Raw genomic sequence first — 56,964 nt, 5'->3', positions numbered from 1 at the left:
TCGCCGAGATCCGCGCGGTCGCCGACCGGCACACCGCAGCGCTGCCGCCCGCAGATCTCGACGCCGTCGGTCACGCCGAGTGGCTCGAAGGACTCGAACGCGGTTTCGCCGCGCACCACGCCGGTCTGATCCCGGCCTTCCGTCACACCGTCGAGGAGTTGTTCGCCCGCGGTCTCGTGCGGGTCGTGTTCGCCACCGAGACCCTCGCCGTGGGCGTGAACATGCCGGCGCGCACCGTCGTCCTCGAACGCCTCGTCAAACCCACCGCCGACGGACCGGTGCGCCTCTCCCCCGGCGAGTACACCCAGCTCACCGGTCGTGCCGGACGGCGCGGCATCGATGTCGAAGGCCACGCCGTCGTGCTGTGGAGTCCCGACGCCGCCCCCGCGACCGTCGCCGGCCTCGCCGGCGCACGCTCGTACCCGCTCCACAGTTCGCTGCGCGTCGGCTACAACACCGCGGTCAACCTGGTCGCCGGTCGCGGCATCCCCGGCTCCCGCGAGTTCCTGCGACGCTCGTTCGCCCAGTTCCAGGCCGAACGATCCGTCGCGGCGCTCACCGACGCCGTCCGCGCGAACACGACGGCCCTGCGTGATCTCGACACCGAACTCGGGGACGTCGAGGGCTTCACCGAGTACCGGCACCTGTGCGACCGGCTCGCCGAGGCACGGCGCTCCGGTTCGGCCGAACTGGTGACGTCACTGGCACGGGCGGTGCGGTCACATCCCGCACATCGACGCGGCGACAGGGAGCGCCTCCTCGCCCTCTCCGCGCGACGCGCCGCGGTGCACAGCGACACCGAACGGATGCGGTCGCAGATCGATACGGTCACCGGACGCCTCGTCGAGACCTTCGATCGCACGCTGGATCTGCTCGAGGAGCGGGGTTATCTGCTCCGCGACCCGATGGGCGGGTCGGCCTACGTCACCGACGACGGCCGTCGCCTGGGCCGGATCTACTGCGCGAACGACCTTCTCGTCGCCGAATGCGTGCGGACGGGCGCGTGGTCGGGGCTGACACCGGCCGAACTCGCCGCCGTCGCCTCGAGCGCTCTGGGCGAGACCCGTCGCCGTACCATCGGAGTCCCGGGACGCACCACCCCGGCGATCGATGAAGCGCTGCGCGCCACCTCACGGTTGTGGAGCGAACTCGCCGGACGCGAAGAGCGTCTCGGCCTCGAAGTGGGGCCGGATCCGGATCCGATCGCCGTCGCCGCGATCCACCGCTGGGCACGCGGTGACGGACTCGCCGCCGCCCTGCGCACCGCGTCGGACGCGGGGCTCTCGGCGGGCGATCTGGTCCGGCGCTATCTGCGCACCCTCGACCTCGTGGATCAGACCGGACTGTGCCGACGCGACGATCTGCCGCCGGTCTCGTTCACCCTGACGTGAGAACTGCAGCTCAGCAGGATCCGCGGTATCGAGAGCTCTAGGGCATCGAGTACTCGACGGAGCACAGCCGCTCCGACAGTTCCCACAACCTCCGCGCCAGGATCTCGTCGCGTGACCGCGAGGTGGACTGCACCCGCTTCGGCCGGCCGCGCATCTCGAAGAAGGAATCCGGCCCGTAGTAGCCACCCGACTCCGCATCCGGCGAGGTGGCCGCGTAGAGCGTCGGGAGCGCACCCTGCTGCGGGGACTGCCCGATGATCGGGGTGACGAGTTCGACGATCTTCCCGTGCCAGGACTCGCTGCGGTACTGCAGATTCGTCGACGAATAACCCGGATGCGCGGCAAGCGAACTCACGCTCGATCCGGCGGCGGTCAGGCGCCGCTGCAGTTCGTACGCGAACAACAGGTTCGCGAGCTTCGACTGCCCGTAGGCGAGCCACCGCTCGTAGCGGCGACGTTCCCAATTGATGTCGTCGAGATCGATGCTGCCGATGCGGTGCATCGTGCTGCTGACCGTCACCACCCGGTCGGTGATGCGGTCGAGCAGCAACCCGGTGAGCGCGAAGTGGCCGAAGTGATTGGTCCCGATCTGCATCTCGAAACCGTCGGCCGTCCGCCGCAGCGGTACCGCCATGACGCCGGCGTTGTTGACCAGGACGTCGATACGCTCGTGCTCGGCACGCACCTCGTCGGCGAACGCACGGATCGACGAGAGATCCGCCAGGTCCAGACGGCGCACGGTGGCGCGGTCGCCGAGATCGGCCGCGACCGACTCACCCTTGGCGACATCGCGGCACGCGAGCACCACCACGGCACCGGCGTGCGCCAGCGCCCGGGCGGTCTCTGCACCGAGTCCGCTGTTGGCCCCCGTCACGACCATCGTGCGTCCCGACAGATCCGGAATATCGTTCGTGGTCCACCCCATGCCCGCCACCCTACGGACGCGCGCCGCGTGGCGACACCCCCATTTCCGGCGTCGACGGGCCCGATGGATCGCATCCTCGCCGTGGGGCGCACCTGCTCGTAGACTTCCCCGGAACTCACGACCGCAGGCGCGCGGGGGCGCATGCACGACAGGGAGGTTCCATCGATGGGGCACCACCCCGGACGTCCGGACCGCGAACTCGCCGCAGCGTTGCGGAACGGGGAGCCGGACGCCACGGCAGCGGCCTTCGACCGTTTCGCCCCCGGCCTGTACGCGTACGCGTGCGGCTTCGTCGCCGTGTCGTCGGCCTCGGACGTGGTATACGACGCGGTCTGGACGGCGACCGCGCGGATCCGGTCGCTGCGCGACGAGAGTCTCCTGCGGGCCTGGCTCTACGCCGTGGTCCGTGCCGAATGCATCCGCGTGCTCGAGCGCACCGGCTCCGCCCTCGAATATCTCCCCGCGGCCGACCCCACCTACCAGGCCGCTTCCGACGTCCTCGACGTCCGTGAGGCGGTCCACCTGCTCGACGGCACCGCCCGCGAGGTCGTCGACCTCACGGTCCGGCATCACTTCTCGTCCCACGAGATCGAGGCGATGCTCGGTTCCGCCGGCGACGGACGTGTCCTCGCCCATGCGCAGGACTTCGTCGACCGCGCGGTGCCCCGCGTGCCGAATGCGCTCGGAGCGTTCTCGCTTCTCCCCTTCACCCCGTTGCCCGCGCACCTGCGTGGACGGCTGCTCGCGGTGCAGCCCTCGGAGGCGGAACTGCTCGATCTCGGGCGCCGGCTCGAACCGCTGGACCGGGAGGGCTTCCCCCGTCGCGATCGCCGGGCGAAGCGCACCGTTCCCGTCATCGCGGCATCGGTGGCGGTGTTCGCGGTGCTGGGCGTCGGTGCGTTGTTCGTGTTCCCGCAGGCCGAGCCCGTCGAGCGGCAGGTCCTGCGTCCTGCGGCCGAACCGACGCTCGACATGGGGTCGCCGGTCGCGACGAGCACGACCGCAGCGACGACCGAGACCACGACCACCGAGCCCGCGGAGACGACGACGGGGGAACCCGAGGTCGAGGCACCGGTGGTGACCACCACCTCGGCAGCGACCGCCGAGCCCGCTGCGGAATCCACCGCCGCTTCCACCACCACGGCGACGTCGACCGCCGGTGGCTTCACCAGGCGCGGCGGGCCGGGTCGCGGGACCGAGCCGGACGAGGACCGCCCGCGCCGGGACACCGAGGAGAGCGACGCGCCGAGCACCGGGACTCCTCGCCCCACCACCACGGGTACGCCCACCACGCCGCGGCCGAGGCCGACGCTGCCGACCTTCCCTCCGCGCGGCGGCGCGTGAGGTGTGCATCCCTGTCACACGGCGGAGACGAGGACGTAACACGACGGGTCTACCTTCGCGGAGTCGAGCACTCGCATTCCGGTGACGAAGGAGGACCCGGTCGTGGCACCACACCGTAGATCCGCGTTGCTGGACGAGCTCCGCGTCGACGTACCGGGTCGCCCGCAGGACGTGATCCTCGAGGAGCTGCGCCGCGCCTTCCTCTCGGGAGCCGCACCCCCGGGCACACCGATCCCCGTAGGGGAGGTCGCGGAGTTGTTCGGGGTGAGCCGCATCCCGGTCCGGGAAGCACTCAAGACCCTCATCGGCGAAGGTCTCGTGACCCACCGGCAGAACCACGGATACATCGTCGCCCAGCTGACGATCGCGGAGCTGCGCGAAATGTATCTCGTCCGTGAGACTCTCGAATCGGCGTCGCTCGCGGCGGCCGTGCGCAACGCCACCGAGGAGGACGACCGGCGCGTCGAGGAGTCGCACCGTCTTCTCGAACGCGCTGTGCAGGAAGGCGACTCGCGTGGCTATCACCGCGAGAGCCGCGTCTTCCACATGGCCCTCACCAGGCCGTCCCGCATGCACCGCCTGTTGCACATGCTCGAATATGCCTGGAACATCACCGAACCCGTTCAGCCGATGGTGCACGTGAGCGATTCCGAGCGCGCCGAACTCCATCGCGAGCACGAGGCGATGCTCACCGCTTTCCTGGCGCGCGACACCGACGCGTTGCTCACGGCGTCCGAACACCACAACCGGCATCTCGACGTCGCCATCTCCGGCCTCACCGCCGAATCCGGCCTGCTTCCCGCGGAAGATATACAGTTCGGGTAACTCTCCGGCAATATCGCCCCGTTACGGTCTGCGCATCGGAATTCACCATCGCCGTTGATGTTCCGTCGATCGATTCGACTCCGCCCACCGGCCTCGCACCGGGGCACGGGCGGCTCCCCCTCGCACAGGAGCAGGCATGACCGAAGTGCTGACACCGAGCGCCGGTAGCGTCCCCACCGCACCCCCGCCGCCCGCGACCGGATACGACCCGCGGTTGACCAACGACGACCTCGCCCCGTTGAAGAACCAGCGGTGGGGTTCGTACAACATCTTCGCGTTCTGGATGTCCGACGTCCACAGCGTGGGCGGGTACGTCACCGCCGGCAGCCTGTTCGCTCTCGGTCTGGCCAGCTGGCAGGTCCTCGTGGCCCTGCTCGTGGGCATCACGATCGTCTACTTCTTCTGTAATCTCGTCGCCAAGCCCAGCCAGGTCACGGGTGTGCCCTATCCGGTGATCTGCCGCAGCGTCTTCGGCGTCCTCGGCGCGAACATCCCCGCGATCATCCGTGGTCTGATCGCGGTGGCGTGGTACGGGATCCAGACCTTCCTCGCCTCGGCGGCACTCGACGTGGTGCTGATCAAGCTGTTCCCCTCGCTCGCGCCCTATGCGGTGGTCGAGGACTACGGGTTCGCCGGCCTGTCCGCACTCGGATGGGTCAGCTTCCTGACGCTCTGGGTGCTGCAGGCCTGCGTGTTCTGGCGCGGCATGGAGTCGATCCGGCGGTTCATCGACTTCTGCGGCCCGGCCGTCTACGTCGTGATGTTCCTGCTGTGCGGTTATCTGATCTCCCAGGCCGGTTGGAGCGCAATCGATCTGACCCTCGGCGAGGTCACGCACACCGGATGGTCGTCGGTGCCGGTCATGCTCGGCGCGATCGCCCTGGTGGTCTCGTACTTCTCCGGCCCGATGCTCAACTTCGGCGACTTCTCCCGGTACGGGAAGTCCTACGCCGCCGTCAAGAAGGGCAACTTCCTCGGTCTGCCCGTGAACTTCCTGGTCTTCTCGTTGCTCGTCGTGATCACCGCGTCGCTCACGCTGCCCGTCTACGGCGAATTGATCACCGACCCCGTCGAGACCGTCGCCCGCATCGATTCGACCTTCGCGATCGTGCTCGGCGCACTGACCTTCGCCATCGCCACGATCGGCATCAACATCGTCGCGAACTTCATCTCCCCGGCCTTCGACTTCTCGAACGTCAGCCCGCAGAAGATCAGCTGGCGCGCCGGCGGCATGATCGCCGCGGTGGGCTCGGTGCTCATCACCCCGTGGAATCTGTACAACAACCCCGAGGTCATCCACTACACCCTCGAAACCCTGGGCGCGTTCATCGGTCCACTGTTCGGCATCCTCATCGCCGACTACTACCTCGTGCGCAAGCAGAAGGTGATCGTCGACGACCTGTTCACGATGTCGGAGAAGGGTGCGTACTTCTACCGCAAGGGCTATAACCCGGCTGCGGTGATCGCAACCGTCGTCGGCGCCGTGGTAGCGATGATCCCCGTGCTGTTCAACGATGCGCCCGGCATGGGAACCGCCGCCCAGTACAGCTGGTTCATCGGCTGCGGTCTCGGTTTCGTCGTCTACCACCTGCTCGCGACCCGCACCCGCCTCGCAGTCCGTCTCCCCGACCGGGTCGCACAGGAAGCAGTCTGATCCTCCATGTTCATCAAGGTCGTCAACCCGAACACCACGTGGTCGATGACCGCCACGATCGAGGCGTGTGCCCGGGCCGTCGCAGGTCCGGGCACACGCGTCGAGGCGGTCAGCCCTACGATGGGACCTCCGTCGATCGAGAGCCACTACGACGACGCGCTCGCCGTGCCGGGCATCCTCACCGAGATCGAGAAGGGTGAACGCGACGGCGTCGACGGCTACGTCATCGCGTGTTTCGGCGATCCCGGGCTGGACGCGGCGCGCGAGCTCGCCGGCGGGCCCGTCGTCGGCATCGCCGAGGCCGCCATGCACACCGCCGCGGTCCTGGGGCGCGGATTCTCCGTCGTCACGACGCTGGCCCGCACGACCGGACGCGCGTGGGACCTCGCGCACCGCTACGGCATGCGCGACGCGTGCCGGGGCGTGCACGCGTGCGACCTGCCGGTGCTCGCCCTCGACAGCGATCCCGACGCACGCAAGATCGTCACCGAGGCGTGCCTCGACGCCCTGTACGAGGACGGTTCCGACGCCATCGTGCTCGGCTGCGCCGGGATGGCCGACCTGTGCGCGCACATCTCCGCGGAGATCGGAGTGCCGGTGGTGGACGGTGTCGCGGCCGCGACGCTGACCGTGCAGTCGCTGGTCACGATGGGGCTGGCGACCGGCAAGCGAGGAGAGTTCGCGGCTCCCCCACCGAAGCGCTATGCGGGACTGCTCGACGGGTTCACGACGGGCGGGTGAAGCCCCTCCCGTGTCCTCACAGCCGGTGAAGCCCCCTACGATCGGGACGTGCCGTCCATCCACCATGCACCGCTGAGGAAGACCGACCCCGAGAGCCTGTACCGGATCATGGCTCTGCGGACCGACGTGTTCGTCTTCGAGCAGGGCATCACCAGCGAACCGGAACTCGACGGCCGCGATCTCGACCCGACCACCGAACTGTTCTGGACGCGGGAGGGCGACGAGGTCCTTGCGACGCTGCGCGTGCTCCACGACGACGGGGACATCGCCCACATCGGCCGTGTCGCCACCGCCCGGCACGCACGCGGGCGCGGCCTCGCCGCGGAGCTGATCGAGGCGGCGCTCGGGACCTGTCCGGGAGTCGTCGACATCTCGGCGCAGGCGTATCTGGAGCACTGGTACGCGCGATTCGGGTTCGTGCGCACCGGAGCGAACTACCTCGAGGCCGGGATCGACCACGTGCCGATGCGCCGCACCCCGTGACCACAGGGCGCCCGTCGGGGTGCGGTCACGGGGTGCGGGCGACGACGCGTATCAGCCGATCTCGAAGTGGACTCCTGTGAGTTTCTCCGACAACTCCCACAGCCGCGTCGAGGTCTCGCGGTCGCGGGCGCGACGCCCCACGCCGGCGACACCGGGCGCTCCGTAGAGCAGGAGACGCGGACCGATGTAGCCGCCCGCGATACCCGGATCGGAGGCGGCGAGCACGACCGATTCGGCCCCCTGGTCCGGGGTGCGCTGCAGGATCGTCTTGCCGAAACCGAACAACCGGTCGAACCACGTCCCCGTGTGACTGCCCACCTCGGTCGCCGCGTAGCCCGGATGGGCCGCGACGGCGCGCAGCGGTGAGCGGACCGCGGCGAGGCGTCGTTCGAGCTCGAGCGCGAACAACAGATTCGCGAGCTTCGACTGTGCGTACGCCGCGGCGCGGTTGTACGGGCGGCGTTCCCAGTTGAGGTCGTCGAGATCGATCCGGCCGATCAGGTGGGCGGCGCTCGACACCGTGACGACACGACCGGTGATGCGCGGTAACAGCAGTCCGGTCAGGGCGAAGTGTCCGAGATGGTTCGTTCCCATCTGCATCTCGAACCCGTCGGCGGTGCGACGCAGCGGCACCGCCATCACCCCTGCGTTGTTGACCAGGACGTCGATCCGCCGATCGGCGAAGGCGTCCGCGAAGGCACGGATCGCCGAGAGGTCGGCGAGATCGAGCGACATCATCTCGGCCCGGGGGCCGATCTCCTCGGCGATGCGCTTGCCCCGGTCGACGTTGCGACCGGTGAGGACGACGGTGGCGCCGGCAGCTCCGAGGGCCCGGGCCGTCGCTTCGCCCACACCGCTGGTGGCGCCCGTCACGACGACGGTGCGACCGTCCAGCGATGTGGTGGCGTCAGGCGCCAATCGAGGACTTGAGCATCGGGAGCATCGCCCACAGCTCGTCCTGCCAGTAGCCCCACGAGTGGGTACCGACGATCGGGAACGAGAAGTGTGCGGTGTCGATGCCCAGGGTCAGCAGGCGCACCTGGAAGGCGCGGTTCTGCGTGCGGGCGAGCGCTTCGAGACCCATGGCGTTGGTCGTGTTGAAGCTGCCCACCAGCGAGCTCGGCCGGTCGTACTGGCCGGGCAGGCCGCTCGCCGCGGAGATCCACATCGGCAGGCCGCGCAGTTGCGGCGCCGCGACGAACGGGTCGTGACGCAGCCACGCCGGGTTCCAGGGCGGTCCCCACATCGCGTCGGCGTTGTATCCGCCGGCATCGAGCATGGCGAGACGGATGGCCTCGCGCATACCCGGGGCCGAGAGGTTGAGGTAACCCGAGAGCGAGCCGGCGAACTTGAACTGGTCGCGATGGTAGGCAGCCAGGATCAGCGCCGCGTTACCGCCCATCGACAGGCCGACCACCGCGTTGTTGTTGCGGTCGATGCCGTAGACGTTCGCGAGATGGTCGGGGAGGTTCTGAGTGAGGAAGGACTCCCACTTGTAGGTGTAGGGCTGGCCGTTGAAATTGCTCGGTGCGTACCAGTCGGCGTAGAAGCTCGACTGCCCGCCCACCGGCATGATCACGTTGACGCCGTGATCGGCGAGCCACGCCGCGTTGGTCTCGTGTTCCCAGCCGCTCACGTCGTCGGTAGCGCGCAGACCGTCGAGCAGATAGACGGCCTTGTTGCTGCCGTTGTTCGCTCGCCAGATGCGCACCTTGATCGCCCCGACCCCACCCGGTGCGGCGACCATGTCCTCGTGGAAGCGTTCGTACGGATCGGCCGCAGCCGTGCCGGCACCGAGCCCGCTGAACGCGAGGGCCAGCGGAAGCACCAGCGCCGCCACCAGCAGTCGTACGAGAGCGCGTCCCCCCCGCCGACGTGTTCCGGTCTTCGCCGAAATCGTCACAACAAGCTCCCCTTGCACTCCAGTAACATTCTTCACTTCCGTCCCAGGGTATCGACGGTGCAGAAACCTTAAGCAGGCTTGCACACAATCGTTATCGTGGAAAGTCCGGCAGCGTTATCGTCCGGCCTTCGGCACTCGCATTCCGGTCGCACCGCTAGCCTGACGATCCGTGCCCGAAGCTCCCCTCCCCGTTCGCGACGGCCTGAACCCCACCCGCCTGCGACTGCCGGATAATCCCAGCTGGGAGACCATAGCGGAGTTCCTGCTCGCGCGCTTCCCGAGCGATGCGACGCGCATCGCGGAGAAGATCGAGTGCGGCGAAGTGGTCGTACAGGACGGCACTGCGATCACGTATTCGACTCCGTACGTCCCGCGCGAATTCGTGTATCTCTACCGTGATCCGCCCGCCGAACAACGCGTGCCCTTCGAGATCGACATCCTCCACCGCGACGAGAACCTGCTCGTGGTGGACAAGCCGCACTTCCTGGCGACCACCCCGCGCGGCTCGTGGGTGACGGAGACCGCCGTCGTCCGGTTGCGCAAGGAACTGGAGTTGCCCGAACTGTCCCCCGTCCATCGTCTCGATCGGCTCACGGCGGGCGTTCTGGTGTTCACCGTCCGGCGCGAGGCGCGACGCGCGTACCAGATGTTGTTCGACCGGCGTCTCGTCGAGAAGGAGTACGAGGCGATCGCCCCGGCGGCGCCGAATCTCGACTTCCCTCGCGAAGTCCGCAGCCGCATCGTCAAGGAACGCGGCGTGCTGCAGGCACGCGAGGTCGGCGGTCCCGTCAACGCCGTCACCCGGATCGACGTCACGGGCACGGCCGGCGGTCGTGCGCGTTACCGATTGCGTCCCGAGACCGGCCGGACGCACCAACTGCGGGTACACATGAACTCTCTGGGAATCCCCATTCTCGGCGACAACCTCTATCCGAAGGTGTACGAGGTTGGGCCACAGGATTATTCGAATCCGCTGCAGCTTCTGGCCAGATCCTTGTCGTTCCACGATCCGATCACAGGTCGGCCGACCCGCTTCGTAAGCCGACGAAACCTGGCAGCATGGAGTAACAACACACCAGGACCCCGCTGACCGGCGAGTTCTCGTCTTGGAGGTTCCCATGGAAATCGGCAGCATCTCGCGTACCTATGACGGGCGGGTGGCCCTGCGGTTCGAACGCTCGTTCCCCCACCCGCCGGAGAGAGTGTGGCGGGTCCTGACCGATCCGCAACATCTCCGCGCCTGGTTCCCTGCCGACGTCGAGTTCGAGCTCACACCCGGCGCCACACTCGAATTCCGCTCGACACAGGAACAGACCCGCCGTTTCGGCCTGCCGGAAGGGCACACCACCATGGGCAGTGTCCTCACGGTGCGGCCCGCACGGATCCTGGAATACCTCTGGGACACCGACGTTCTGCACTGGGAACTCACTCCGGACGGCTCCGGCGGGTGCTGGCTCACCCTCACCCACACCACCGACGACGAGGAGGACGCCCTTGCACACGGCGCCGCCTGGCACGCCGGGTTCGAGGTGGTCGAGGCCCAATTGGAGGAACGCCCGGTCGACTGGTCGATCTGGGACCGCGCAGCCGAACTGAGCACGCACTATCAGGGCAGCTCGGGCTGATCGCCCGGCTCGGAAGTCGGGCCGATCGCCCGGGTGGAATATCCGCCTAGCGGCGCGCCCCACGTCGCGCGGGAGCCGAACCGACGCCGTCGAGGTCGCGCTCCCGCGCGGTCGTGCGCGCCACGATGCGCGCACCCCAGGCACCGATCGCGTCCCAGTCCCGGAAGTCACCGGAAGGGGCGCCGACCATCCTGACGACCATCCGTTCGCCGGTGCCGAGCACCGCCGGATCGAGCTTCCCCGGGAAGGTGCGATGTTCGACGGCCTCGATGCGTTCGGCGACGGCGCACGCGTCGTAGCACGTGTTCACCGACCTCCCGCCCGAGGCGACGGGACCCGACGAGAACAGGTAGACGTCGCGTTCGCGCAGTTCGGCCGCGTGCCGGTCGGAGAACTCCCGCGCGCTGCGCAGCCAGCGACTGCGGTAGACGGCGCTGCCGAGCACCACGACGTCGTACGCGTCGACCTCGTCGACGTGCTCGGGCGCGTTCACGTCGACCTGCGCGCCGTGGTGGCGCATCGACGCGGCCAGCGCTGTCGCGATCTCCGCGGTCGAACCGTGCCGACTGGCCACCGAAACAAGAACCTTCATCACTACCTCCGGACCCGCGTCGAACCATGATCACCCCGGAACCGGGCCTTGACCAGGGCCGAAGTGCCCTTTGCCCGGTATCGGCAGATCACAGTCGGACGAATCCCCTCATATCGGACCGCGTGGCAAGGTGGAGGCAACGCGCACCGAGAGGAGCAGATGGATGCCCAGCACATCGTCGGCGACCGTCGCGGAGGAGGCGGAACGCAAGTACTCCGCCACCGGCGACCGGCCGCTTCCGGACCTGACGGGACTGCCGTCCGTCGATACGATCGACGTCGACCGGTTCGAGTTGTCGGCCCAGTACTACGACACCGCCGACCTGCGCCTGCNNNNCTCGAAGATCACGCTCCGCAGGCGCGAGGGCGGCGACGACGCGGGATGGCATCTCAAACTGCCCTCCGGTGTCGACACCCGCACCGAACTGCACTTCCCCCTCGGCGACGACTCGGCCGAGGACGTTCCCGCAGACCTCGGGTCCCTGTTGCGCGGCATCCGCCGTGGCGCCCCGTTGAGCCTGGCCGCTCTGCTCGTGACCCGACGACATCGGCACCGGCTCCGGTCGTCCGACGGCGGCTTCGTCGCGGAGGTGGTGGTCGACGACGTCGACGCCGTGCGCAGCGCCGACGGATCCGAGATCCGCTGGAAGGAGATCGAGGTCGAGTGGAATTCCACCCTCGGCGACAAGACGATCGGCCGATTCCTCACAGCACTCGAGGAACGCTTCGCGACCGTCGGGATCACCCGTTCGGAGAGCCCGTCGAAGCTCCACCGCGTGCTCGGCGACCTGATCCCCGCCCGCCCGCCGATCGCGAAGGGCCTGATCCCGATACGCGACTATCTCTCGAGCGAACTGCACACCCTGGGGTTGTCCGACATCGCCGTCCGCCGCGACGCACCCGACGCGGTGCACAGCATGCGCAAGGCCGCGCGGCGTCTGCGCAGCGCACTGCAGACCTATTCCGACGAGATCGTCGTGGATCACGATCTCGTCGACGAACTCCGTTGGCTCGGAAGACGTCTCAGCCCGTCACGTGATCTCGAGGTCCAATGGGAACGGCTCGCGGATCGCGTGGCCGACATCCCGGTCGAATCGCACCGGGAAGCGACGAGAGCCCGTATCGACGAGTACTTCTCGGCACGGTCGGAGGCCGCCCGCCTCGAAGCAGTCGACACACTGGACTCGGACCGGTACGTCGGGCTGCTCACCCGCCTCGACGCGGCGATCACCGACATCGCGCCCGCCACAGAAGCGGCGGGGGCACGGCCGAAGGTGGCACGGAAGGAACTGTTGCGCGCGGTCGCAGCGCTGTCGAAGAAGGTCTCGCGCCGCGTCGACAGGGTCGGCGACGCCGAGAACCCGGCGGAGCGCGACGCGCTGATGCACCGGGCACGCAAGGGCGCCAAACGGATGCGGTACGCCATCGAGGTGATCGCGCCGCTGCATCCGAAGCGTTCCGGACGGATCCTCGACCGGTTCGACGACTTCCAGGATCTGCTCGGTGAATTCCAGGACTCGGTCGTGGCGCGGGAACACCTCCTGGACATGCTCTCCGAGCAGGGCCACACCGCCGAGACCAGTTTCGGGCTCGGGATCCTGTTCCGGATCGAGACCGAGATCGGCGACGCGCAGGCCGCACATCTGGACAGCGGATGGCGGAAGGCCTACCGCTCCGCCCGCCGATTGTGGACCTGATCGAGGCCGGAAGGCTCTGGTCGGGGCCTCCCCGATCGGGGATCATGAAGATCGTCGACACCGGGTCACGGCCGCTTCGTGGCGGTAACGTGGCCTCGGGCCGACCTGCGCGCGGGAAGCCGCGCGTCGCAACGAGAAGGAGACATCGATGAGCACACCGACCACCCGCAAGGCAGTCGTCGCAGGCGTCGACGGCTCCGAAACGGCTGTAGCGGCAGCGCGGTGGGCCGGAGCCGTCGCGTCGCGCATCGGAGCACCCCTCCACCTCGTGCACTCGATGCCCCCGGAGGGCATCTTCTACAGCGAGGCCGCAGTGCTGGTGCAGTCGCAGATGATCCAGCAGCTCGAGGAGGACGGCAAGAAGCTCCTCGCCGACGCCGCCGAGCGAGTCCGCGCAGATCACCCCGAGCTCGAGATCAGCAGCTTCATCGGTCCCGGTCCCGCAGCCAAGTCGCTGCTCGAGGCCGCCGAGGACGCACGCCTGGTCGTCATGGGCGCCACCGGTGCGGGTGCGCTGGAGAACTTCCTGCTCGGCTCCACCGTTCTGCGCGTCGCGAACCATGCGCCCTGCCCGGTGGTCGTGTGGCGCGGCAACACCGATTCTCCGCTGCCCGATTCCCGGCCGATCGTCGTCGGTGTGGACGGCAGCGAATTGTCCGCTGCCGCAGTCACTCACGCGTTCAATCTCGCGTCGGCCCTCGGGGTTCCGCTCCGGGCAGTGCACTCCTGGCTCGGTGACGCCGCACTCGGTGTCGGCGCCACGGCCGCACTGGTCGATTGGGATGCCGTGGAGACCTCGGAGACCGCGGTTCTCGCCGAGACGCTGGCCGGCTGGAGTGATCGCCACCCCGAGGTCACCGTCGAGCGTGTGATCGACCGGGGCCCGGCCTCGAAGGTCCTGCTCGCGCACCTCGACGACGCCCAGCTCGTCGCAGTCGGAAGCCACGGACGTGGCCAGTTCCGCGCCGCCCTGCTCGGATCCACGAGCCAGAACCTGCTGCACAAGGCTCCGTGCCCGGTGCTCATCGCCCGCAAGGTCTAGAACCGACCGTTCCGGGGCGACGGGGATCGCTTCGACGAAGCGATCCCCGTTCGCTGTTCTCGGGGCGCGATCACCAGGGCGCCGGACCGAGCACGCTCTCCAGCCGCGCCGCGTCGACGGTCTCGACACCCGTATCGATCGCCGCTGCCTCCGGCCACGGATCCCGCCGACGGAGTTGCTGTTCGAGCACGGCGGGGGTCGCATCGGAGGCATCGTCGCCGCGCTCGGCTCGGGATGCCATCCGTCGCAACAGGATTCTCTTGTCGGCACGGCACTCGATCTCGATCACGTCCACGGCAGCACCGTCCGCGACCTTGCGGGCCGCGTCGCGCTGCCCGGACGACAACCAGGTCGCGTCCAGCACGACGGATCGTCCCCGGGCGAGAGCGGTCTCGGCACGGCGCAGCAGTTCGCGGTAGGTCGTCTCCGAATGCGCCGGTGCGTACAGACCGGCATCCGTACCGTCGCCGGTGCGGTCGGTGGGTTGCAGACCCGCCAACTCCTTGCGGACGACGTCGCTGCGCAATACATCCGCTCCGAGATACGCACCGACCGTGCGCGACAGTGTCGTCTTGCCGGTCGCGGAGACACCACCGACGAGCACCATGCGCACGCGTCCCCGGTCGAGATGTCCCTCGAGCAGCTCGACGAAACCGGTCGCCGTTTCCCGCGCCGCTGCATCACCCTGCTCGTAGCGCAGGGCGGTCACCTTCGCGCGCACCAACGCTCGATAGGCGATGTAGTGGTGCACGAGAGAGGAGGGCGGGTGATCGCCCGAGACCTCACCGTATTGCTCGAGCAACCGCCGTGCTGCGGGTTCGGCACCGAGACGTTCGAGATCCATTGCGAGGAAGGCGAGATCGAGTACTGCGTCGCCGTAGCGCAACTCGTCGTCGAACTCGAGGCAGTCGATGATGCGCGGACCGTCGTCGAGACAGAAGATGTCGTCGGCGAGCAGGTCGCCGTGTCCGTCCACGGCCCGGCCCGCCGCGATGCGTTCGTCGAACAGCACCGTCCGGCCGGCGAGGTAACGGTGCACGGACTCCCGGATCCGCGCCAACGCCCCGGAACGATCCGCTCCCACCTCCAGCCGGCCGAGATGGTCGAGACTGAGATCCCACAGCTCGGCGACGAAATCCGCGGAGGCACACCGGTCGATCTCGGGACCGTGCGGCGAGGAGGCGTGCAGGGCGGCGACCTGCCGTGCCACCTCGTCGATCACCGCCGACACGTCCTCACCTCGGCGGACCGCCGCGGCCAGGCGCCGGTCGTCGGGCAGCCGCACCATTTCGACGAGGTGCTCGCACAACTGTCCGTCCGGGCCGTGAACGTCCGCGACACCCAGATAGACGTCCGGTGCGAGACGCCGGTTGAGCTCCACCTCCCGGTGGCAGATCCGTTCACGGGCCTCACGCGTGCGGTTGTCGAGGAAGCCCAGGTCGAGCGGCTTCTTCAGCTTGTGCACGCGGTCGCCGACGAAGAAGACCACCGACGAATGCGTCTCCCTCACCCCCGCGTAGCCGACACCCTCCGGTCCGGCACCTGTGGTCACTGCGCCCTCCCTGTCGTCGGCGGCTCCCACCGAGTCCTCTCGTCCACCACATTGTCGTTCAGACACTCCCCCGGTGCATCTGCACAGCGCCCACCGGTGCATCTGCACAGCGCCCACCGGTGCATCTGCACAGCGCCCACCGGTGCATCCGCACAGTGTGTGCGTTCTCGTCCGGATCGCCCGAACGAACCGGCCGCGACAGGTAGCTTTCACACCGGGGCGACTTCTGGACGGGGTGAGATGAGAAACGATCAACCGAGCCGGGTACGAGGAGACGACACCGTGCGGGCGGACGACGGACCCACGGTGGCGGTCGTCGCGTACACGACGGCTCTCGAACGGACGATGATCGAGGAGTGGCTGCGCTCGGACGAGCTTCCCGCCGAGTACCGCACGCCGACCCGCCCCGAGTCGCTCGACCTCGACTCACGGGTGCTCACCGAGGAGCTCGTGACCCGCACCGACGATCCGCTGATCCTGCCCGTGCGGGTCGTGTGGCTCCCGGCAGAGCGCGACGGTGCGCGGCGTGTCCGGTTCTCCGACGTCCTCGCCCTCACGAACCCGCGCAATCCGAATCTGCTGCTGCAGAAATGGCTCGTGCGCAAGGGTGCCGACCGCTACCGGATCGTCGTCGCGCAACCGGCCCGCCTGTCCGAACTGCGGGACGCGCTCAGGGTGGAGGGCGGTGACGGCGACGACGGGGCACTCGCGCGGTACGTGACCCGTCGCGCCGTCGTCGCGCTCGAACGCGCGGAGCGAGCGGTGATCGGCGACCGCTACAAGGTCCCGCGGCTCGTCGCCGCCCAGATCATGGACTCGCCGATCTTCCGGCGCCGTCTCGACGAGATCGCCGCCGAGCACGGCCTCTCGCGCGCCGAGGTCGAGTCGCGGGCGCGCAGTTCGCTCGACGAACTCGTGGCCGTGCAGTCACGACTGGTCACCGACCTGTTCACGCAGGCGATGCGGCCGCTGCACTCGTCGGCATGGACCGTGCACGCCGACGAGGCCGGTCTGCGCGCACTGCGCGAGTCCAACCGCCGGTACTCCCTGGTCTTCCTGCCCTCGCACCGGTCCTACGCCGATGCCTTCGTGTTGGGCGACATCCTGGCGGCGAACGACTTCCCCGGCAACCACATCATGGGCGGGGCCAACCTCACCTTCTGGCCGATCGGTCCCGTCGCCCGCCGCACCGGCACGGTGTTCATCCGGCGCAGCTTCGCAGACGACGACGTCTACAAGGCCGCGCTCGAGGAGTACTTCGCGTTCCTGCTGAGCAAGCGGTTCAACCTCGAGTGGTACTTCGAGGGCGGCCGGACCCGCACCGGCAAGCTCCGGGCCCCGCGCTACGGACTGCTCAGCTACGTCGCCAACGCGATCCGCGGCGGACGCGTCGAGGACGCGATGCTGGTGCCGGTCTCGATCACCTACGAGGGACTCGCCGAGGTCGCGGCGGTCGCCGCCGAACAGACCGGCGCGACGAAGAAACCCGAAGGCCTGGGATGGCTGGTGCGCTACGCCCGCAATCAGCGCAAGCGGGCCGGGAACGTGTACGTGCGGTTCGGCGATCCCGTGTCGATGCGCGAACTGCTGGTCGCCGGTGGGGATCCGGACCTGACCGCCCCGGCGCTGGCAGCCGACCCGTCCGCGGCGCCGACGGATTCCGAGGAGATACAGGTGCTGCGCCGCAAGGCGCTGCAGAAGGTCGCCTTCGAAGTCGCGGTCGGCATCAACTGCAACACTCCGGTGACGGTGAACTGCCTGGTCACCCTGGCCCTGCTCGGTGTGCGCGACCGCTCGCTGACGCTCGAGGAGGTGCGGGCCGTGATCGCACCTGTCCGCCGTTATCTCGATCGCCGCGGTGTCCCGCAGGGCGGGCTCCACATCCTCGACGTCGAGGGTGGGCTCGAGGACGTGCTCTCGTCGCTCACCCACGCGGGGGTGGTCACCACCTACGCCGGCGGGGAGGAACCGGTCTACTCGATCCAGCCGGGTCAGCATCTCGTCGCGGCGTTCTACCGCAACAGCGGCGTGCACTGGTTCGTCAACCGGTCGATCATGGAGCTGGCCATCCTCTACGCGCACGCCAATCCCGGCGACGATCCAGCCCGGGTGGCGTGGGAGGAGGCGAAGAACCTACGCGACCTGCTGAAGTTCGAGTTCTTCTTCCCCGACCGAGACACCTACGAGACCCAGATGCGCGACGAGCTCGCCTGGCTCGTCCCGTCCTGGGGCGACACGCTGCCGACGAAGGACGAAGCTCTGACCGGTCTCGTCGAGACCGGCTTCTTCATGTCGCACCGCACGCTGCGATCGTTCTTCGACGCGCAGCTCGTCGTCGCCGAGCGCCTCGCCGTCCGGGATCCGGAGCTCGAGGTCGACCGCGCCGCCTTCCTGTCGGAGTGTGTGGCGGTGGGCCGGCAGATGCTGCTGCAGCGCCGCCTGTACGGGCCGGAATCGGTGTCGTCGGAGTTGTTCGCGTCCGCGCTCGACCTGGCGCGCAATCGAGGATTGCTCGACCACGACGAGGACCCCGAGACCGTCCGCGAGCGCAGGAAGGCATTCGCAACGGAGCTGTCGGAGTTGGCCCAGCGGGTCGCGCTGGCCGAGTCGCTCGACGTGTCGAACAGAAAGGTGGAACGGTGAACCTCGAGCAGGCCCTCGAACGGGTGCGCACGGGTCCGCAGGGACCCGAGGTGGCGGCCTTCTTCGATTTCGACGGCACCATCGTGCACGGCTTCTCCGGTGTCCACTTCTTCCGCGACCGGGTGCTCGCCGGGAAGGTCTCCGCATCCGAACTGGCCGCGACGATGATCAACGGGATCCGCGGGACGGAGACCGAGGAGGACTTCGAACGCTTCGTCGCGATCGCCTTCAAGGCGTGGCGCGGTCACACCGAGGACGAGCTCTACGAGATCGGCCGCCGGCTGTTCATGACGACGATCGCCGGACACCTCTATCCGGAGGCGTGGCAACTCATCGGCGCGCACCAGAACGCGGGCCACACGGTGGTGATCGCCTCGTCGGCGTCCCGCTACCAGATCCAGGCCGCCGGGGACGCGCTGGGCGTCGAGCACATCCTGTTCACCCCGCTCGAGGTCGAGAACGGTGTGCTCACCGGACGGGTCGACGGGAAATCGTTGTGGCGCAGCGGCAAAGCGGAGGCGGCACGCAATTTCGTCGAGACACACGGCATCGACGCCGAGGCCAGCTACACCTATTCCAACGGTGGTGAGGACGTGGAGTTCCTGGCCGTCGCCGGCAACCCCACAGCCACGAATCCCGATCGCACTCTCACCCGATTCGCCATCGAACGCGACTGGCCGATCATGCGGTTCCGGCCGCGCGGTACGCCGGGCGCCCGCGAACTCGTCCGCACCGCCGCCGCCTACGGCGGAATGTTCGGCTCGGTGTGGACGGGCCTCGGTCTCGGTCTGATCAACCGCAGCCGCAAGACCGCGCTGGACTCGATCATCAGCATCGGCACCGAGGTCTCCCTGGCCCTGGCCGGAGTGGACGTACGCATCGTCGGGGAAGCGAATGCGTGGGCCGCCCGGCCGGCGGTGTTCATCTTCAACCACCAGAGTCAGCTCGACCCGGTGGTGCTGGCCAAGGTCCTGAGGCAGGACTTCACGGGCGTGACGAAGAAGGAGATGGCCAACGACCCGCTGTTCGGGCCGCTCCTGCGGTTCGTCGGCGCCACCTTCGTCGACCGCACGAACACCGAGCGGGCGGTCGCGGCGCTCGGACCCGTCGTCGACACCCTCCGCGAGGGGACGTCGATCGTCATCGCCCCCGAGGGCACGCGCTCACTGACCCCGGCGATCGGCAGGTTCAAGAAGGGCGCCTTCCACATCGCGATGCAGGCCGGCGTCCCGATCGTTCCGGTCGTGATCCGCAACGCCGGCGAGATCCTGTGGAAGCACTCGACCCTGCTGCGGTCGGGCACCGTCGACGTGGCGGTGCTCGAACCGATCGACGTGAGCGGCTGGTCGCGCGAGAACCTCGGCAAGCACATCGCCGAGGTCGAGGACCTCTACCGCCGCACGCTGTCGAGCTGGCCCACCGAATAGATGACGAACGAGACCGTGACACCCGAGGAGCCGGACGACGACGGACCCGACGAGAGCCCGCACGGTGAGAACGGGCCGCTCACCCCGAAGCGACGCCGGTATCTCAAGTGGATCGTCGGCGCTCTGCTCGTCGTGGTGCTCACCGTCGAGATCGTGCTCGTGTGGCCGGAGCTGTCCGACAGCGTCCGCGGCCTCGGGCATCTCCACTGGGGCTGGGTCGCGGCGGCGGTGTTCGCGTCGATGGCGGAGATGTCGACCTTCGCGCGGGTGCAGCGGGCGCTGCTGTCCGCGGCGGGCGTGAAGGTCTCGCAATGGCAATCGCTTTCGGTGGCCCTCGCGGCGAACTCCATGAGCGTGACGCTGCCGGGTGGACCGGTGGTCGGGACGACCTTCACCTATCGGCAGATGCGGCACTGGGGCGCACCCCCGGTGGTGGCGACCTGGCAGCTGGTCATGGCCGGTCTCCTGCAGGCCGCCGGACTCGCACTGCTGGGCCTCGTCGGCGCTCTGCTCGTCGGCGCCAGCAACAACCCGTTCTCGCTGATCTTCTCGATCGGCGGTCTGCTGCTGCTGGTCGTGCTCATCCAGTACGCGGCCGGCAATCCGGGTTCGTTCGAATCGATCGGCCTGATCGCCCTGCGGAGCCTGAACCGTTTGCGGAAGAAGCCCGAGCAGGCGGGTGCGCGGGCGTGGCGGAAGATCGTCGGCCAGTTGAGCGCGGTGCAACTCGATCGTCCGCATGCGGCCCGCGCGTTCGGCTGGTCGCTGAGCAACTGGGTGTGCGACGGTGCGTGCCTGGCGTTCGCCGCATACGCGGTCGGTGGCGCGCCGAGCCTGGCCGGTATCGCCGTCGCCTACGCGGCCGGAACCGCCACCAGCCGTGCCATCCCGCTACTCCCCGCCGGTCTGGGTGTCATGGACGCCGTGCTGGTCCCGGCGCTCACCGCCTCCGGCATGACCGGCGCGCAGGCCCTGTCGGCGGTGGTCGTCTACCGGCTGATCAGTTTCGTGCTCGTCGCTGCCGTCGGCTGGATCGTCTTCGCATTCCGCTACCGGAACGTCGGCGAGGAGGGGGACGAGGACGAGACTCCCCCGGACCTGCGGCTCTGGGACGACGACTGAAGGCGCCGACCCGAAAAGATCGCCCGCGCGCCGGTCGGGGCGCTAGCGTTGTCCTCCATCCGAATGAATGGAGGGACGAGGTCCGTGGCACAGCACGAGGTCACACGTAAACGGGAGGTCTGGTCGGGCCGGTCGGTGTTCATCATGGCCGCAATCGGCTCGGCGGTCGGACTCGGCAACATCTGGCGCTTCCCGTACATCGCTTACGAGAACGGTGGTGGCGCATTCCTGATCCCGTATCTGGTCGCGCTGCTGACCGCGGGTATCCCCCTTCTCCTGGTCGACTACGCGATCGGGCACAAGTTCCGCGGATCGCCGCCGCTGGCCTTCCGCAGACTGCGCCGCGGCGCCGAGTTCATCGGCTGGTGGCAGGTGCTGGTGTGCTTCGTCATCGGCGTGTACTACGCGGTGATCGTGGCCTGGGCCGCGCGATACACCTTCTTCTCGATCACCGAGGCCTGGGGCGACGACCCCGAAGGCTTCTTCATGAGTTCGTTCCTGAACCAGGACACCGATGCGACCTTCGGCCTGAGCTTCGTGCCGGGCGTCGCGTGGACGCTGCTGCTGGTCTGGATGGCGACGCTCGCGGTGCTCGCCCTCGGCGTCCAGCGCGGTATCGGCAACGCCAACCGGTTCTTCGTGCCGTTGCTGGTCCTGTTGTTCGGTGCGCTCGTCGTCCGGTCGCTGACCCTCGACGGCGCGACCACCGGTCTCGATGCGTTCTTCACCCCGAACTGGTCGGCGCTGACCGACACCGGGGTGTGGATCGCGGCGTACGCGCAGATCTTCTTCTCGCTGTCCGTCGCCTTCGGCATCATGGTGACCTACGCGTCGTACCTGAAGCGCAAGACGAACCTCACCGGTTCGGGTCTCGTGGTCGGGTTCTCGAACTCGAGCTTCGAGGTGCTCGCCGGCATCGGTGTCTTCTCCGCGCTCGGCTTCATGGCCCAGGCGCAGGGTGTCGAAGTCGGTGAGGTGGTCGCGGGCGGTATCGGCCTCGCCTTCATCGCCTTCCCGACGATCGTCTCGGAGATGCCCGGCGGCCCGCTCTTCGGTGTGCTGTTCTTCGGCTCGCTGGTCTTCGCCGGGTTCACGTCGATGATCAGCATCATCCAGGTGACCGTCTCGGCCTTCCAGGACAAGACGGGCCTCGGCCGGGTGCCGGCGGTACTCGCCATCGGCGGTGTGTCGGCGATCGTGTCGCTGCTGCTCTTCCCCACCACCACCGGCCTGAACACCCTCGATGTGGTGGACCGCTTCGCGAACCAGTTCGGCATCGTCGGTGTCGCCTTCGTGGCGCTCGTGGTGGTCGCGTGGATCTACCGCCGTCTGCCCGAACTCCGCGACCACCTCAACTCGGTGTCGTCGTTCAAGGTCGGCACGGGCTGGATGGTGTTCACGGGCATCATCACCCCGCTCGTACTCGGCTACATGCTGTTCAGCGAGATCCGCGACCGTGTCCGCGACGGCTACGGCGGTCTTCCCGACAGCCTGGTCACGGCGTTCGGATGGAGCGTGCAGGCCGGCGTGATCATCCTCGCCGTCCTCCTGACGTTCATCCCCTGGCGCAGGGGAATCGACGAGGAATACGAGCTGGACGAGAACCGTCCGCTCGCATCCGCTCAGGCGCCTGCTTCGTCCGGTGATCCCTCACCCGGACCCGACTCGTCCACCGGAGGTACCCGATGAGCACAGCGGCCGTCGCCATGATGATTCTCGCCCTCGTCACGCTGTGGGGCGGTCTCCTGCTGAGCATCCTGCATCTGCGTAAGCATCCGGACGATCCGGATTGATCATCCGCACAACCGACCCACATGGGTGTCGGTTCGGTAACACCACGGGGCGGCGCTCTGGCCGGAGCGCCGCCCTTGTGGTCTCCTTGAGCGGTCGTACTCTAAACCTCTACTTTAGAGTTAGGTAGAGCCCGTCCGGGTGTCACGACCCACAGGAGGAGAACCCCATATGAGCCGCAGACACCGCAATCGGATGCGTCGCATCTCGGCCGCCGCAGCCCTGACCGTCGCCGCAGGTCTGGCGCTTCCCACCGTTGCCGGCGCCGAACCCGTACCCGCGGAGCCGGCAGCACCGGCGGAAGCGCCCGCCACGAGCCCGCTCGTGAGCTCGCTCGAGGCCCTCCGCGCGCTGCCCGGCGTCGATCCCACGACTCTCGCTGCTGCCGAAGCGATCGCGAACGCACGCGGAAGCGCTGTCGACGCGGCCGAAGCGACACCGCTCGGCGCCTACGAGGACGGCATGGAGTTCCTGCGTCGCCTCGGCGTCGAACCGTTCCTCTACCCCACCGGCGCACCGTTCTGCACGGCCGACGGCGACCTGCCGCTGGGCACTGTGCCCGCCGTTGCGGGTGCTCTGCCCGGGCCGTGGCCGAACCGCAGCCTGTCGCCGCTGCCGGGCACCCTGAACGTCGTCTCGCCCGGTGAGACGCTCTTCGCGTTCGTCCCCGTCGGCCTCGAGGAGGACGCCGACACCTCGGGCATCCAGCTCGCGTGGTTCAACGTCAACACCTTCCAGGGCGGCTTCGTCCCGATGGGCACGCCGGAGGAGACCGCGGCGGGAGCCATTCCGGCCGGCCTTCCTGTGCAGGCCCGCGGCATCGTCGAGCAGGCCATCACGACCTTCATCGCCGACACCCTGCCGCTGGGTGGCGTGCGGGTCGCGCCGGTGGAGACGGGGTCGGGCACCGTGCTCTCGGCCGTCTTCGGCAACGTCCGCAACGGCGACGCGCAGTGCTTCTTCCTGCCCACGATCGGCATCGTGGACGTGCCGGCCTGATCGAACCAGAGCTCCCGAGTGGAGCCCAGAACTGCAGCGGGTGGGCGTCAGCTCGCCCGCTGCAGTCGGTTCAGCCGGTCGAACACGAGCGTGACGGCGGTGTCCATGTGCGCGAGCACATCGTCGACCGACTGCCGGCCCGCCACCCAGGCGACCAGCGCCGACATCCACACGTCGGCGATGATCCGCACGGCGTTGAGCACCTCTTCGGTGACGATGTCGATGCCCGCCGCCTGCGCGAACAGGCGCGTGAGCACCTCACCGAGACGGTCGAGTTCGGGCGCCGAGGACGCGTCGGCGAACATCGCCGCCCGGATGAGCGCGTCGTAGCGCAGCGGGTTCTCGGACAGACGCGGCATCACCCCGCGCAGCACCCCCATGAGGCGCTCGGCGGCACTGTCGCCCGGGATCTCCACGGTGGTCACGGCTTCGGCGGCGGTCTCGAATTCGAGTACGAGCGCCACGACGAGCAGGTGGTTCTTCGAGGGGAAGTAGCGGTAGACCGTGCCGAGAGCGACACCGGATCGGTCTGCGACCGCCCGCATCTGCACGGCGTCGTATCCACCCTCGGAGGCGAGCTCCTCGGCGGAGGCGATGATCCGCATGTACCGCGCCCGCTGCGCCGGCCGCAGGCCCGCACCGGGCGACCGGGTGGACCCGAGGGCCGGTCGCGAGGCCTGCGTCGACGCCGACTCCTCGCCCGCGGTCTCCGTCGTCGACTGCTCCGTCATCACGCCACCTTCCATTCATGCCCGTTTCGAGGATAGTTCAGCGTGGGGCGCCTGCCTTTTCGTACCGCCGACCGGCCACAACCGGACAGGTGTCCGGAAATCTCTTCCCTCCGGATGTAGAACGCGTTACATTTTCTCCGTCACCGTCTGGAGAGGGGCTGTTGTGCGCCACGGAATCACCCTGTTCACGAGCGACCGGGGAATCCGGCCCGAAGTCGCTGCCTCGACCGCGGAGAGTCGCGGTTTCGACAGTTTCTACGTGCCCGAACACACCCACATCCCGATCCGCCGCGAATCCGCGCATCCGGGAACGGGCAACGAGACCCTTCCCGACGACCGTTACATGCGCACCCTCGATCCGTGGGTGGCGCTGGGGCTCGCAGCCGCGGTGACGTCGACGATCAAGCTGGGCACCTCCGTCGCACTGCCCCTCGAGCACGACCCCATCACGCTCGCCAAGACCATCGCGAGCCTCGATCACCTCTCCGGCGGCCGGGTGAACTTCGGTGTCGGATTCGGTTGGAACGCAGAGGAACTCGCCGACCACGGCGTACCGCCGAAGAAGAAGCGCACCGCCATGCGCCAATATCTCGAAGCGATGCAGGCGCTGTGGACCGAGGACGAGGCCTCCTACGAGGGGGACTTCGTCGCGTTCGGACCGAGCTGGGCGTGGCCGAAACCCGTGCAGCAACCACGGCCCCCGATCTTCCTCGGCGCCGGTTCCACCGACCGCAACTTCGACTGGATCGTCCGCCACGCCGACGGCTGGATCACCACCCCCACGGAGAACAACGTCGTCGACAACGTCGCCCGTCTCCACAAGGTCTGGGCCGACGCCGGTCGTGCCGGAACTCCCGAGATCCTCGCTCTGGCAGGCCGTCACGACGCCGAACAACTGAAGATCTGGGAGGACGCCGGGGTCACCGAGGTGATCTTCGGTCTGCCCGACCGCGCCCAGGACGACGTCGTCGCGTACATCGACCGACTCGCCTCGAAACTCGACCACTGATCACCGACCCCGAACGGACCCCGATGAGCACCGATCTCCACCCCCTTCCCGCCGACAGCGTCTCCACCTGGGACCACGAAGCCGACGTCGTCGTCGCCGGTTACGGCATCGCCGGTGTCTCGGCGTCCGTCGAGGCCGCCCGCGCGGGTGCCGACGTGCTCGTGCTCGAGCGGACCGGCGGTTGGGGCGGTGCGGCCTCACTGTCGGGCGGCATCGTCTACCTCGGCGGCGGCACCCCGCTGCAGAAGGCCCTCGGATTCGACGACACGCCCGAGAACATGAAGGCGTTCATGCTCGCCGCGCTCGGGCCGGGCGCCGACGAAGCGAAGATCACCGAGTACTGCGAGGGCAGCGTCGAACACTACGAGTGGCTCGTGGACAACGGTGTGGTGTTCAAGGAGAGCTTCTGGGGCGAACCCGGGTGGGAGATCCCCGGTGACGACGGCCTGATGTATTCCGGCGGCGAGAACTCCGCGCCCTTCAACGAGATCGCGACGCCCGCCCCGCGCGGCCACGTCCCGCAGATGACCGACAAGCGGACCGGCGAGAAGGGTGGCGGGTACATGCTCATGCAGCCGCTCTCCCAGGTCGCCGAAAGCCTCGGTGTGCGTGCCGAATACGACGTGCGGGTGCAGCGGTTGATCGTCGACGGCGACGGGCGCGTCGTGGGCCTGACGGCCAAGCAGTACGGCAAGGACGTCCACATCCGGGCCCGCCGTGGCGTCGTCCTCGCGACCGGCAGTTTCGCGTACAACAAGGAGATGGTGGAGTCGTACGCGCCGCAGCTCAGCGGTCGCCCGGGTGCGGCGATCGAGGAGCACGACGGCCGCGCGATCCGCATGGCGCAGGCGCTCGGCGCCGATCTCGCGCACATGGACGCCACCGAGGTCGCCTTCTTCGGCGACCCGCAGTTGATGGCCCGCGGCATCCTCGTCAACGGCCGCGGTCAGCGGTACGTCCCCGAGGACACCTATCCGGGCCGTATCGGTCAGCTCACGCTGCTGAAGAACGACAACCAGGCCTATCTGATCATCGACGAACAGGCATACGAGGAGGGTTGTGCGGCAACGAGTTCGACGCCCTTCTTCCGGTTCCGTCCGAAGTGGGTCGCGGAGACCGTCGCCGAACTCGAATCCGACATGGAGCTGCCTGCCGGGACGTTGCAGGCGACCGTCGAGGTCTACAACAGGCACGCGGAGAACGGCAGCGATCCGGTGCTGGGCAAGAAGAGCGAGTGGGTCAAGCCCATCGGCAGCCCGATCGCCGCGCTCGATCTCCGTAACTGCACAGCAGGTTTCACGCTCGGCGGTCTGCGCACCTCGGTGAATTCGGAGGTGCTGCACGTGTCCGGCGATCCGATCCCCGGCCTGTTCGCCGCGGGTCGCTGCACGTCGGGTGTGTGCGCGTGGGGTTATGCGAGCGGCACCTCGCTGGGCGACGGAAGCTTCTTCGGTCGCCGCGCCGGTCTGTCGGCCGCGAAGGGCTGAGACCGAACGGGTGGTTCCGGCGGCCGAGCCACCGGAACCACCCGTCAGGTCAGAACACGCGATCCAGGTCGCGTGAGACGATCCGATCGGCGCCGTACTCGGCGAGTGCCGCGATCGTCATCGACGGATTGCACGCCCCGGTCGATCCCGGGATCTTCGCGCCGTCCACCACATACAGGCCGGGCTGGCCGTGCACGCGACCGGCGTCGTCGCACACCGCCCCGAACGGTGCACCCCCGAGCGGATGGAAGGTGTTGATGTCGACGGCGTTGATGTCGATGACGATCGAGGCCGGTCCCGCGATCCGCCGGATGCGGGCCTCGATCGCGCGGGTGAGTTCCCGGTCGTAGGCCTGATCCCAGTTCAGGACCGCATCGTCGCGGCCGGCGTCGTAGTGCCAGACTCCTCGGCCGTCGACGATCCCCAGACCGATCATCGTGGTCGTTCCCACATCGACGGGGAACGGCACCGGGCCGGTGACGATCATCAACGGTCCGGCGGGATCGGTGTAGTCGCGCATACCCACACAGGCGGGGCCGCCCTGATGGTCGCCGGGGCTGACGAGCGGACTCGTCACGGCGAACACTCGGTCGCCGTTGTTGCCCCATCCCGTTCCGACGCCGTCGGGAAGATCGGGGACGAACCCCTTCGTCTTCGCCTTCACGAGGAGACGTGTCGTGCCGGCCGATCCGGCACCGAGGAACAGCGACTGTGCGAGGATCCGCTTGCGTTCGAGAACCTTTCCGTCCGTGTGGATCCGGTCGACGTGCACGATCCAGGTGCCGTCCGGAGCGCGCTCGATGTCGCCGACCCGGTGCAGCGGCGCGACCGTGACGTGCCCCGTGCGTTCGGCTTCGGCGAGATAGGTGACGTCGACCGAGAACTTACCGCCGTTGTTGACTCCGTAGATGACGTCGCCCGTCGTGTAGGACGGTTTCAGTTCCCCGGTCAGCTCCCGTCGCGCGAAGTCCCAGTCGATGCACATCGGCACCCTGAACGTCTCGTAGCCCTCCGAGCCTGCGCGATCCAGGAACTGGCGTGAGGACCGGTACCGATCGTGGTCGAGCAGATCGTCCGGGATGGTCGCGACCTGCAGCATCCGCGCCACCCGCCGGTAGTGGTCGGAGGCCAGCAGATCGTAGTCGATACGCGAGGACACCGAATCGGAGAATCGCTGCCCGTCGGGCTGCACGGTCATGCCGTGATAGGCCAGCGAACTCCCGCCGACCCCCGCGCCGCACATGACGTCCATGCCGTTCCCCGGAACCCGTTCGATGAGCCCGGTGAACGGTTCGGTCGGGATCGGCGGAGTACCGGTCATCACCGGGGCGGACGACAACCACGACATCCGCCGGTCCGGTTGCAGCATGTGAGGGAACGTCTCGGCATTCGGTCCCGTGGGCCAGCGGATGCCCCGTTCGAGGACCAGCGTCTGCACACCGGCCCGGCCGAGATGCAACGCGGTGATCGCACCGCCGAATCCGCTGCCCACGACGACCGCCCGATGGCGCTCCTCGGTGACCTCGGCGCGTGCGCGTGGGATCGGGGACAACGACAACGCGGCAACGGCCGCACCGCCGACGACGGTTCCCCGCAGGAAGGTACGGCGGGACAGCGCAGTATTCACGAACGGCTCTCCTGGAGCGTGGTCAGACAACCGTGAGCGGGAGTGGGATTCCCCGATCTTCGAAGACGAAGGACGAACCCGTGCTGAAGCGCGTGATGGCGACCTCGTCGCACTCGTTCGCCGGGCATTCGGCACGGAACACCTCGACGACGAGGGCCTCTTCGGTCGCGGAGACCAGGCGGGTGGTGAAGTGCGGGTCCACACCGCGCACCAGAGCGTCGAGCGGACCGAGGTGTTCGGGGTCGATCAAGGTGGGCCAGGACCCGTCGTCGAAGGCGCCACCTCGCCGGTTGATCCGGAGACCCAGCGCGTCGTCGTCGAAACAGATCGCCCGATCGACATACCGGTCCGGTGCCAGCATCGGGTGTACGTCGAGCACCGCGGACAGGCCGGCGAACGAGCGCGGCAATCCCAGCGCGGTACGGATGCGCTCGGACGTGATGCCGGCGATACCCGTGAGCTGCTTGCGGGTCAGCTCGATCGCGGACTGCTCGTCGGTTCGCTTGCGCACACTCATGAGGAAGCCGAGAGCGAGCAGGTGATGCTGCAGGCACACCTCCTCGGCGATGCGTACCAGGGCGGACTTCGAGAACTCGTCGAACCGGAGGTCTGCGAGGAGGGGACCCGAATAGTCGTGTCTCCCTTCGCCGTCGCGGTCGATCGGGCTCAGCTCGAGTGCCACGGCCGCGGTCCGGCCGAGCGCTTCGGTATGAGGTGCGACAGCCGGTGGTTCGTACGAGGGGTCGATGGTGACCGTCCACGCGCAGTGCGGGTGCCGATCGGCCGGCGCGCGGGGCGGCCGATGAATCGGCCGCACCCGGGCGTGTGGATTGGTGGCGAGCGCGGTGGCGTCGAAGGTCGGGTCCTCGATGTCGTGGCACATCGCGGTCACGTAGGCGTCGCCGAGCGGCTCGACGTCCATCAGCGCCCCGCAGTGGTCGAGCCAGAACTCGCCGTGGTCGCGGTCGTCGACGCGATAGCGGAAGTCCATGAACTGCGGGGGCGCCCCGATATCGAGTTGCATGCCCTTGAAGATGGTGACGACGTCGTCGCCCTCGAACTTCAGGGCACGCTGCATGCGGCACGTGTACCACGGCGACGACGCCTGCCATTCCTCGATGGCCACCTCCGCCATGCCCTCCCGACCGAATGCCGAGATCAGATGCGCCATCCCCGAACGGTCGATGAGCTGACCGCACAGCAACAGTTCGGGGACGAGCACGGCGAGGTCGGTGCGGGAGAGCGCGGCGAACGATCCGCCGGTGTCCACGCCGGTCACCACAACGGAACCGGCGACTCGCCGACCCGGTACCAGCCGGGAAGACGCTTCTTCCCCGTCGATCGCTCGATCCGCTTCTGCATGCCGTCGGACAGCGCATCCGCCGTGATCATCTCGAGGAACAGGTGCGAGACGTTGCCGAAGTCGAAGAAGTCGCGCTGCCACGACCACTGGAAGTTGCCGCCGTACCGGAACCAGCTCCCGCCGATGCCGTGCACGGAGTAGTGCTCGCCGTTCTCGCGGGTCGCGTCGGCGATCTGCTTCCAGAAGCCGATCACGTCGCCGGAGCGTTCGTCGACGACGAACTGCTGGTAGGGATACTGCCAGCCTTCGAGCCCGTCCATCTCCTGGCCCAATGCGAGGTCGCGGATCTCCTCGCGGCCCACGGCCATGAACTCGTCCTTCGGACCGTAGTTCCAGCCGTAGGTGGCGTCCTCGGTGTACAGGTCGGCCAAAGGCTTCCAGTCGCCTTCGGCTTCGGCGCGTTTGTTGGCGTCGACCCAGCGGGTGATCATCTCGTCGAGCTCGGCACGATCGAACGTGGCCATCCTGTCTCCTGGTCCTCAGTCTTCGACGATGCGAAGGGCTTGGGTGGGGCAGTACTTCACAGCTGCTCGTACGTCGGCGTGCATCTCCTCCGGCACGGGGTCGAGGAGGATCTCCACCTCACCCCGTTTGGCGACGGTGAAGACGTCCGGGGCTTCCATCGAGCACATCGCGTGTCCCTGACACAGATCGAGATCTGCTTCGATCCTCATCCGAACCTCACTCCTGCGTTGCCGTGCCGGTGCCGGATGCCGCGCGGGTGCGACGCCGGTACCGCACAGCACACGGCTGTTCGAGCTGGACCACCATCTTCGAGTGGTCGTTGCGGTAGGTATCGGGCGGCTGGGACAGTTCGAACTCGAAGTCGCGCAGCAGAACCGAGAATATCGCCTTCAGTTGCATGAGCGCGAACGCCGCTCCCACACAGCGGTGCCGCCCCGCCCCGAACGGGATCCAGGTCCACCGGTTGACGATGTCCTCCTGGTTGGGATCGATGTAGCGGCCGGGATCGAAGGCGTCGGGATCCGGGAAGTCCTCCGGGATCCGGTTGGAGATCGCCGGTGTTGCACCCACGAGATCACCTTCCGAGATCCGGTATCCGGCGACCTCGAAGTCGTCGCGCGCGATCCGAAGAAGCAGGATCAGCGGCGGGTGCAGCCGCAGGGTCTCCTTGAGTACCGCCTCGAGCACCGGGATCTGCCGCAGCGCATGAAAGCTCACGCCCTCGCCGTCGGAGTACAGGACGTCGAGTTCGGCGGTGACCTGCTGCATGTACTCGGGGTTGCGCAGCAGTTCGATGAGCGCCCAGGCCGCCGTGCCGGAGGTGGTGTGGTGACCGGCGAACATCATCGAGATGAAGATGCCGGTGATCTCGTCGGCACTGAACCGCTCCTTGCCGTCCTCGTCCTTGATCGAGACGAGGACGTCGAGCATGTCGCGGTCCTCCTTGCCCTGCGGCGGGTTCGTGATTCGCCCGTCCATGATCTCCTGCACGAGCGCCACGAGCCCGCGGCGAGCCTCGTCGCGTCGTCGGAAACTCTCGATCGGCGCGTAAGGATCGACGAATGCCAGTGCGTCGGTTCCTTTTTCGAGGTCATGGTAGAGGTGGGCGAACCGTCCGTCGAGCTGGTTGCGGAACTTCTTGCCGATCAGGCAGGCCGACGACGTGTAGATGGTCAGCTCGGCGAAGAACTCGAGCAGGTCGATCTCGCCTTCGTCGCCCCAGCCGGCGATCGTGTCCTGCACCTCGCGGTCGATGGTCGCGGCGTGGCCGCGCATCTGTTCGCCGCGCAGCGCCGAATTGTGCAGCATCTCCTTGCGGCGCTCGGGGCTGGCGTCGAAGACGACGCCCTCACCGAAGACCGGCTTCATGAACGGATAGGCGGCCTGCTGATCGAGATCCTCGTCTGCGGCACGGAAGAAGAACTCGTTGGCCTCCGCACCGGAGAGGAGTACGACCTTCTTGTCGGCGAGCTGGAAGACTCCGACGTCGCCGCACTCCTCACGCACCCGGCGCATGAGCGCAATGGGATCGGTGCGCAGTTCCTCGAGGTGGCCGTGTTCGTGTTCGCCGCCGGACACACGCCGGGGCTCGACGAGTGTGGTCATGAATTGTCCTTCCGCAGGGGTGCTTCGGGTTGAACCTCGATGAGCACGATGTGGGCGCCGCGGGGGGCCGAGACGACCGAGAGCGCGGCCGCGGCGATGTCGGATGCACGAAGGAAGTAGGGATGTCGGGCGAAACCCCATGTGCCCCAGTCTTCGAGCATCGGTTCGAGCACCTCCGCCGGCGCGGTCATGCCGGCACCGGTCTGCGTCGGTCCGGGGCGCACGACCGACGCGCGAACACCCGTACCCTCGAGTTCCATCCGCATCTCGCGGACGAGCGCTTCGAGGCCGGTCTTGGCGGCGTTGTAGGCACCCATCCAGGGCCGGGGAAGCACGGCACAGTCGGATCCGATCACGACGAAGTCGCCGCGCTTGCGTTCGATCATGCCGGGGAGCACGCGATGGGCCAGGCGTTGGGTGCCCATCAGGTGCACGTTGACCTGGAAGGCGAACCGGTCGGGGTCCATCTCGTGGGGCAGCGCGAAATCCATGTCGCCCGCTCCCGAGACGACGATCTCCGCGGCGCCGAGAGCCTCTTCCGCTGCGGTGACGAACTCGTCGACGGATTCGGTGGACGACACGTCGAGGAAGTGGGCGAAGGCCTCGCCGCCCTCACCGCGGATCTTCTCCGCGATCGCCGCGCACTCCTCCACGCGGCGCGCCCCGAGCGCGACAGGGTGCCCGGCCTCGGCGAGCGCGTAGGCGGTGGCGGTACCGATTCCGGAGGAGGCTCCGGCGACCAGCGCGGGACGGCGTTCGGGATGGGGTTCGAATCTAGGCATGTCGTTCGGTGACCTCTACAGGAAGGGCCGCGAAGCCTCGGACATTGGTGGAATGGACACGTTCGCAGCGGTCCTCGTCGATCTCGTAGTCGGCGACGCGCCGGGCGAACTGTTCGAGCGCGATGTTCGCCTCGAGGCGGGCGAGATGAGCGCCGAGGCAGAAATGCACTCCCCCACCGAAACTGGCGATCTTCTGGGAGCTGTCGCGTCCGATGCGGAAGTCGTCGGCGGCGTCGAAGACATCGGAGTCGCGATTGGCGGAGCCGATGAGCAGCAGGACCTTGTCGCCGGACGGGATGGTCGCGTCGTGCAGTTCGATGTCGGTGACGGCGGTGCGGGCGACGATCTGGCTCGAGGTGTCGTAGCGGAGGGTTTCCTCCACCCACTGCGGTGCACGAGCGGAGTCGCGCAGGACCTGCGCCACCTCGGACTTGTTGTGCGCGCCCCAGTAGAGGGCGTTGCCGAGCAGTTTCGTGGTGGTCTCGTTTCCTGCGACCACCATGAGGAACATGAAGCCGATGATCTCGTCGTCGGTGAGCCGGTCGCCGTCGATCTCGGCTGCCAGCAACGCCGACGTGAGGTCGGAGGTCTCCTTCTTCCGGCGTTCGGCGAGCATGTCGGCGTAGTAGCCGACGAGGTGCAGCGACGCCTCCATCGCGGCGACCGGCACGTCGAGCACGCCCTCCTCGCGGTGGACGACGAGATCGGCGAGACGGCGGATCTCGCTGCGGTCGGATTCGGGCACACCCATGAGTTCGGAGATCACGTCCATGGGCAGCTTGCCCGCGAACTCCGAGATCCAGTCGAATTCCCCTGCCTCCACAGCGGGTTCGAGATAGCGCAGCGTCAGTTCGAGGATGCGTTCCTCGAGGTCGGCGACGCGGCGCGGAGTGAACCCCTTGGAGACGAGGCGGCGCATGCGCATGTGCCGCGGGTCGTCCATCGCGAGGAAGGACATCACCTTGTGGGCGTTGGGCCCGTAGGCGGACGGATCGAGCGAGACACCGTTGGCGCTCGAGAGGCGAGTGTTGTCGCGGAAGGCCGCGACGACGTCGGCGTGGCGGGACAGGGCCCAGAATCCGAGGTCGGGGTTGTGGTAGGCCGGGTCCTCCTCACGGAGGCGGCGGTAGGTGGGATACGGATCTTCGTGGAAGGCGTAGTCGTACGGGTTGAAGATCACGGGGCCGAGCGTCGGTGGATCGGGCGAAGCGGGCCCTGCGTGCGAAGCGGAGCCCGGGGATGCCTGGATCATGGATCACTCCAATAGAAGTCGGGCGGATGTCTCCAGCCTGTCGGCGAGTTTCTCGTAGGTGCCGTAGCCCATGCCGGCCCGGACGAGCGCGCCGGCGTAGAGCAGTTCGAGTGCTTCGAGTTCGTCGGGATCGGAGTCGGCGCCGAGGGCTGCCGAGATCCGGTGACGGATGTCGAGTCCGATGCGCGCACGCAGGTGTTCGACATCGGGGTCGTGACCGAGCAATGCACTGGTGACCGCGGCCGCGAGTTCGGGTTCGTCGGCCAGCAACAGCGCGATTCCCCGCAGCACCGCGACCACCCGATCGGCACGGCTCGTGCTCTCGGCGTCGGCCGTGGGAGCGTTGGCCAAGCGACGCCAGAACACCTCGGCGACGAGGTGTTCCTTGGACGAGAAGTAGGTGTAGGCGGTGGCCGGGGCGACACCGGCGCGGGCGGCGACCATACGCACCGTCAACCCCGTGAATCCCTCCTCGCGGAGCACCTCGACCGCGGCCTGCGTGAGCCTCGCAACCGTGTCGGCCTGCTTCTCGGTCAGGCGGCGACGGGTCGATTCGAGATTCACGTTTCTGGACACGTGTCTGGACATTACTACGGTTGGAGGGGGTCGGCAATGCCCGCAGCGCGTTCATTCGGCGAATTCAGCGCTCTCGTGGGTGGATACGGACGGGCATGGACTTGATGCCGTTGATGAAATTCGATCGCAACCGCCGCGGTTCACCCGCCGGCTCGACCCGGTCGATCCGGGCGGCGAGGGTCTCGAACATGATCCGCAGTTCGAGTCGCGCCAGATGTGCCCCGAGGCAGAAGTGCACACCCGTCCCGCCGAAGGCGACGTGCGGATTGTGCTCGCGCACGATGTCGAAGACGTGCGCGTCGTCGAAGACCTCCTCGTCGCGGTTCGCGCTCGGGTAGTAGACGATCACCTTGTCGCCCCGTTCGACCTGCTGGTCGCCGATCGCGGCCGGGCAGGTGGGCGTGCGACGGAAACCCACCACGGGGGTGACCCAGCGCAGGATCTCCTCCACCGCGCTGTCGATCAGACCGGGATCGTCCTGCAGCCGGCGCCATTGCTCGGGATGATCGACGAAGGCCTGCATCCCGCCCGAGATCGCGTTGCGCGTCGTCTCGTTGCCCGCGATGACGAGCAGGACGAAGAACATGTCGAACTCCATCTCGGAGAGCGTGTCGCCGTTCTCGTCGGGGCACACCAGCTTCGAGACGATGTCGTCGCGCGGTTCGGCTCGCCGCTGCGCGGCGATCTCGTTGGCGTACAGAAAGATCTCGGCGGCGGCGAGCTCGCCGTCCTCCTGGGTGGTGCCGTATTCGGGGTCGTCCCAGCCGATCATGCGGTTCGACCAGTCGTACAGCTTCCCGACGTCCTCGGCCGGTGCGCCGAGCAGCGCTGCGATCACCTCCAGCGGCAGGGGCGCCGAGATCGCCGGGACGAAGTCGATCACCGTGCCGTCGCGTGCGGCCTCGATCGCGGCGTCGACGGTGCGTTCGCACGTCTTCCGGATGCGCTCGTCGAGCGTCTTCACCATGCGCGGGGTGAAGCCACGGCTCACGAGTTGCCGCAGGCGGGTGTGCTCCGGCGGGTCGAGGTTGAGCAGCATGGACGCCTGTTTCAGGCGTGCCTCCTCGTCGAAATCGTCGATCTGGGTGGTCCCGAGGGCCGAGGAGAAAGTCGTGCTGTCGCGGGAGACCGCGATGACGTCGGCGTGCCGGGTGACGGCCCAGAAGCCCACGCCGCCCTCCTCGGGTTGGCGGTGGACCGGACAGGTGCGCCGGAGTTCGGAGAAGTAGTCGTGCGGGACCCCCTGGGTGAAGACGTCGGGGTTCTTGAGATCTGTGGGTGAAGTCGTCATGAAGCCGCCCTCGTGGGATTGTACGAATGGCATTCGTTTACAAACTACTCATATTCGTTTGGAATGGAAGCCCCTTAGACTGTTTTCATGGCAGACGACAACTCCCGACCCGTGCGTCGGCGGACACTGACCCGCGACAAGGTCGTCGCAGCCGCGCTCGGGATCGTCGACGAGCTGGGATGGGAACAGCTCACGATGAGCACCCTCTCGTCGCGCTTGGGAATCGTCACGGCCTCGCTGTACAACCACGTCCGCAATCTCGACGACGTGCGGGCGACCGTGCAGATCCGCGCGATGAGCGATCTCGGAGCGCATCTGCGGGAGGTCGCGATGGGCTGCAGCGGCGTCGACGGGTTGCGCGCGCTGATCGACGCCCACCACATCTGGGCCGTCGAACATCCCCGCCGCTACGAAGCATTGACCACTGCACCGGTCGATCGCGACGGTCTGCTCGCCGCCGCACTGGACGCCAACGTCGCTCTGCGAACGATGCTCGCATCCTGCGGCGTTCCGGAGGAGGAGACGCTCGAGGCCGCGGTCGGCATGTTCGCCGCCCTGCACGGTTTCGCGGTTCTCCAGAGCAGCGGCTTCCTGGGCGACGAGCTCGATCTCGACCGCATCTACGAGGCGGTCGTGCGCGGAGTTCTGGCCGGCGCCTCCCTCGACCCCACGAAGACGCGCTAGAGTGGCACGCATCAACTGAACACGTCCGTCTTCAGATGGAGGGGTCATGCGGACGATCGACACTCTCGGCGATCTCGTCTCACCGCTCGGTGGCACGATCAACGCCGCCAACGTCATCATGCAGCTCGCCCATCCCGGCGTCGGCCAGGGCGTCGTCGACAGCACGGTCGACACCGGCCGCGCCGATCTCCATCCGGTCAAGCGGGCCCGCACGACCGGCACCTATCTGGCGGTCGCGGTGTTCGGTAACGACGCCGACCGCGATTTCGTCCGCGAGTCGGTGCGGAAGATCCACGCGCGGGTCACGTCGTCACCCGGCGCGGAGGTCCGCTACAGCGCCAACTCCCCCGCCCTGCAGTTGTGGGTCGCGGTCTGCCTGCTCAAGTACTTCATCGACCAGCACGAGTTCCTGTACGGCCCGCTCACCGAGGAGCAGTACGCCCGGATCCTTCGCGACGGCGCGACCCTCGCGACGACACTGAACGTCCGGCCGGAGTCGTGGCCCACGACCTGCGAGGAGTACGAGGAACGGTGGAAGGCCGGCGTCGCCGACATCTCCATGAACGAGCAGGTGCGCGAGTACCTCACCGAACTCTGCAATCTCGCGTTCCTCGAGGTGCGCCTCGGACGACTGGGCCGCGGGATCCACCGGGTGCTCGGCAGGTCGTTCGAACTGATCACCCGCGGTGCGCTGCCGCCGGAGTTCCGCGACCTCATGCACTATCCGTGGACCGCCGACGACCAGCGGCGCTTCGACCGCTATCTCGTGGCGGTCCGGCGCCTGCACCGCGTCACCCCATGGGTATGGCCGTTGCTGTGGAAGGCCTATCTGCTCGATCTGCGCACGCGGCGACGCCTCGGACTGCGCGTGTTCTGACCGGAGACCACCGGACCCTCGTCGAGACCGGTGTTGTGTGCGAGATTCGTCGAATTCCTCGCACACAACACCGGTTTCGTCCGTTTCGGACGAACCGTTGCATTCGATCGCGTCGCCGAACTATAGTCCAGACACCTGTCCAGAACCGAGGGAACGTCTGATGACACTTCGCCCCACCGACAGCTCCACCCTTCTGATCGACGGCAAGCTCGTACCCGGCAGCGGAGGCACCTTCGCGATCACCGATCCGAGCACCGAAGAACTGCTCGGCCACGCGGCCGAGGGCACCGCCACCGACATGGACGCCGCGATCGCGGCCGCGCGTCGCGCCTTCGACGACACCGACTGGTCACGCGACCACACCTTCCGGGCCCGCTGCCTCCGTCAGTTGCGCGACGCCCTGCGTGAACACATCGAGGAACTGCGGGAGATCACCATCGCCGAGGTCGGTGCTCCCCGATTCCTCACGAGCGCCGCGCATCTCGAAGGCCCCATCGACGACCTGTTCTACTTCGCCGACCTCGCCGAGAGCTACGCGTGGACGCAGGATCTCGGCAACGCCTCCCCCATGGGTATCCCGACCCACCGCTATCTGCTCAAGGAAGCGGTCGGGGTCGTCGGCGCGATCACGCCGTGGAACTTCCCGCACCAGATCAACTTCGCCAAGCTCGGGCCCGCTCTCGCCGCCGGGAACACCGTGGTGCTCAAGCCCGCCCCCGACACCCCGTGGTGCGCGGCACTGGTCGGGCGGATCGCGGCCGAGGAGACCGACATCCCGCCGGGAGTACTGAACATCGTCACCTCGAGCGACCACCGGCTCGGCGCACAGCTGAGCGAGGATCCGCGCGTCGACCTGATCTCGTTCACCGGTTCCACCGCGACCGGCCGGGCCGTGATGCGCGCGGCCTCCGAGAACCTCAAGAAGGTCTTCCTCGAACTCGGCGGCAAGTCGGCGTTCATCGTCCTCGACGACGCCGACCTGCGCGGCGCCTGCTCGATAGCGGCCTTCACCGTGTGCACGCACGCCGGCCAGGGCTGCGCGATCACCACGCGCCTGCTCGTCCCCCGCGAACGGTACGACGAAGCCGTGGCCCTGACCGCGAAGTCCATGAGCGGTATCCGGCCCGGCGACCCGCGCGATCCCGGCACGGTGTGCGGGCCGCTCATCTCCGAGAAACAGCGGCAGCGCGTGGAGGGCTACATCCGCCTCGCCGTCGAGGAGGGCGGCACGATCGTCACCGGCGGCGGACGTCCGGCCGAACACGAGCGCGGCTTCTTCGTCGAGCCCACCCTCATCGCCGGCCTCGACAACTCCGCGCGCACGGCGCAGGAGGAGATCTTCGGCCCGGTGCTCGTGATCATCCCTCACGACGGCGACGACGACGCGATCCGCATCGCCAACGACTCCCCCTACGGCCTCTCGGGTTCGGTGTACGGCACCGAACCGGACCGCATCGCGCGGGTCGTCGCAGGTGTACGGACCGGCACGCTCGGCGTCAACGGCGGCATCTGGTACGCCGCGGACGCCCCGTTCGGGGGCTACAAGCAGTCCGGGATCGGCCGCGAGATGGGTGTGACCGGTTTCGAGGAGTACCTGGAGACCAAGCTCGTCGCCGAACCCGCGAGCTGACCCGAACTTCCGAAAGGACTTTTCCGATGGCACGTTTCACCGGTCGCACCGCGATCGTCACCGGCGCCGCCCAGGGGATCGGCGAGGCGTACGCGCGTGCGCTCGCCGCCGAGGGCGCGAACGTGGTGGTCGCCGACCTCAACGCCGAACTCGGCGAGCAGGTCGCCAAACAGATCGTCGCCGACGGGGGCATCGCGAGCTTCACCTCGGTCGATGTCTCCGACCCCGCCTCCGCCGAGGCACTCGCCGCATCGACCGTCGAGATCTACGGCGGCATCGACCACGTGGTCAACAATGCCGCCATCTACGGCGGCATGAAACTCGATCTGTTGCTGACGGTTCCGTGGGACTACTACAAGAAGTTCATGAGCGTGAACCTCGACGGCGCCCTCAACGTCACCCGCGCGGTGTGGCCGCACATGACGAAGAACGGCGGGTCGATCGTCAACCAGTCGTCGACGGCAGCCTGGCTGTACTCGGGCTTCTACGGGCTCGCGAAGGTCGGGATCAACGGTCTCACACAGCAACTCGCCGTCGAGCTCGGCGGGTCTAACATCCGCGTCAACGCGATCGCCCCCGGTCCCATCGACACCGAGGCGACCCGCACCACCACCCCCGCGAACATGGTCGCCGACATGGTGAAGCAGTTGCCGCTCAAGCGCATGGGCACTCCCGACGATCTCGTCGGCATGTGCCTGTTCCTGCTCTCCGACGAGGCCGCCTGGGTCACGGGGCAGATCTTCAACGTCGACGGCGGGCAGGTGATCCGCTCGTGACCGGCTCCACGATCGGCCGGGTCGGTTACATCGGGCTGGGCAACATGGGGGCACCGATGGCCGAGCGGCTGCTCACCCGACCCGGAGGCCTCACCGTGCTCGACGTGGTGCCCGAGGCGATGAGCCCGTTCACCGACAAGGGTGCCGCCGCGGCGTCGAGCCCGGCGGAGCTGGCCGCCGGCTGCGATCTCGTGTGCGTGACCGTCCTCGACGACGCCCAGGTCCGCGACGTCGTGACCGGTCCGGACGGACTGCTCGCGACGGCCCGGCCCGGCACGGTCGTCGCGGTGCACTCGACGATCTCCGACACCACCGCCGTCGAGCTCGCCGCGAAGTGCGCCGATAAGGGAGTCGACTTCGTCGACGCACCCGTCAGTGGTGGCGCCGGCGGTGCGAAGAACGGCACTCTCGCAGTGATGGTCGGCGCGACCGACGACGGCTTCGCGAAAATCGAGGAACCCTTCGGCACCTTCGCGTCGCTGGTCGTGCACGCGGGTCCCGTCGGGGCGGGAACCCGGATGAAGCTTGCCCGCAACCTGCTCCACTTCATCGCGTTCACCGCGGCGACGGAAGCGCAGCGACTCGCCGAGGCCGCGGGCATCGACATCACCGAGCTCGGCAAAGTCGTCCGGCACACCGACGCGATCACCGGCGGCGCCGGTTCGATCATGTGGCGCGACACCACATCTCCCCTCGCGGAGGACGACTCCTGGTTCCCGATCTTCTCGCGCGTGCGCGCCCTCGGCGAGAAGGATCTCGCGCTGGCACTGGACCTCGGCGATCGCCTCGGAGTCGACCTGCCGCTCGGCGCCCGGGCGCTGTCCGAACTCGGCCCCGGGCTCGGAGTCGGCACGGGAGAGATCGCACGGACCCGTTCCCGGAAGGAGCACGCATGACCGACGAGACCCGCCGCCGCGGCCTGGAGATGATGTCCAAGGTCTACGGCTGGGAGATGCAGGACGGTCCCGGCGAGCACTTCGCCGTCACCGCCGACCACCTGTTCGCGAACATCTGGACCCGGCCCGGACTGACCATTCGCGATCGGCGACTGCTGCTGCTCGGGGCACTCACCGCGCAGGGGGCCCCCGACATCGCCGAGATCCAGATCGAGGCGGCGCTGAAGAACGACGAACTCGACGAGCAGCAGCTCCGTGAGATCGCCCTGTTCCTGTGCCACTACGTGGGCTGGCCGCTGGGCTCGAAGCTCGACAACGCAGTGGGCAGCGTGCTGCAGCGACGGAAGGCGGCGGCCCGCTCGTGAGCATCCCCGGCGGGTCCGCACCGGAGCCGGACTGTCCGGAACTCGGGTTCTACGGCCTCGCCGGGCACACCGACGACCCGAGGGCACTGCTCGACGAGATCGCCGTCGCCGAACGCATCGGTCTCGGCTCGGTCTTCCTGTCGGAACGGTTCGACACCAAGGACGCGGCAGCGCTGGCCGGTGCAGTGGCCGCGACGAGCCGCACGCTCGGGATCGGCACCGCCGCGACCAATCCGCACACCCGCCACCCCCTCGTCACGGCGACGATGGCGACCACCCTGCACCGGTTGAGCCGCGGCCGCTACGCCCTCGGACTCGGCCGCGGCTTCGACGTGCTGTTCGATCTCATGGGTCTGCCTCGCGTGACGTCGGCGCGGCTCGAGGACACCGTCGATCTGCTCCGGACGCTGTGGCGCGGTGAAGCGGTCGTCGACCATCACGGCCCGGCCGGCGACTTCCCGTATCTGCGACGCACCGCCGAGGGCGTCGACCGCATCCCGATCCTCATGGTCGCGCTCGGCGAGCGCACGCTCGACCTGGCGGGACGCGTGGCCGATGCCGTCGCCCTGCACACCTTCTTCACCGACGACACGCTCGCGCGCGCCGTGAAGACAGTGCGACGCGCCGCCGAACAGGCCGGCCGCGACCCGCAGTCCGTCCGTATCTGGTCGGTCCTCGCGACCGTCGACGAGTCGATCCCCGAAGATCTCCGGTTGCGGAAACTGACCGGACGGCTCGCGACCTACCTGCAGGGCTACGGTGACGTGCTCGTCCGCACGAACGGCTGGGATCCCCAGGTCCTGCACCGCTTCCGGGACGACGCGCAGGTCCGTTCCCATTCCGGGCCGATCGACGCAGCGCCGGTCGAACTGCTGATGCACATCCGATCGTTGTTGCCCGACGCGTGGCTCGCCGCGAGCGCGACCGGCAGCGCGGCACAGTGCGCGACCCGCATCGCCGACCAGTTCGACGCCGGTGCCGACAGCGTGATCCTGCACGGCGCCACGCCCACCGAGCTCGCTCCGGTCGTCGCCGCGTGGCGGACGATCCGCGACCCCGAACGTTTCGCATCCCTACCCGCCAACCCCGGCCGGAGCGCACCATGACCGATCTGTTGCTGTCGGTGGACGACCTGACTCCCGAACGACTCTCGGCCGTGCTCGGCGGCACAGTACGCACGGTGCAGGTCGAGCGGATCGGAACGGGTCAGATCGCTCTGTGCTACCGGCTCGTCCTGACGGGCGACGACGTGCCGTCCTCACTCGTCGCGAAGCTGCCGTCACCCGATCCCGGGACGCGGAGGATGCTCGCCGGCGCCTATCGCGGGGAGGCACGCTTCTACAGCGACATCGAGCCGTCCGTCGCGGTGCGCACCCCCACCTGCTATCACGTCGCCGTCGGTGAGGACGGGGAGTTCACCCTCCTCCTCGAGGACGCCGCCCCGGCACTGCCCGGCGACCAGCTCGCCGGGTGCACCGTCGACGAGGCGCACGACGCCGTCCGCAATCTCGCCGGACTGCACGGTCCCCGCTGGTGCGCACCCGACCTCCACGAATCGGACTGGCTCACCACGACGGACGTCGAGCAGGCACGGATCCTCGCCGAGCTGTACGGCCCGGCCATCGAGACCTTCGTCGACGGTCTCGGCGAGCTGATCGGCGCGGAGGACCGCGACACGCTCTGGGCCTGCGCCGAGCTCACCGAGGAGTGGGTGCTCGCGCGATCCGACCGGTTCGCGCTGCTGCACGGCGACTACCGACTCGACAACCTCCTGTTCCCACCCGGTGGCGAGAACGGTGTCGTCGCGGTGGACTGGCAGACCCTGACGGTGGGGCTTCCCGCCCGCGACCTCGCGTATTTCGTCGGGACGAGCCTGGCGCCGGCGGTCCGGCGCGAGCACGAGCAGGCCCTGGTCTCGACCTATCATCGCGCGTTGCTGTGCCACGGCGTCGAGGGCTACGGCCTGCAGCAGTGCTGGGACGACTACCGCTTCGCGATGCTGCAAGGACCGCTCGTCGCGGTCTTCGGGTGCGCCTACGGCACGAGGACCGAGCGCGGCGACCGCATGTTCGCGGTGATGGTCGAGCGGTCGTGCACCGCGATCCGCGATCTCGACAGTCTCACCGTCGTGTCCGAGAGCATCGGACGCCGCGACCGGTCGGTAGGGTGACTCGGGATACACCGCATCACGCGAGAAGAACGGAGATCCATCCGATGTCCCGCACCACCCTGCCCCGCGAGGCGATCGAACTCGCCGAGGCGACACCGGGTTTCATGCCCCAGGACGAGGGAACCGCACTGCACGAGGCTGCGGTGCAGTATCTCGGTGACGGCGTCGGCGTCGAGATCGGCACCTACTGCGGCCGCTCGACCGTGTATCTCGGCGCTGCGGCCAAGGCGACCGGCGGCACCATCGTCACCGTCGACCACCACCACGGTTCGGAGGAGCATCAGCCCGGCTGGGAGTACCACGATCCGTCGCTGGTCGACCCGCACACCGGCCGCCTCGACACGGTCGGCGCACTGCGGCACACCCTCGCCGACGGCGACCTCGAATCGCACGTCGTCGCGGTGGTCGGCAATTCCCCTGTGGTGGCGTCGTTCTGGCGCACCCCCGCCTCGTTCGTGTTCATCGACGGCGGACACAGCAGCGAGGCGGCCCGGGCGGACTACGACGGCTGGGCGAGATGGGTGCGCATCGGCGGCGCCCTGATCATCCACGACGTCTTCCCCGACCCGAAGGACGGCGGCCGGCCTCCGTACGAGATCTACTGTCTCGCACTGGAGAGCGGCGAGTTCGTCGAGAAGTCGGTGACGTCCTCGCTGCGGGTTCTCGAACGCACCGCCGGCACGGTCGGATCACGGCCCGGCAGCTGAACTACGGGACGAGCACCGGGCAACGCTCGGTGCAGCGGTCGGCGCCCACCTGGTCGGCGGGTGCCGCCGCATCCCGGAAGATCGCGTTTCCTCCCGTCGTGCGCGAGAGCGCGTCGGCGGCGAGGATCACCGCTGCGCTGGTCCAGGAACTGACCTCCACCGGCCAGCGCTTGCCGTCGGCGTAGACCAGACCGGTCCAGTACGAACCGTCCGGGTCGCGCAGATGCTGCATGGCCGCGAACAATTCGCGGGCACGCCCGGCATAGCCGAGTGCGTCGAGCGCCAGGACCAGTTCGCACGTCTCGGCTCCGGTGACCCACGGACGATGGTCGACGCAACGGATCCCGAGACCGTCGACGACGAAATCCGACCAGCGTTCGCGGATCCGTTCGTGCGCATCGATGCCGCGCACCGCTCCCCCGAGGATCGGGTAGTACCAGTCCATCGAGTACTCGGGCTTGGGCGTGAACGCCTCGGGGTGCCGACGCAGAGCGTGGCCGAGACGGATCAGCGCGACCTCCCATTCGGGTTGCGCCTCACCGATCAGATCGGCGATCCGCAGACCGCACCACAGACTCTGGTGGATACTCGAACAGCCTGTGAGCAGCGCTTCGTCGAACATCCCGCCGTCGCCTCGCGCCCAGGAGATCTGGCCGCCCGGCAACTGCATGTCGACCACGAGGTCGAGCGCTGCGCGCACCGTCGGCCACATGTGCTCGACGAACCCGCGATCGCCCGTCACGAGATGGTGGTGCCATACGCCCACGGCGATGTAGGCCGTGAAATTGCTGTCGGTGTCGTGGTTCGCGACGATGTCGCCGCGGAACTGGATGGGCCACGACCCGTCGGCGCGCTGCGTCCGCCGCGACCACTCGAAGGCGGCGTCCGCCTCTTCGCGTAAACCGATGGCGGTCAATGCCATCGCGGATTCGATGTGATCCCACGGGTCGATGTGCCCACCGGGGAACCACGGGACGGCGCCCGAGGGCTCCTGCATCCGCGCGATGGCCCGGCCCGTCGCCAGGCTCTGTTCCGGCGACAGCACACCCGGCACCGACGGCACCGTCACGCGCGCGGATTCACCGCGCCGCACCGGCGTTTCCCGGCTTCTCGAGGTAGAACACGACACTCTTCCCGATGACGGGATCGAGGATCTTCTCGGCCGTGCGGGTGATCCACGGGGCCTTCATGAGATCCCAGACCAGCAGCCGGTGGTACGCCTTCGTCAGCGGATTGTCGTCGTTGTCGACGCCGACGGCGCACTTGAGCCACCAGTACGGTGCGTGCAGTGCGTGGGCGTGGTCGGTGCCCGAGACCGTGAGACCGGCGGCGGCGAGTTTCGCGGCGAGTTCGTCGGCCTTGTAGATGCGGATGTGCCCGCCCTCCACCTCGTGGTAGGCGTCCGACAGTGCCCAGCAGATCTTCTCCGGCAGCCAGCGCGGCACGGTCACGGCCGCGACACCACCGGGCTTGAGGACCCGGACGAGTTCGGCGATGGCCCGTTCGTCCTCCGGCACGTGCTCGAGCACCTCGGAGATGAGCACGAGATCGAAGGTCGCGTCGTCGTACGGCAGGGCGAGCGCGTCGCCGACCTCGGCCCGGGCCAGCGCACCCTCGGGGACCTCGCCTTCGAGTTCCATCGCGACGAACATGTCGGCGACGGCCTTCATGTCGTCGGCGTTCTGGTCGAAGGCGACGACATCCGCGCCGCGGCGGTACAGCTCGAAGGAGTGGCGCCCCGCGCCGGCCCCGATGTCGAGAGCGCGTATCCCCGGTACGACGCCCAGGCGGTCGAAGTCGACGGTCAGCATCCGTTCTTCCCCTCTCGATGCGCGGCGATCGCCTTGTCGTAGATCGCGGCGGTCTGCGCGGCCACGGCCGCCCAGCTGTAGCGTTCGAGCACCCGGTCGCGGCCCTTCGCGCCGAGACGCCGACGCTCGGCCGGGTCGTCGAACAGGCCCGCGAGCCCCGCTGCGAGCTGTTCGGCGTCGCCCGGAGGCACCAGCAGACCGGCGTCCCCGACGACCTCGGGGATGGCCCCGGCGCGGCTCGCGACGAGCGGTGTTCCGCACGACATCGCCTCGACGGCCGGCAGCGAGAATCCCTCGTACAGCGACGGCACCGCCGCGATCTCGGCGGAGGCGAGCAGGTCGGCGAGTTCGGTGTCGTCGATCCCGGAGACGGTGCGCACGACGTCGCCGATCGCGAGTTCGTCGATGAGCTTCTCGGTGGCGCCGCCCGGGGCGAGCTTCGAGACGAGGACCAGTTCGATCTCGCGTTCGGTGCGCAGCTTCGCGACCGCCTCGAGCAGGGTGGGAACACCCTTGAGCGGGGCGTCGGCGCTCGCGACGCAGACGATCCGACCGGGAACGCGCTCGTCCTTCCGCGGCGCGAACAATTCCGTGTTCACGCCGAGCGGGATCGTGTGGATGCGTTCGGATTCGATCCCGAAGGCGGTGCGGATGTCGTCGGCCGAGTTCTCCGACACCGTGAGCAGCGTGGGAATCTGCCGGGCCACCTTCTCCTGCATGCGCAGGAATCCGTACCAGCGCCGGAGCGTGACCTTACGGCGGAGGGTGGTCGCGGAGGCGAGATCGAGTTCGCGGTCGCGGGTGATCGGATGGTGGATCGTCGCGACGAGGGGAAGGTCCTCGGCGATGCGCAGCAAGCCGGACGCGAGCGACTGGTTGTCGTGCACGACGTCGAAGTCGCCGAGGCGGTCGCGCAGCAGTCGTGCGGCGCGCAGACCGAAGGTGCGCGGTTCGGGGAAACCGGCGGTCCACATGGTGGCGACCTCGAGGACGTCGATCCAGTCGCGGTACTCACCCGGCTTCGGGGTGCGGAACGGATCGTCGTCGCGGTAGAGATCGAGACTGGGCACCTTCGTGAGCGTCACGCCGGGGTCGAGCTCGGGGTACGGCTGCCCGGAGAACACCTCGACGGTGTGTCCCTGGGCGACGAGTTCGCGACTGAGATGGCGAACGTAGACCCCCTGACCCCCACAATGCGGCTTGCTCCGGTACGACAACAGAGCTATGCGCACATTCCACCTCGGGGTTCGCTCGGAGGGCCAGGTCGCTCGGACAGATGTCCACTAGTTGTGTAGGGCACACACTAGAACATGTTTTGTGTCCTCACGATAGCGAGCCGGACCGCACCCGGCGCGGATCGGCGATACGAGTGGGACCACGACGCAGACACCGGCCCGCGAACAGGTGACGACGACGAAGCCCCGGTATCGATGTGATACCGGGGCTTCGCCTGGAGCGACCCTGACGGGACTCGAACCCGCGACCTCCGCCGTGACAGGGCGGCGCGCTAACCAACTGCGCCACAGGGCCATGAGGAACCGGAGTTCCCACAGCTCGACCCACCGCAACCGGTGGGTCGAAGATATGAAATTGATGGTTGTTCGCCGGACAACCGTGGTGGCCAGGGCCGGGATCGAACCGGCGACCTTCCGCTTTTCAGGCGGACGCTCGTACCAACTGAGCTACCTGGCCGGACGGCACCCGAACCGAATGCCGATCGAAACTCTGGAGCGACCCTGACGGGACTCGAACCCGCGACCTCCGCCGTGACAGGGCGGCGCGCTAACCAACTGCGCCACAGGGCCATACATATTCACTTCTCACACCAAGATACTGCACACTTCGACGAGGTCGAAGCGTACCCCCTACGGGATTCGAACCCGCGCTACCGCCTTGAAAGGGCGGCGTCCTAGGCCGCTAGACGAAGGGGGCCCGATCGGATTTCTCCGAACCGCACCCTCAACGGGTTTGGCGTTCCGTTGGGAGCTTGGACAGCTTATGCCACGGCATTCGCGAATCACAAATCAGCAGGTCAAGTCGCTGATTCGTCGTTGTCGGGCCTGCTCGGCCAGCCCTTCTCCCGCCACTGCGCGAGCCACTGCTCCGACGCCATCGCCTCGAGCGGCACCTCCACGCAGGCCTCGAAACGGGCGCGGACGTCGGTCTCCGGCGACGTGAGGTCGGCGAGATAGCGCTGACCGGCGAGCGACGACGCGATGGCCTCGACGAAACGCTGGAGGTCGACATCGGGCCGGAACAGGCCCTTCTCCTGCGCTTCGCGCGCCAGCTGGTAGCCGGCCCGCCCCCACAGGACGCTGCCGCGCAGCCTGACCTCCTCCGCGAACTCGGGTTCGGTGACCAGACGGAACTCCGCGGCGATGACCACGTCGTCGTGCAGAGCCGCACCGAGATCACCGACGAGACCGTGCAGCCGCTCGAAGGGGTCGAGATCGGGGACGTCCATCCACCTGCCGACGATGGCACGGTAGTGCTCGAGTCCTTCGTCGAGTACCGCCCGGGCCAGATCCTCCTTGGACGCGAAGTGGAAGTACATCGCACCCTTGGTGGCGTTCGACTGCTCGAGGATGGCGTTGATCGATGCTGCGGCGAAACCTCGCCGCGCGAATTCGGTGGCTGCCGATCGGACGATCGCAGCCCGCGTACGACGCGCACGCTCCTGTTGACGAGGCATGGGGAAATTCAGCCTTCCACGTTCCTGTGTTCCCCCACGAGACAACTCTAGTCTGCCCCCCACAACCCCGGTTCCAGGCCGTGTTCCACCGGGTGAAATGTGAAATTCCACCCCCGGCACCCGGGTTTCCACAGAACACACCGAGTGGTACGCTTTGTCCGGCTCGGGTGCGGAGCAGGGGGTGGGCACCCGGGCCTCTTTCCATTCGTCACGGTGGCGTCCGCACCGCCGGATGTCCGATATCATCGATCGCGCAGCGTGGCTCACCCTGTGATGTGGTCACCGCACCATGCGGTGTGGTCACTGCGGTGTGGTTACACTGTGCGCCCATGCCCCTATAGCTCAGTTGGTAGAGCTACGGACTTTTAATCCGCAGGTCGTAGGTTCGAGCCCTACTGGGGGCACCGGCAACGCCGGCGTCGTACACGACGCCGGCGTTCGTCGTTCCGGAACGTCCCACGGTCCTTCGTCGGAGTCCGGGTCCTTCGTCAGAGACGGTGGGAGCCGGGCGGGACGTCGTCGGTGTTCCGGCCGAGTTCCTTCTCCGCCTCACGGCGCGCTTCGAGGCGCTCCTGCTCGATCCGGCGCTGATCGAGATCCGTGCGGGCCTGCTTCAGATCACGTCCGCGCTTGCGGTAGCGGGTGAGCGCGACGACGAAGATCACCGCGAACAGAGCGCCGACGATCGCGCCGATCAACGTGGCGCCGCGGAAGCCGGGCGCGTCCACGTCGAGGATCCGCTCCCCCGCGTGCGCACCGTTCCCCGTGCCCAGCACGACCGCCAGGGTCATGAGGTTCGGCAGGGCGACCACCAGCGCGAGCACGCCGAAGGTGATCTGCAGCCCGCGGCTGTACCGCCAGTTGCGGACCTGCCAGATCCACGCGAGCAGCGCGATGGGGATCGCGGTGCACAGGATACCGAAGAGCAGACCCCACAGCACTCCGCGCGCGAAGCCGCCCTCGGCGAGGTTTGCGATCCGCTGCGCCCACCAGCGAGGAACGAACGCCGCCAGGGTGTAGTAGGCGATGACGAGCACGATCAGCGCCACGACCACGGCGATGGTCTTCTTCGCCCACGGCGGCAAGCCTTTCCGCGAACCGGTCTCGTCGACATTCATGTCCGTCATTTCGAACCTTCCTGGCCGATCGGTCCATGTGCACCTGCCGTGCGCATCTCAGCCTACGGACCACCGCATTCGGAGCAGTGCATTCCGGCAGGTCTCTTCGCACTGCGAATTTCACCCGGTGCGGTTGCCCGTCTTTGTATACGGTGAGCCGCAGGGGTAATCGAGTGTTCATCGTCCGGGGAGGAACATGCGCAGTTTCGTGGACCTGGGCCTGTTCCTGGCCGCCGTCGCTCTGGGAATCGGGTCGGTGTTGCCGGTGGTCGGCGGAATACGACCCACCGAGATTCCCCTGTCGGCGCTGCGCGACGGTTTCCCCGAGGGCGATCTCGCCGGTGTCGCGGTCCCGGGTCTGCCGCTGTACGAGTCCCTCGCGGTACCGCTGGTCGTGGCCGCGGTCCTGCTCCTCGCCGCCGCGCTGTTCGACTCGGTGGCCGTCGGCTGGGCCGGGACGCTGATCGGTGTCGCGACGGCCGCGGTGTTCTGGACGCGCCTGTTCCAGACCCACGGCGAGTACGTCGAACTCAATCGCAGTACGACACTGACCAATCAGAACGGGACCGTGCTCCTGCTCAGCGGCACGCTCGTCGCGCTGCTGTGCTGCCTCATCGCGCTGCGCCGTTCGTCGACGAGCGCCGCCTCGCTCGACTGACACCTCCCGCTGCAACGGGCTTCGTCCCGATACTCTCTCGGCACCGGTGGCCGCTTCGGGGCACCCACGAGCCAAGGCAGGAACGATGGCAAGTCTCGACGATCTGATGTCCCGCATTCCCGTCGATCAGGTGGCGCAGCGACTCGGTGTCGACAACGCGACGGCGGAGACGGCCGTCCGCGCCGCACTCCCCACCCTCGTCGGTGGTCTCGACGCCAACGCCCAGAATCCGACCGGGGCGGCCTCGCTGCTCTCCGCGCTGGGCAAGCACTCCGAGTCGAACCTGGCCGAGGGTCAGGTCGACGTCGACGGGATCGACACCGAGGACGGCGACAGGATCGTCTCCAACGTCTTCGGCGACAAGAAGGACCAGGTGATCTCGACCCTCGGTTCCGTGAACGGCGCCGGCGGGAACGATCTGATCGCCAAGGTCCTGCCGATCATCGCCCCCATCGTGCTGTCCTATCTCGCCAAGCAGATCGGCGGCGGGGGAACGGACACCGCGAGCGCCCCGCAGGGTGGAGGTCTCGCCGATCTCCTCGGGGGTCTGCTGAAGAACGCCGGTGGTGGATCGGCCGGCTCCGGCGGTGGGATCGGCGACGTCCTCGGCAGTGTGCTCGGTGGCAACTCGGGTGGTGGACTCGGTGGTCTCCTCGGTGGACTTCTCGGTGGCGGCAAGCGCTGAGAACCGCTGGAACAGCACGTTCCGCTCGTCCGTGTGATACGGCACGAGCGGGACGGTGCTGTCGTCGAGCGGTCCGGACCTGTACCGTGATCCGGGCGAATATGGGGGGCACCGGCGCACCGCGTGCCGCGGCGACGAACGGCCGGGCTCCCTTCCTCCGTAGGCCGGCGGAGTACACGGACACGATGTGAGGGGTAGAAGAGCATGACGCGAGTCCTGACTCAACTGGAGCTGCTGCGAGAGCTGGAGCCTGTGGCCGAAGCGAACCTCAACCGGCATCTCTCGATGGCGAAGGACTGGCATCCCCACGACTACGTGCCGTGGGACGAAGGCCGGAACTTCGCCGCGATGGGCGGTGTCGACTGGGAGCCGGAGCAGTCGAAGCTCGACGAGGTCGCCAAGGCGGCCATGATCACCAACCTGCTCACCGAGGACAATCTGCCCTCCTACCACCGGGAGATCGCAGAAAGCTTCTCGCGCGACGGCGCCTGGGGTACCTGGGTCGGCCGGTGGACTGCGGAGGAGAACCGCCACGGCATCGTCATGCGCGACTACCTGGTCGTCACGCGCGGTGTCGATCCCGTCGCGCTCGAGAACGCCCGCATGGAGCACATGACGAACGGCTTCGCGTCCCCCAACTCGACGGGCATGCTCCACTCCGTCGCCTACGTGACCTTCCAGGAGCTCGCGACCCGCGTGTCGCACCGCAACACCGGCCGTGCCTGCGACGACTCGATCGCCGACAAGATGCTCCAGCGCATCGCCGCCGACGAGAACCTGCACATGATCTTCTACCGGAACATCTGCGACGCGGCGATCGACATCGCACCGGCTCAGACGCTCGCCGCGATCGTCGAGGTGCTCGAGAACTTCCAGATGCCCGGCGCCGGCATGCCGAACTTCCGTCGCAACGGCGTGCTCATGGCCAAGCACGGCATCTACGACCTGCGTCAGCACCTCGACGACGTCGTGATGCCGGTGCTGCGCAAGTGGAGGATCTTCGAGCGCGATCTCGGCAGCGAGGCGCAGCAGGATCTCGACAAGCTCGGCAACTTCCTCGACGAACTGGGACGTCAGGCGGGGCGGTTCGAGGAGATGCGCGATCGCTCCCTCGCCCGCGAGGCCGCCAAGCGCGAGAAGGTGGGCGCGGACGCCTGAGTCCATATGGGCGCGGACGCCTGAGTCCGTATGCGTGCGGACGCCCGAGTCCGGATGCACACAGCCGCCCGAGTCCGGCGGAGGTTATCCTGTGCCCGGTGCCGTTTTCGGCGCCGGGCACAGTCGTTTCCGCGGCCCATCACTGACGGGCACGCTATTTCTTTGTCACACAACGTTTTCCAGAGGTACCCATGTCTTCCCTCCGTATCGGCCCGCTCGAACTGAACAGCCCGGTCGTGCTGGCGCCGATGGCGGGAGTGACGAACGTCGCATTCCGCACGCTGTGCCGCGAACTCGAACTCGAACGGGCCGGCAGCACGTCGGGCCTGTACGTCTGCGAGATGGTCACCGCCCGCGCCCTCGTCGAGCGGCACCCGGTCACCATGCACATGACGACCTTCGGCCCCACCGAGACGCCGCGGTCGCTGCAGCTCTACACCGTCGATCCCGACACGACCTACGCCGCGGCGAAGATGATCGTCGACGAGAACCTCGCCGACCACATCGACATGAACTTCGGATGCCCGGTCCCGAAGGTGACCCGCAAGGGCGGAGGGTCCGCTCTCCCCTACAAGCGCCGGTTGTTCGGGCAGATCGTCGCGGCCGCCGTCCGCGCGACCGAGGGCACCGACATCCCGGTCACGGTCAAGTTCCGCATCGGGATCGACGACGAACACCACACACATCTCGACGCCGGTCGCATCGCGGCCGCCGAGGGTGCCGCGGCCGTTGCCCTCCACGCCCGGACCGCTGCGCAGCGGTATTCGGGAGCAGCCGACTGGGACGAGATCGCACGGCTGAAGGAACACGTCACCGACGTTCCCGTGCTCGGCAACGGCGACATCTTCGACGCCTCCGACGCCGAGAAGATGATGGCGCAGACCGGTTGCGACGGCGTCGTCGTCGGTCGTGGCTGCCTCGGACGTCCGTGGTTGTTCGCCGAACTGAGCGCCGCGCTCGGCGGTCGCCCGATCCCCACCCCGCCGAATCTCGGTGAGGTGACGCAGATCATGCGGCGGCACGCCGAACTGCTCGCCGACCACCACGGCGAGGACCGCGGTCTGCGCGACATGCGCAAGCACATCGCCTGGTATCTGCGTGGCTTCCCTGCGGGTTCGGAGATCCGCAACGGCCTCGCCCGCGTGTCGACGCTCGCCGAACTCGACGACCTGCTGGGCAAACTCGACCACGACGTACCCTTCCCCGCCGATGCCGAAGGCCCGCGGGGACGTCAGGGCTCCCCGAGCAGCGTCGCTCTGCCCGACGGCTGGCTCGACGATCCCGAGGACACCTGCGTGCCCGAGGGCGCCGACATGATGCACTCGGGCGGGTAACCCGTCCCGGCACGTAGTCCCGGACGACAGACGGATCGACCGGTGGATGTCGTGCGACACAGCCGCGTCACCGTCACATGAAACAGACGATCAGTATCATTGCGGAGTCCTCGCGACGGTCGCCGGTGAGCGATCACGTGGACGACGACGGATGACGAGGCGGTGCGACCGCGGAAAGAGCAGGTATCGGTGGACGAGGAGCACGAGACAGGATCCCCGGATCCTCGCGCTCCCTGGGAACGGCCGATAGCCGACAGCAGCTACCGCGAATCCCGCTCGTCCCGCCGCAGCCGCTCGGGTGGGGTGCACCGCTCCGACGACACCGATCCCGATTCGCGTCGCCACGAGAGTGCACGCAACCGCCGGGCCGCGGACTCGGACGATCCGGAGCAGCTCACGGTCGCCGAACTGCTCGACAAGATGGGACGACGATCCGATCCGTCCCCCCGGTCGGATCCGCCCACCGATCCACCCCCTGCCGATCCGCCGCACACGTCCACCTCGTCGTTGCCCCCGGCCCGTCCCCGCGACCCGGAATCCGCCCGGCACGTCGCGGCCGAGGACGATGCCGGTCGAGCGGAACTCCCGCGCAGGACGCCGCCTCCGGCTGCGCCGCCGACTCCGTCGGGACCTCCCAGCCCTCCGGTGCCGCCGGCTTCTTCGGGACCGCCGACCACGGTCGTCCCCCCGGTGCAGCCCGGTGCTCCCCGGGTGCCCCCGGGACCGTCCCGGCCCCGGCCGCCGGAGAAGCCCGTCCCGCCGCGCACCCAGGCTCCCGATCGGATGGCGGGCCCCCCGTCCGCTCCGCCCCCGGTACCGACTCCCCCGGCCTCGGCGCCGCCCCCGCGAGCAGTGCCTCCCGCGGACTCGCGCCCGGTGCCTCCCGCCGGGCCGCCGCAGACCGTCGGACCGTCGCAGACGCCGCCCCCTCGACAGCAACCGCCGATCGCGGACGAACAGCCGACCGTCAAGATCGATGCCGTGTCCCCCGAGGGCGCTGCGTCGCCCGCCGAGGACGAGAACGACGACCGGACGACGGACGAGAAGGCGCACGGCTCCGCTCGGCCCCGCACGGTGGGCAACGCGACTCTCGGCCGGCTCGCGCAGAGCAAACAGCGCAAGCGGAAGCGTCTGAGGTTCGCGGCGAGAGCGGCGGTGGCGTTCGTCTCGGTCCTCGCGCTCCTCGGTAACGGTGCGGTGTGGGGATACGTCCGGTCCACGGAGGCCGGCTTCTCCCAGATCGCCGCGCTGGACACCGAGTCGGAGGACATCGTCGACCCTGTCGGTCAGACCGGCGACGAGACCTATCTGATCATCGGCACCGACACCCGCGCCGGTGCGAGCGGTGAGATAGGCGCCGGGACGGTCGACGACGCCGAGGGCGCTCGTGCCGACACCGTCATCCTCGTCAACATCCCCGCCGATCGCAGCCGCGTGGTCGCGGTGTCGTTCCCCCGCGATCTGGACGTCGATCGACCGGTCTGTCGCGGATGGGACAGCGCGACCGGCGAATACGATTCCGAGCTCTATCCGGCCGCCGAAGGCGACAAGCTCAACGCGACCTACGCCCTCGGCGGACCGAAGTGCCTGGTCAAGGTGATCCAGAAGATGTCCGGATTGAAGATCGGCCATTTCGTGGGCATCGACTTCGCCGGCTTCGAATCGATGGTCGACGAGATCGGCGGCGTCGAGGTGTGCACCTCCATACCGTTGTACGACAACGAACTCGGTCCCCTGATCGAGACTCCCGGCACCCACACGCTCGACGGCAAACGGGCACTCGACTACGTCCGCGCCCGCAAGATCGACCAGGAGGGCAACAGCGACTACGGCCGGATCAGCCGGCAGCAGAAGTTCCTGTCGTCGCTGCTGCGCTCGACGTTGTCGAACAAGGTGCTGTTCGATCCCGGGAAGCTCAACGGCTTCATCAGCGCCTTCACCCGCGCGACCTTCGTCGAGAACGTCAACGCCGAGTCGCTCGTCAAACTCGGGCGTTCGATGCAGAACGTCGAGGCGGGTGCGGTGTCCTTCCTGACCATCCCCACGGCCGGTACCAACGACTGGGGCAACGAGATCCCGCGCACGGACGACATCAAGGCGATCTTCACCGCGATCATCGACGATCTCCCTCTGCCGGGTGAGAAGCGGGAGGAGGACCCGACGGAGGTCGCGGCCGCTCCCCCGGCCGAACCGCTGCCCGCGCAGCTCGCTGTCGATCCGTCGACGGTGTCGGTGCAGGTCTCGAACGCGTCGGGTCTGTCCGGGCTGGCGGCCGGCACCGCCGAGGAGGTCGCCGCCTACGGCTTCCCGGTCTACTCGATCGGTAACTATGCCTCCGGGACGAGCAAGCAGACCGTGATCCGCTTCAGCGAAGGACAGGAGACCGACGCTGCGACGGTGGCCTCGGCCTTCCCCGGTGCGGTGCTGCAGGAGGCTCCGCCCTCGGCCCAGCTGGGCAGCATCGTGGAGATCGTCCTGGGTACCAGCTTCGACGGCACCATCGTCGCTCCCACCCCCGCGGGCACGCCGCTCGCCCCGATGCAGATCCAGACCCGGTCGGAGTCGTCGGTCGAGCTCCCCGCCGATCTCGCAATCACCAACGCCGCCGACGATCTGTGCACGTAGACACCACTGTTCGGCCGTCGACGTTCACCTCTGGTTCATCCGATGCTCGCCGTTCGGACCGCTCGAGGTCGTAGGCTGTGCCATTATGCGCGTCGTCTACAACGAACAGATGGGCGAACTCGGCGATCTCCTCGGGGAGATGGCCGGGCTCGCCGGGACCGCGATGGAGCGGTCCACCAGAGCTCTTCTCGAAGCCGATCTCGCTCTCGCCGAGCAGGTGATCGACGAGCACGAGAAGATCACCGAACTCGGCGCGATCTGCGAGGAGAAGGCGTTCCAGCTGCTCGCCCTGCAGGGTCCGGTCGCCGGCGATCTGCGTGCCGTCGTCAGCGGCATCCAGATCGTGGCCGACATCGACCGCATGGGTGCGCTCGCACTGCACATCGCGAAGGCGACCCGCCGACGTCATCCCAAGCACGTGCTCCCCGACGAGGTGAAGGGCTACTTCGCCGAGATGGGACGGATCGCGGTCGCCCTCGGTGCCGCCACACGGGAGATTCTCGAGACCCGTGATCCCGCCCGGGCCGCCCGCCTCCACCACGAGGACGAGGCGATGGACGATCTGCACCGACACCTGTTCACCGTGCTCATGGACCGCGAATGGGAGCACGGCGTCGCAGCCGCCGTCGACGTCACCCTGCTCGGCCGCTTCTACGAGCGGTTCGCCGATCACGCCGTCGAGGTGGGCCGCCGCGTCATCTTCCTCGTGACCGGCAAGCTCCCCACCGAGGAGGAGATCCGTCAGCTCGTGGAGAAGGTGGACAGTCTGACCGTCTACCCGGAGCACCACCGAGCGCAGAACCACTGAGCGCGGAAGCACACGAACGACGAGACC

Annotated in this window: 52 protein-coding genes, 5 tRNA genes and 1 pseudogene (1 of these 58 only partly in view); 34 read left to right on the top strand and 24 right to left on the bottom strand. The window is 68.1% G+C overall.

The window, feature by feature from the left end:
• A pseudogene (locus ACLBYD_RS15265) lies at positions 1 to 1,391 on the top strand (DEAD/DEAH box helicase) (it extends 913 nt beyond the left edge of the window).
• Between the two features lie 37 nt (positions 1,392 to 1,428).
• Here the strand turns inward: ACLBYD_RS15265 and ACLBYD_RS15260 are convergent.
• Positions 1,429 to 2,316: an oxidoreductase gene (locus ACLBYD_RS15260; protein ID WP_447817101.1), complete on the bottom strand. Its 888-nt coding sequence runs from the start codon at positions 2,314 to 2,316 to the stop codon at positions 1,429 to 1,431.
• Positions 2,317 to 2,481: 165 nt separating this feature from the next.
• Between ACLBYD_RS15260 and ACLBYD_RS15255 the strand changes: the two genes are divergently transcribed.
• From ACLBYD_RS15255 to ACLBYD_RS15235, 5 genes are all read left to right on the top strand, one after another.
• Positions 2,482 to 3,660 (top strand): RNA polymerase sigma factor, encoded by a 1,179-nt coding sequence (locus ACLBYD_RS15255; RefSeq protein WP_447817100.1) that lies wholly within the window; start codon positions 2,482 to 2,484, stop codon positions 3,658 to 3,660.
• 102 nt (positions 3,661 to 3,762) lie between these two features.
• Positions 3,763 to 4,485 carry a GntR family transcriptional regulator gene (locus ACLBYD_RS15250; protein ID WP_024103048.1) on the top strand — a complete coding sequence of 241 codons (723 nt, stop codon included), beginning with the start codon at positions 3,763 to 3,765 and terminating at the stop codon, positions 4,483 to 4,485.
• Positions 4,486 to 4,621: 136 nt separating this feature from the next.
• Positions 4,622 to 6,139, top strand: coding sequence for an NCS1 family nucleobase:cation symporter-1 (locus tag ACLBYD_RS15245; RefSeq protein WP_060651946.1), 1,518 nt, complete (start codon positions 4,622 to 4,624; stop codon positions 6,137 to 6,139).
• Between the two features lie 6 nt (positions 6,140 to 6,145).
• The gene (locus tag ACLBYD_RS15240; protein ID WP_024103047.1) at positions 6,146 to 6,880 is read left to right on the top strand and encodes an aspartate/glutamate racemase family protein; all 735 of its coding nucleotides are present in this window, start codon (positions 6,146 to 6,148) and stop codon (positions 6,878 to 6,880) included.
• A 48-nt stretch (positions 6,881 to 6,928) separates the two neighbouring features.
• Positions 6,929 to 7,363, top strand: a complete 435-nt coding sequence (locus ACLBYD_RS15235) for a GNAT family N-acetyltransferase (RefSeq protein WP_019289985.1) — start codon at positions 6,929 to 6,931, stop codon at positions 7,361 to 7,363.
• A 51-nt stretch (positions 7,364 to 7,414) separates the two neighbouring features.
• Here ACLBYD_RS15235 and ACLBYD_RS15230 read toward each other — a convergent pair whose 3' ends face one another.
• Together ACLBYD_RS15230 and ACLBYD_RS15225 are read right to left on the bottom strand one after the other, a co-directional pair.
• The gene (locus ACLBYD_RS15230; RefSeq protein ID WP_230809734.1) at positions 7,415 to 8,281 is read right to left on the bottom strand and encodes an oxidoreductase; all 867 of its coding nucleotides are present in this window, start codon (positions 8,279 to 8,281) and stop codon (positions 7,415 to 7,417) included.
• A complete protein-coding gene (locus ACLBYD_RS15225) occupies positions 8,271 to 9,266 on the bottom strand; it encodes an esterase family protein (protein ID WP_258259643.1) in 996 nt (331 codons plus the stop codon). Before ACLBYD_RS15225 ends, ACLBYD_RS15230 begins: the two co-directional genes overlap by 11 nt.
• 169 nt (positions 9,267 to 9,435) lie before the next feature.
• Here ACLBYD_RS15225 and ACLBYD_RS15220 point away from each other — a divergent pair, with 169 nt between their 5' ends.
• Together ACLBYD_RS15220 and ACLBYD_RS15215 are read left to right on the top strand one after the other, a co-directional pair.
• On the top strand, positions 9,436 to 10,356 hold the full coding sequence (locus ACLBYD_RS15220; protein WP_447817099.1) for a pseudouridine synthase: 921 nt from the start codon (positions 9,436 to 9,438) through the stop codon (positions 10,354 to 10,356).
• A gap of 28 nt (positions 10,357 to 10,384) precedes the next feature.
• Positions 10,385 to 10,891: an SRPBCC family protein gene (locus tag ACLBYD_RS15215; RefSeq protein ID WP_060651943.1), complete on the top strand. Its 507-nt coding sequence runs from the start codon at positions 10,385 to 10,387 to the stop codon at positions 10,889 to 10,891.
• Positions 10,892 to 10,937: 46 nt separating this feature from the next.
• Here the strand turns inward: ACLBYD_RS15215 and ACLBYD_RS15210 are convergent, their stop codons facing one another.
• Entirely contained in the window at positions 10,938 to 11,483 is a 546-nt protein-coding gene (locus ACLBYD_RS15210; protein ID WP_338109888.1) for a flavodoxin domain-containing protein, read from the bottom strand.
• Between the two features lie 163 nt (positions 11,484 to 11,646).
• Here ACLBYD_RS15210 and ACLBYD_RS15205 point away from each other — a divergent pair, with 163 nt between their 5' ends.
• Both ACLBYD_RS15205 and ACLBYD_RS15200 read left to right on the top strand, forming a co-directional pair.
• Complete coding sequence (locus ACLBYD_RS15205; protein WP_447817098.1) at positions 11,647 to 13,179, top strand: CYTH and CHAD domain-containing protein; 1,533 nt, start codon at positions 11,647 to 11,649, stop codon at positions 13,177 to 13,179.
• 148 nt (positions 13,180 to 13,327) lie between these two features.
• Positions 13,328 to 14,221 (top strand): universal stress protein, encoded by an 894-nt coding sequence (locus ACLBYD_RS15200; RefSeq protein WP_447817097.1) that lies wholly within the window; start codon positions 13,328 to 13,330, stop codon positions 14,219 to 14,221.
• A 70-nt stretch (positions 14,222 to 14,291) separates the two neighbouring features.
• Here ACLBYD_RS15200 and ACLBYD_RS15195 read toward each other — a convergent pair whose 3' ends face one another.
• A complete protein-coding gene (locus ACLBYD_RS15195) occupies positions 14,292 to 15,803 on the bottom strand; it encodes a bifunctional aminoglycoside phosphotransferase/ATP-binding protein (protein WP_447817096.1) in 1,512 nt (503 codons plus the stop codon).
• A gap of 315 nt (positions 15,804 to 16,118) precedes the next feature.
• Between ACLBYD_RS15195 and ACLBYD_RS15190 the strand changes: the two genes are divergently transcribed.
• The 6 genes from ACLBYD_RS15190 to ACLBYD_RS15165 all read left to right on the top strand — a co-directional run bounded on the left by ACLBYD_RS15190 (position 16,119) and on the right by ACLBYD_RS15165 (position 23,755).
• On the top strand, positions 16,119 to 18,416 hold the full coding sequence (locus tag ACLBYD_RS15190) for a glycerol-3-phosphate 1-O-acyltransferase (protein WP_447817137.1): 2,298 nt from the start codon (positions 16,119 to 16,121) through the stop codon (positions 18,414 to 18,416).
• Positions 18,413 to 19,843: an HAD-IB family hydrolase gene (locus ACLBYD_RS15185; RefSeq protein ID WP_447817095.1), complete on the top strand. Its 1,431-nt coding sequence runs from the start codon at positions 18,413 to 18,415 to the stop codon at positions 19,841 to 19,843. The genes ACLBYD_RS15190 and ACLBYD_RS15185 overlap by 4 nt, the downstream gene beginning before the upstream one ends.
• Entirely contained in the window at positions 19,844 to 20,965 is a 1,122-nt protein-coding gene (locus ACLBYD_RS15180; protein WP_447817094.1) for a lysylphosphatidylglycerol synthase transmembrane domain-containing protein, read from the top strand.
• Positions 20,966 to 21,028: 63 nt separating this feature from the next.
• The gene (locus ACLBYD_RS15175; protein WP_447817093.1) at positions 21,029 to 22,654 is read left to right on the top strand and encodes a sodium-dependent transporter; all 1,626 of its coding nucleotides are present in this window, start codon (positions 21,029 to 21,031) and stop codon (positions 22,652 to 22,654) included.
• The gene (locus ACLBYD_RS15170) at positions 22,651 to 22,758 is read left to right on the top strand and encodes a methionine/alanine import family NSS transporter small subunit (protein WP_006551747.1); all 108 of its coding nucleotides are present in this window, start codon (positions 22,651 to 22,653) and stop codon (positions 22,756 to 22,758) included. Before ACLBYD_RS15175 ends, ACLBYD_RS15170 begins: the two co-directional genes overlap by 4 nt.
• Positions 22,759 to 22,927: 169 nt before the next feature.
• Positions 22,928 to 23,755, top strand: coding sequence for a hypothetical protein (locus ACLBYD_RS15165; protein ID WP_447817092.1), 828 nt, complete (start codon positions 22,928 to 22,930; stop codon positions 23,753 to 23,755).
• 47 nt (positions 23,756 to 23,802) lie between these two features.
• Here the strand turns inward: ACLBYD_RS15165 and ACLBYD_RS15160 are convergent, their stop codons facing one another.
• Positions 23,803 to 24,486 carry a TetR family transcriptional regulator gene (locus ACLBYD_RS15160; protein ID WP_447817091.1) on the bottom strand — a complete coding sequence of 228 codons (684 nt, stop codon included), beginning with the start codon at positions 24,484 to 24,486 and terminating at the stop codon, positions 23,803 to 23,805.
• 163 nt (positions 24,487 to 24,649) lie between these two features.
• Here ACLBYD_RS15160 and ACLBYD_RS15155 point away from each other — a divergent pair, with 163 nt between their 5' ends.
• Complete coding sequence (locus tag ACLBYD_RS15155; RefSeq protein ID WP_447817090.1) at positions 24,650 to 25,495, top strand: LLM class F420-dependent oxidoreductase; 846 nt, start codon at positions 24,650 to 24,652, stop codon at positions 25,493 to 25,495.
• 23 nt (positions 25,496 to 25,518) lie between these two features.
• Positions 25,519 to 26,982, top strand: coding sequence for an FAD-dependent oxidoreductase (locus ACLBYD_RS15150; RefSeq protein ID WP_447817089.1), 1,464 nt, complete (start codon positions 25,519 to 25,521; stop codon positions 26,980 to 26,982).
• Between the two features lie 49 nt (positions 26,983 to 27,031).
• Here the strand turns inward: ACLBYD_RS15150 and ACLBYD_RS15145 are convergent, their stop codons facing one another.
• The 9 genes from ACLBYD_RS15145 to ACLBYD_RS15105 all read right to left on the bottom strand — a co-directional run bounded on the left by ACLBYD_RS15145 (position 27,032) and on the right by ACLBYD_RS15105 (position 35,943).
• The gene (locus ACLBYD_RS15145; RefSeq protein ID WP_447817088.1) at positions 27,032 to 28,609 is read right to left on the bottom strand and encodes a GMC oxidoreductase; all 1,578 of its coding nucleotides are present in this window, start codon (positions 28,607 to 28,609) and stop codon (positions 27,032 to 27,034) included.
• Between the two features lie 22 nt (positions 28,610 to 28,631).
• The gene (locus tag ACLBYD_RS15140) at positions 28,632 to 29,891 is read right to left on the bottom strand and encodes a hypothetical protein (RefSeq protein ID WP_447817087.1); all 1,260 of its coding nucleotides are present in this window, start codon (positions 29,889 to 29,891) and stop codon (positions 28,632 to 28,634) included.
• Positions 29,885 to 30,436, bottom strand: coding sequence for a nuclear transport factor 2 family protein (locus ACLBYD_RS15135; RefSeq protein ID WP_006551754.1), 552 nt, complete (start codon positions 30,434 to 30,436; stop codon positions 29,885 to 29,887). Before ACLBYD_RS15135 ends, ACLBYD_RS15140 begins: the two co-directional genes overlap by 7 nt.
• 15 nt (positions 30,437 to 30,451) lie before the next feature.
• A complete protein-coding gene (locus tag ACLBYD_RS15130; protein ID WP_085469221.1) occupies positions 30,452 to 30,646 on the bottom strand; it encodes a ferredoxin in 195 nt (64 codons plus the stop codon).
• Between the two features lie 7 nt (positions 30,647 to 30,653).
• Positions 30,654 to 32,042: a cytochrome P450 gene (locus ACLBYD_RS15125; protein ID WP_447817086.1), complete on the bottom strand. Its 1,389-nt coding sequence runs from the start codon at positions 32,040 to 32,042 to the stop codon at positions 30,654 to 30,656.
• Complete coding sequence (locus tag ACLBYD_RS15120) at positions 32,039 to 32,824, bottom strand: SDR family oxidoreductase (RefSeq protein WP_039587646.1); 786 nt, start codon at positions 32,822 to 32,824, stop codon at positions 32,039 to 32,041. Before ACLBYD_RS15120 ends, ACLBYD_RS15125 begins: the two co-directional genes overlap by 4 nt.
• Complete coding sequence (locus ACLBYD_RS15115; protein WP_447817085.1) at positions 32,817 to 34,004, bottom strand: cytochrome P450; 1,188 nt, start codon at positions 34,002 to 34,004, stop codon at positions 32,817 to 32,819. The genes ACLBYD_RS15120 and ACLBYD_RS15115 overlap by 8 nt, the downstream gene beginning before the upstream one ends.
• A 75-nt stretch (positions 34,005 to 34,079) precedes the next feature.
• On the bottom strand, positions 34,080 to 34,640 hold the full coding sequence (locus ACLBYD_RS15110; RefSeq protein ID WP_016693012.1) for a TetR/AcrR family transcriptional regulator: 561 nt from the start codon (positions 34,638 to 34,640) through the stop codon (positions 34,080 to 34,082).
• 76 nt (positions 34,641 to 34,716) lie between these two features.
• Positions 34,717 to 35,943 carry a cytochrome P450 gene (locus ACLBYD_RS15105; protein WP_447817084.1) on the bottom strand — a complete coding sequence of 409 codons (1,227 nt, stop codon included), beginning with the start codon at positions 35,941 to 35,943 and terminating at the stop codon, positions 34,717 to 34,719.
• A gap of 87 nt (positions 35,944 to 36,030) precedes the next feature.
• Here ACLBYD_RS15105 and ACLBYD_RS15100 point away from each other — a divergent pair, with 87 nt between their 5' ends.
• From ACLBYD_RS15100 to ACLBYD_RS15060, 9 genes are all read left to right on the top strand, one after another.
• Positions 36,031 to 36,627 (top strand): TetR/AcrR family transcriptional regulator, encoded by a 597-nt coding sequence (locus ACLBYD_RS15100; RefSeq protein ID WP_447817083.1) that lies wholly within the window; start codon positions 36,031 to 36,033, stop codon positions 36,625 to 36,627.
• 46 nt (positions 36,628 to 36,673) lie between these two features.
• Complete coding sequence (locus ACLBYD_RS15095) at positions 36,674 to 37,504, top strand: oxygenase MpaB family protein (RefSeq protein WP_447817082.1); 831 nt, start codon at positions 36,674 to 36,676, stop codon at positions 37,502 to 37,504.
• A 160-nt stretch (positions 37,505 to 37,664) separates the two neighbouring features.
• A complete protein-coding gene (locus tag ACLBYD_RS15090; protein WP_447817081.1) occupies positions 37,665 to 39,134 on the top strand; it encodes an aldehyde dehydrogenase in 1,470 nt (489 codons plus the stop codon).
• Between the two features lie 26 nt (positions 39,135 to 39,160).
• Complete coding sequence (locus ACLBYD_RS15085; protein ID WP_447817080.1) at positions 39,161 to 39,910, top strand: SDR family oxidoreductase; 750 nt, start codon at positions 39,161 to 39,163, stop codon at positions 39,908 to 39,910.
• Positions 39,907 to 40,806 carry an NAD(P)-dependent oxidoreductase gene (locus tag ACLBYD_RS15080; RefSeq protein WP_447817079.1) on the top strand — a complete coding sequence of 300 codons (900 nt, stop codon included), beginning with the start codon at positions 39,907 to 39,909 and terminating at the stop codon, positions 40,804 to 40,806. Before ACLBYD_RS15085 ends, ACLBYD_RS15080 begins: the two co-directional genes overlap by 4 nt.
• Complete coding sequence (locus ACLBYD_RS15075) at positions 40,803 to 41,171, top strand: carboxymuconolactone decarboxylase family protein (protein ID WP_016693004.1); 369 nt, start codon at positions 40,803 to 40,805, stop codon at positions 41,169 to 41,171. Before ACLBYD_RS15080 ends, ACLBYD_RS15075 begins: the two co-directional genes overlap by 4 nt.
• Positions 41,168 to 42,277, top strand: a complete 1,110-nt coding sequence (locus tag ACLBYD_RS15070; protein WP_447817078.1) for a TIGR03857 family LLM class F420-dependent oxidoreductase — start codon at positions 41,168 to 41,170, stop codon at positions 42,275 to 42,277. Before ACLBYD_RS15075 ends, ACLBYD_RS15070 begins: the two co-directional genes overlap by 4 nt.
• Positions 42,274 to 43,341 carry a phosphotransferase family protein gene (locus tag ACLBYD_RS15065; RefSeq protein WP_447817077.1) on the top strand — a complete coding sequence of 356 codons (1,068 nt, stop codon included), beginning with the start codon at positions 42,274 to 42,276 and terminating at the stop codon, positions 43,339 to 43,341. The genes ACLBYD_RS15070 and ACLBYD_RS15065 overlap by 4 nt, the downstream gene beginning before the upstream one ends.
• A 44-nt stretch (positions 43,342 to 43,385) precedes the next feature.
• Positions 43,386 to 44,048, top strand: coding sequence for a class I SAM-dependent methyltransferase (locus ACLBYD_RS15060; RefSeq protein WP_016932272.1), 663 nt, complete (start codon positions 43,386 to 43,388; stop codon positions 44,046 to 44,048).
• A 1-nt stretch (position 44,049) separates the two neighbouring features.
• Here ACLBYD_RS15060 and ACLBYD_RS15055 read toward each other — a convergent pair whose 3' ends face one another.
• The 8 genes from ACLBYD_RS15055 to ACLBYD_RS15020 all read right to left on the bottom strand — a co-directional run bounded on the left by ACLBYD_RS15055 (position 44,050) and on the right by ACLBYD_RS15020 (position 48,551).
• Positions 44,050 to 45,141, bottom strand: coding sequence for a prenyltransferase (locus tag ACLBYD_RS15055; RefSeq protein WP_447817076.1), 1,092 nt, complete (start codon positions 45,139 to 45,141; stop codon positions 44,050 to 44,052).
• On the bottom strand, positions 45,128 to 45,859 hold the full coding sequence (locus ACLBYD_RS15050; RefSeq protein WP_060651913.1) for a class I SAM-dependent methyltransferase: 732 nt from the start codon (positions 45,857 to 45,859) through the stop codon (positions 45,128 to 45,130). Before ACLBYD_RS15050 ends, ACLBYD_RS15055 begins: the two co-directional genes overlap by 14 nt.
• Complete coding sequence (locus ACLBYD_RS15045) at positions 45,853 to 47,091, bottom strand: glycosyltransferase family 4 protein (protein WP_447817075.1); 1,239 nt, start codon at positions 47,089 to 47,091, stop codon at positions 45,853 to 45,855. Before ACLBYD_RS15045 ends, ACLBYD_RS15050 begins: the two co-directional genes overlap by 7 nt.
• 224 nt (positions 47,092 to 47,315) lie before the next feature.
• Positions 47,316 to 47,389 (bottom strand) — tRNA-Asp (locus ACLBYD_RS15040).
• 85 nt (positions 47,390 to 47,474) lie between these two features.
• Positions 47,475 to 47,551, bottom strand: a tRNA-Phe gene (locus tag ACLBYD_RS15035).
• Positions 47,552 to 47,590: 39 nt separating this feature from the next.
• Positions 47,591 to 47,664, bottom strand: a tRNA-Asp gene (locus tag ACLBYD_RS15030).
• Positions 47,665 to 47,718: 54 nt separating this feature from the next.
• Positions 47,719 to 47,791, bottom strand: a tRNA-Glu gene (locus tag ACLBYD_RS15025).
• A 100-nt stretch (positions 47,792 to 47,891) separates the two neighbouring features.
• A complete protein-coding gene (locus ACLBYD_RS15020) occupies positions 47,892 to 48,551 on the bottom strand; it encodes a TetR/AcrR family transcriptional regulator (protein ID WP_016695565.1) in 660 nt (219 codons plus the stop codon).
• Positions 48,552 to 48,882: 331 nt separating this feature from the next.
• Here ACLBYD_RS15020 and ACLBYD_RS15015 point away from each other — a divergent pair.
• A tRNA-Lys gene (locus ACLBYD_RS15015) sits at positions 48,883 to 48,955 on the top strand.
• Between the two features lie 84 nt (positions 48,956 to 49,039).
• Here the strand turns inward: ACLBYD_RS15015 and ACLBYD_RS15010 are convergent.
• Complete coding sequence (locus ACLBYD_RS15010) at positions 49,040 to 49,678, bottom strand: hypothetical protein (protein WP_447817074.1); 639 nt, start codon at positions 49,676 to 49,678, stop codon at positions 49,040 to 49,042.
• 187 nt (positions 49,679 to 49,865) lie between these two features.
• On the opposite strand from ACLBYD_RS15010, the gene ACLBYD_RS15005 reads away from it, so the two are divergent.
• The 6 genes from ACLBYD_RS15005 to phoU all read left to right on the top strand — a co-directional run bounded on the left by ACLBYD_RS15005 (position 49,866) and on the right by phoU (position 56,937).
• The gene (locus ACLBYD_RS15005; protein WP_447817073.1) at positions 49,866 to 50,327 is read left to right on the top strand and encodes a hypothetical protein; all 462 of its coding nucleotides are present in this window, start codon (positions 49,866 to 49,868) and stop codon (positions 50,325 to 50,327) included.
• 85 nt (positions 50,328 to 50,412) lie between these two features.
• On the top strand, positions 50,413 to 51,012 hold the full coding sequence (locus ACLBYD_RS15000; RefSeq protein ID WP_447817072.1) for a DUF937 domain-containing protein: 600 nt from the start codon (positions 50,413 to 50,415) through the stop codon (positions 51,010 to 51,012).
• 204 nt (positions 51,013 to 51,216) lie between these two features.
• Entirely contained in the window at positions 51,217 to 52,170 is a 954-nt protein-coding gene (locus ACLBYD_RS14995; protein ID WP_059384247.1) for an acyl-ACP desaturase, read from the top strand.
• Positions 52,171 to 52,361: 191 nt separating this feature from the next.
• Positions 52,362 to 53,504, top strand: coding sequence for a tRNA dihydrouridine synthase DusB (gene dusB / locus ACLBYD_RS14990; protein WP_060651909.1), 1,143 nt, complete (start codon positions 52,362 to 52,364; stop codon positions 53,502 to 53,504).
• Between the two features lie 783 nt (positions 53,505 to 54,287).
• On the top strand, positions 54,288 to 56,129 hold the full coding sequence (locus ACLBYD_RS14985) for an LCP family protein (protein WP_447817136.1): 1,842 nt from the start codon (positions 54,288 to 54,290) through the stop codon (positions 56,127 to 56,129).
• A gap of 85 nt (positions 56,130 to 56,214) precedes the next feature.
• Positions 56,215 to 56,937, top strand: coding sequence for a phosphate signaling complex protein PhoU (gene phoU / locus ACLBYD_RS14980; RefSeq protein ID WP_447817071.1), 723 nt, complete (start codon positions 56,215 to 56,217; stop codon positions 56,935 to 56,937).
• The last annotated feature ends 27 nt before the right edge of the window (positions 56,938 to 56,964 follow it).

It is taken from the genome of Rhodococcus sp. C26F, from assembly GCF_053345925.1.
Note: the sequence above shows the minus strand (reverse complement) of the source record. Positions and strands in the feature narration are given on the sequence as shown.

Bases quoted from the DNA above. Each gene is read 5' to 3' on its own strand.
- ACLBYD_RS15005 (WP_447817073.1), top strand. From the start codon at position 49,866: ATGCGCAGTTTCGTGGACCTGGGCCTGTTCCTGGCCGCCGTCGCTCTG.
- ACLBYD_RS15065 (WP_447817077.1), top strand. From the start codon at position 42,274: ATGACCGATCTGTTGCTGTCGGTGGACGACCTGACTCCCGAACGACTC.
- ACLBYD_RS15050 (WP_060651913.1), bottom strand. From the start codon at position 45,859: ATGCTGACCGTCGACTTCGACCGCCTGGGCGTCGTACCGGGGATACGC.
- ACLBYD_RS15170 (WP_006551747.1), top strand. From the start codon at position 22,651: ATGAGCACAGCGGCCGTCGCCATGATGATTCTCGCCCTCGTCACGCTG.
- ACLBYD_RS14995 (WP_059384247.1), top strand. From the start codon at position 51,217: ATGACGCGAGTCCTGACTCAACTGGAGCTGCTGCGAGAGCTGGAGCCT.
- ACLBYD_RS15100 (WP_447817083.1), top strand. From the start codon at position 36,031: ATGGCAGACGACAACTCCCGACCCGTGCGTCGGCGGACACTGACCCGC.
- ACLBYD_RS15150 (WP_447817089.1), top strand. From the start codon at position 25,519: ATGAGCACCGATCTCCACCCCCTTCCCGCCGACAGCGTCTCCACCTGG.
- ACLBYD_RS15125 (WP_447817086.1), bottom strand. From the start codon at position 32,042: ATGACCACACTCGTCGAGCCCCGGCGTGTGTCCGGCGGCGAACACGAA.
- ACLBYD_RS15010 (WP_447817074.1), bottom strand. From the start codon at position 49,678: ATGACGGACATGAATGTCGACGAGACCGGTTCGCGGAAAGGCTTGCCG.
- ACLBYD_RS15260 (WP_447817101.1), bottom strand. From the start codon at position 2,316: ATGGGGTGGACCACGAACGATATTCCGGATCTGTCGGGACGCACGATG.
- ACLBYD_RS15210 (WP_338109888.1), bottom strand. From the start codon at position 11,483: ATGAAGGTTCTTGTTTCGGTGGCCAGTCGGCACGGTTCGACCGCGGAG.
- ACLBYD_RS15075 (WP_016693004.1), top strand. From the start codon at position 40,803: ATGACCGACGAGACCCGCCGCCGCGGCCTGGAGATGATGTCCAAGGTC.
- ACLBYD_RS15000 (WP_447817072.1), top strand. From the start codon at position 50,413: ATGGCAAGTCTCGACGATCTGATGTCCCGCATTCCCGTCGATCAGGTG.
- ACLBYD_RS15200 (WP_447817097.1), top strand. From the start codon at position 13,328: ATGAGCACACCGACCACCCGCAAGGCAGTCGTCGCAGGCGTCGACGGC.
- ACLBYD_RS15090 (WP_447817081.1), top strand. From the start codon at position 37,665: ATGACACTTCGCCCCACCGACAGCTCCACCCTTCTGATCGACGGCAAG.
- ACLBYD_RS15020 (WP_016695565.1), bottom strand. From the start codon at position 48,551: ATGCCTCGTCAACAGGAGCGTGCGCGTCGTACGCGGGCTGCGATCGTC.
- ACLBYD_RS15175 (WP_447817093.1), top strand. From the start codon at position 21,029: ATGAATGGAGGGACGAGGTCCGTGGCACAGCACGAGGTCACACGTAAA.
- ACLBYD_RS15180 (WP_447817094.1), top strand. From the start codon at position 19,844: ATGACGAACGAGACCGTGACACCCGAGGAGCCGGACGACGACGGACCC.
- ACLBYD_RS15255 (WP_447817100.1), top strand. From the start codon at position 2,482: ATGGGGCACCACCCCGGACGTCCGGACCGCGAACTCGCCGCAGCGTTG.
- ACLBYD_RS15095 (WP_447817082.1), top strand. From the start codon at position 36,674: ATGCGGACGATCGACACTCTCGGCGATCTCGTCTCACCGCTCGGTGGC.
- ACLBYD_RS15135 (WP_006551754.1), bottom strand. From the start codon at position 30,436: ATGGCCACGTTCGATCGTGCCGAGCTCGACGAGATGATCACCCGCTGG.
- dusB (WP_060651909.1), top strand. From the start codon at position 52,362: ATGTCTTCCCTCCGTATCGGCCCGCTCGAACTGAACAGCCCGGTCGTG.
- phoU (WP_447817071.1), top strand. From the start codon at position 56,215: ATGCGCGTCGTCTACAACGAACAGATGGGCGAACTCGGCGATCTCCTC.
- ACLBYD_RS15240 (WP_024103047.1), top strand. From the start codon at position 6,146: ATGTTCATCAAGGTCGTCAACCCGAACACCACGTGGTCGATGACCGCC.
- ACLBYD_RS15085 (WP_447817080.1), top strand. From the start codon at position 39,161: ATGGCACGTTTCACCGGTCGCACCGCGATCGTCACCGGCGCCGCCCAG.
- ACLBYD_RS14985 (WP_447817136.1), top strand. From the start codon at position 54,288: ATGGCGGGCCCCCCGTCCGCTCCGCCCCCGGTACCGACTCCCCCGGCC.
- ACLBYD_RS15160 (WP_447817091.1), bottom strand. From the start codon at position 24,486: ATGACGGAGCAGTCGACGACGGAGACCGCGGGCGAGGAGTCGGCGTCG.
- ACLBYD_RS15130 (WP_085469221.1), bottom strand. From the start codon at position 30,646: ATGAGGATCGAAGCAGATCTCGATCTGTGTCAGGGACACGCGATGTGC.
- ACLBYD_RS15245 (WP_060651946.1), top strand. From the start codon at position 4,622: ATGACCGAAGTGCTGACACCGAGCGCCGGTAGCGTCCCCACCGCACCC.
- ACLBYD_RS15105 (WP_447817084.1), bottom strand. From the start codon at position 35,943: ATGACGACTTCACCCACAGATCTCAAGAACCCCGACGTCTTCACCCAG.
- ACLBYD_RS15120 (WP_039587646.1), bottom strand. From the start codon at position 32,824: ATGCCTAGATTCGAACCCCATCCCGAACGCCGTCCCGCGCTGGTCGCC.
- ACLBYD_RS15190 (WP_447817137.1), top strand. From the start codon at position 16,119: ATGATCGAGGAGTGGCTGCGCTCGGACGAGCTTCCCGCCGAGTACCGC.
- ACLBYD_RS15165 (WP_447817092.1), top strand. From the start codon at position 22,928: ATGAGCCGCAGACACCGCAATCGGATGCGTCGCATCTCGGCCGCCGCA.
- ACLBYD_RS15060 (WP_016932272.1), top strand. From the start codon at position 43,386: ATGTCCCGCACCACCCTGCCCCGCGAGGCGATCGAACTCGCCGAGGCG.
- ACLBYD_RS15215 (WP_060651943.1), top strand. From the start codon at position 10,385: ATGGAAATCGGCAGCATCTCGCGTACCTATGACGGGCGGGTGGCCCTG.